This is a genomic window from Pseudomonas sp. TE12508 (assembly GCF_056279485.1).
In genome coordinates this window covers 1-57671 of the sequence record NZ_JBWCCN010000011.1, presented here as the reverse complement: position 1 = coordinate 57671, position 57671 = coordinate 1, and the positions used below count along the sequence as shown (strand labels likewise).

Genomic DNA, 57671 nt, shown 5'->3' with positions numbered 1-57671 from the left:
CATTTTGCACATTGTTCATGGTCACGCCGTCCGGGTAGGCCTTGGCGAAAGCGCTTTTGTAAGCCGGGTCGGCGGTCAGTGTCTGAACGACATGCTCCCAATGACTGCCCATTTCGCTGGGGCTCTGCACCACTTCGTGGGCCTGTGTTTCCAGGGTGTCGGCGCGGCCGTTCCAGAATTGCCGGAAATTCAGGCTTGAGTTGAAGACGCTGGGGGTGTTGATCGTCAGGGGATTGCCTTTGAAACCGATAGACAATGCTTTGTCGTCTGCACCTCCGATTTCCAGACGATGGCAACTGGCGCAGGACAGGCTGTTGTTGACCGACAGGCGTGGCTCGTTGAACAACCGGCGACCGAGTTCAACTTGCAAGGGGTTCTGCTGGGGCACCGCGGGCAAGGGTTTGAGCGGTTCGTCCAGCGGCGCGCCGTTGGCTATCAGACAGCATCCGAGTAGAGGCGCAAGAAGCAGGTAGTAGAAGGGGCTCGACATCTTATGATTCCTTGGCGCAGGAGGCCTGGGTGTCGTTGCACATCGTTTATCTGGTGGTGGATGGAGCAGGCTGCACGGACATCAGGTATTGCACGAAGGCCTCCGGCTCCACGGCTTTGCTGAAGTAATAACCCTGGCCTTCCTCGCATTGGAGGGCCTTGAGAAAATTCAATTGCTCGAGGGTTTCCACCCCTTCGGCAATGACGGTCAGTTTGAGGCTCTTGCCCAGGCTGATGATGGCGCTGACCAGGGCCGCGTCATTGCTGTCACGGCTCAGGCCACGAATGAATGACTGGTCGATTTTCAACACATCGATGGGAAACCGTTGCAGGTAACTCAGGCTCGAATAGCCGGTGCCGAAGTCATCGATAGCCAGCCGTACGCCCAATGCCTTGAGCCGATTCAGCGCGAGCATCGTGGCATCGACGTTCTGCATCAATACGCCTTCGGTAATTTCCAGCTCCAGCAAGGTGGGGTCCATACCGGTTTGCTTGAGTATCTGTTCGATCCCTTTGACAAAGTCCCGCTGACGGAAATCGATGGCCGACACGTTCACCGACATGCAGAGTTTCGGCAGACCTTTCGCCTGCCAGGCGCAGGCTTGTTGACAGGCCTGGGCCAGCACCCATTTGCTCAACGGTACGATCAAGCCGCTGTCCTCGGCCACACCGATGAAATCTGTCGGGTAAACCCAGCCTTGCCCCGGCTTTTGCCAACGGATCAATGCCTCGGCGCCGACCACCTTGCCGCTGCCCAGGTCAAGTTTGGGCTGGTAGTGCAGGACAAATTCGTTGCGTTCCAGCGCCAGGCGAATACCCGACTCGATGCTCTGCTGTTCCCGGGCGCGCTGGTTCATCTCATCGATGAAAAAGCTGAAATCGTTAGGGCCGCTTTCCTTGACGTTGCGCATGGCGGTTTCGGCTTTTTTGATCAGCGCGATGGCATCGAAACCGTCCTCGGGGTAGATGCTGATGCCCAGGCTGGCCGTCACGCTCAGGTCGTGGCCGGCAATGTGTTGAGGCGCGCGTATGGCGTTCAAGAGCTTTTCGGCGATGCCCTTGGTCTGTTGGGGGTGATGGATGTCAGCCAGGATCACCACAAACTCATCGGAGCCGTAACGAAACACCGAGTCGGATGCGCGCACGCAGGCCACCAGATTGTGCCCGACACGTTTGAGCATCTCGTCACCGGTCGGGTGACCCAAGGCATTGTTGATGCGCTTGAAGCGATCGAGCCCCAGAAACATCACCGCCAGTTGTTTGTCATGGCGTCGCGACAGGGCCAGTGACTGGTTCAGCCGGTCGCCCAGCAAGGTGCTGTTGGGCAATTCGGTCAATACGTCGTACTGCAACAAGTGCGACACCTTGAGCAGCTCATGGACCCGGGCCTCGATGGTTTGCTCCAGTGTTTGCACTTTCATTGCCGCGTCCTGCGCCATCTGCCACTTCCAGGTCAAGGCGCTGGCCATCTGGCGGATTTCCAGGCTGTCGAAGGGTTTTTTCAGCACCAGCAACTGATCGCCGAACTCCAGTCGCTCGGCCATGGCTTCCCAGGTGTAATCGGAGAAGGCCGTGCACAGCGCGATTTGCAGGTGAGGATCAGCCTTCCAGAGCTGTTCGATGGTTTCCAGGCCGTCCCAGCCCGGGGGCATGCGCATGTCGGTGAACGCCATGGCGTAAGGCCGACCTTGTGCCTGGGCACGCTTGACCAGTTCGAGTGCTTCCTCGCCCTGATAGGCGGAGTCGAGCTGGAACACCAGCCGTGCGGACTGCGGGCTGCCGAACAGCGCGGCTTCAGTGCCGGCGAGGGTTTGTTCGTCGTCGGTATCCGGGCCGAGAATCTTGCGAAAGTCCTGATGGATCGAAGGTGTGTCGTCGATGATCAGGATGCGCCGGTTAGCCTGGACGAACGGAGTTTTCATTCCTTGCCCTCCGTGGTGCGCCATGGAGCACCCGGTACCGCTCCGGTTTCGGGGTTGGTGTGCACGATACTCCCAGCCTTCAGCAGCTCGGCGGCCTGCTGGCTGCTGACCGCTTGGCTGAAGTAGTGCCCCTGGGCGTTCATCGGTGAGCCGGTGGCTATCAGCGAACGGCGTTGCTCCTGGGTTTCGACGCCTTCGGCGATGATGCCGATCCCGACGTCGCGGGCGAAATTGATGATTGCTCGCAGGGTGGTGGCACTGGCCGCGTCATGGGCGGCGGTGTCGATGAACGCCTGAGCGAGTTTCAGGTGATTGACTTGGTAAGTCTTGAGGTAGTCGAACGAAGAGTATTCGGTGCCGAAGTCATCGATGGCGATCTTCACCCCCAGTTCATGCAGGCGCGGCAGGATATCGTTGTGCGTCCACTTGGTCTGGGCCAGGGTCGCTTCGGTGACGTCGAAACGCAGGTCCCACGGGCACAGTTCCCAGCGCGCGGTGGTGCGTAACACGTCATAGATCAGCTCGGGGCCACTCTTGAGTTGGGCCAGGGACAGTTTTATCGCCACCACCGGTGGCGCCATGCCTTCGTCTCGCCACTGGCGCATTTGCCGACAGGCGCGCTCCAGCACCCAGTGACCGAGAGCGATGATGATGCCGGTCTTTTCCGCCGCGGGCAGAAACGCAGGGGCTTCCAGTAAACCGCGTATGGGGTGGTTCCAGCTGACCTGCGCCTCCATGCCGAGGATCTTGCCACTGCTCAGGTCTACTTCCGGCCAGTAACGCAGTTCGAGCTCGTCGTGTTCGATGGCCTTTTTCAGGTCGTTGGCGATGGTCATGCGCTCGACCACTTCCTGATTGATCTCCTCGGAGTGGAAGTGGTACTGGTTGCGGCCCTTTTCCTTGGAGCGATACAGCGCCATGTCGGCCTGGGTCAACAGGCTGTCGGCGCTGAGACTGGCCGGGACGTAGCTGCTGATGCCAATGCTGACCGAGACCCGCACATCATTGCCGGCCAGGGAATAGGGCAGCACCAGTGCATCGCGGACCTTGGCAGCCAGGGCTGCTGATTGGGTCGGGTCGCCGACGTCCAGTTGCAGGATCGCGAACTCGTCGCCACCCAGGCGGGCGACCACGTCGTTTTCGCGCACGCAATTTTTGATGCGCCTGGCAACCTCCTGCAGCAACAGGTCGCCTACCGGGTGGCCCAGGGTGTCGTTGATGCGTTTGAAGTGATCCAGATCCAGATAGAACATGGCGAACGGTGTGGCCCCGCGCCGGGCGGCGGCGAACGCCTGGTGCAGCCGCTCGATCAGCGTCGCGCGGTTGGCCAGCCCGGTCAGCCCGTCGGTGCGGGCCAACAGGGCGATTTTTTCCTCGGCCAGTTTGCGTTCGGTGACGTCGATGATGATGCCTTCGACTTCCAGCAAGCGGCCTTCATCATCGCGCACCGGGATATAGCGGTTTTCGACCCAGCGCCAGTCCCCGTCACCGGTGCGCATCCGAAACTCGATGGAAGCCCCTGACGCATGGCGGTCCAGTACCCTGGCCATCGCCGTATCGACTTTTGCTTGATCGTCAGGATGGATCAGCTCCTGCGCCCAATTGGCCGACGCCACCAGGGCCGCCGCGATGTGGCCGTATTTGGTGATGTTGTGGGAGATGTACATCAACGGGAACGACGGTTCGCCCCGCAGCCGATACAGAATGGTCGGGCTGTTCTGCACGATGATGTTGGCGTCGGACAATTCCCGGGTGCGCTCTTCGACCGCGTGCTCCAGCAAGGACATCTTCAGCGCCGCGTCTTCGGTCATTTGCCACTTGGCGGTCAATGCGCTGGCCATCTGACGGATCTCGATGGCATCGAAGGGTTTTTTCAGGATAAGCAGGCGATCGCCCAGTTCCAGGCGCTCGGCGATGTCTTCCCAGGAATAGTCGGAATACGCGGTGCAGAGCGCCACCTGCAGCTTGGGATCGACTTGCCACAAGCGTTCGATGGTTTCCAGACCGTCCCAGCCCGGCGGCATGCGCATGTCGATAAAGGCCATCGCGTAGGGCGAGTCATTCGCCAGTGCGCTCTCGACCTTGTCCAGCGCTTCGCGGCCCTGAAACGCGGAATCGATGACGAAACTTTGCAACGATACCGACGCCGGGGTACCGAACAGGGCGTTTTCGGCGTTGATCAGGCTGTCGTCTTCGATCGATGGCGGGCTGAGAATCTTGGCAAAATCCTCATGGATCGACGCCGTGTCATCGACGATGAGAATCCGACGATTAATACGCGCAAGCAGCGTATTCACTGACATGCGCCTGTACCGACTGCAGGTTGGTGCAATGAGTTCATAGAGGGTATCCCTTCCCTGATCGCTGGATGAAGCGGGTATCGTTCTGGATCCGAGTGATCTGAGCATAGTCGCCCGGCCAGAAATTCGCCCGGTTGACTGAAACGAATCATTTCCGGGGTCGGGCTGAAAATCATCTAGCCTGTAAGTCAGGCTCGGGGCGCCAGGACGTTTGCCCCGCGCGCGACATAAAGACACACGTTTCACTTGAGGTAATGCCATGGAAGAGCAACTCCCCACGACTGAGACCTATAAACCCAAATTACTGCTGGTCGACGATGAGGAGTCGATTCTCAATAGTCTGCGCCGTCTGCTGCGCGGTCAGCCCTACGAGGTACTGCTGGCCACCAGCGGTGCCCAGGCGCTGGAGATCATGGCGCAGCAGCCGATCGATCTGGTGATGAGTGACGCGCGCATGCCCAATATGGACGGCGCCACGCTGCTGGCTCATGTCCATCAGCGTTACCCCGACACTCTCCGGATCATGCTGACGGGTTATGCCGATCCGTCGGCCATTATCAAAGCCATCAATGAAGGGCAGATTCATCGTTACATCAGCAAACCCTGGCACGATGAGGAAATGCTGCTGACCCTTCGACAATCACTTGCCTATCAGCATTCCGAGCGTGAACGCTTGCGTCTGGTGCAGGAGACGTGGGATCAGAACGAGAAATTGAAGCTGCTCAACGCCACCCTGGAAAAACACGTCGCGGCCCGCACCAGCGAGCTGCAGCAGACCGCCGACATGCTGGACCTGGCCTACGAAGAGCTCAAGCGCAGCTATGTCACTGGCACCGAGGTGTTTTCGTTGCTGGCCAACCTGCGCCTGCCGCCCGCCAAACAGACCAACCGGCAGATCATCGAACTGGTGCGGGTGTACTGCAAACTGCATGGCCTGGACGAAGGCAGCAGTCGTGACCTGACCATGGCCGCGGCGCTTTACAACATCGGAAAGTTGAGCTGGACCGACAGCATGATGAGCACGCCCTCGGACCTGCTGCATCACAATGACCGCGAGCGCTATCGGGGTTACCCGAAGCAGAGTGAGTCGTTGCTGATGACGCTCGACCCAATGAAGGATGCCGCTCGGCTGATCCTGCATCACCAGGAGCGTTGGGACGGCAGCGGTTTTCCGGATCGGCTCAAGGGCGAAGCGATTCCGTTCGGTTCGCGGTTGCTGAAACTGGCGGTGGATTTCATCGAGTTGCAGCGCGGGCTGATCCTCGAACGGCAGATGAACAGCGATGAAGCCCTGGTGTACATCCGCCAGTACGCCGGTCGCCTCTACGACCCGGAACTGGTGGAGGATTTCATTCAGGTCTGCGCCACTTATCTGAGCGACGTGACGCTGGCCGATCCGACGGTCAAGGTGCTGACCACCCGGGATCTGGCGGCGGGCATGATCCTGGCGCGCAATCTCAACGCCGACAACGGCATGCTGCTGCTCAATGCCGGCAAGGTGTTGAATGGGCCGCTGGTGGAGAAGTTAATCGCTTTCGAGGCGATGGAAGGTGCCAGGTACAGCATTTTTGTGAAAGTGCCGGAGGAAGTGGAGGGCGCGCTTCTCGAGACGAGCTAAGTGTTCAAGGCTCAACACTGATCCCCTGTGGGAGCCCTGTGGTGAGGGTCTGTGGTGAGGGTCTGTGGCGAGGGTCTGTGGCGAGGGGGCTTGCCCCCGTTGGGCTGCGAAGCAGCCCCAAAATCTCCAATGCACCAAAGATCTTTGTGAGTGCTACGCACTCAAACGGGGGCAAGCCCCCTCGCCACAGAAGCAGTGCTCATGTGATCCTTGCGTCTTTTGCCCAAGGCCAATCCTGATCCATGACGCTTCCATCCGCCGCTTCGCCCCGCCTCATCCGCATCGCCGCTGCCCTGCTGATCGGCCCCGACGGTCGCACCCTGCTGGTGCGCAAGCGCGGCACCCAGGCGTTCATGCAGCCGGGAGGCAAGATCGAGGCCCATGAGCAACCGGTCCATGCCCTCGCCCGGGAGCTGGAAGAGGAACTGGGACTGGTCATCGATCCGGCGCAAGCCGCCTACCTGGGGCAATTCTCGGCACCGGCCGCCAATGAGCCGGGTTTTGTCGTACACGCCGAACTCTTTCAATTGACCATCGACTCACACGTTTCCCCAGCGGCGGAAATCGAAGAAGTGCGCTGGATCGATCCTGCCACCGACGGCGATGTCATGCTGGCGCCATTGACACGGGACCAGATATTGCCGTTTTATCGAGCCTCACTGAACGAAACCGCTTGATCGTCCAAGGACGGAGGATGCCCATGATCCCGCTTCAAGATTTGCTGATTTTCGCCGCGGCGGCGCTGCTGATGGTACTCACGCCCGGGCCAAACATGATCTACCTGATCTCTCGTTCAATTTGCCAGGGGCGCAAGGCCGGAGTGACTTCGTTGCTCGGCGTGGTCGCGGGGTTTTTAGTGCACCTGTTCGCGGCCGCTGCGGGTTTGACCGCGGTGTTCGTGGCAGTGCCGATGGCCTATGAAGTGTTGAAGTGGGCCGGTGCGTTGTACCTGTTGTGGCTGGCCTGGCAGGCGGTCAAGCCCGGTGCGCGTTCGCCGTTCGAGGCGCAGCAGTTGCCAGCGGACTCGTCCCGCAAGCTGATCACCATGGGCTTTCTCACCAGCGCGCTGAACCCGAAAATCGCGGTGTTTTACCTGTCGGTGTTTCCGCAGTTCATTACCCCTGAGCACGGTTCGGTGTTCACCCAGAGCATCATCCTCGGCCTGACCCAGATCAGCGTGAGCTTCAGCGTCAATCTGCTGATCGCGCTGTTTGCCGCGGGCATCGCCTCCTGGTTCGTCAACAACCCGAACTGGCTGGCGATGCAGCGTTACTTCATGGGCTTCGTGCTGTCCGGGCTGGCGGTGCGCTTGATGCTCGAGCAGCGGCGAGTGGCCTGAAATGTGGATTCAACGGCTTGATGCCAGCCATGCCCTGGATTACCGGGCGTTGATGCTTGAAGCCTATGACTTGCATCCCCAGGCGTTCACGTCCAGCGTGCGCGAGCGCGCGGTAATGCCGTTGAGTTGGTGGGAATCGCGCCTGACCGGCAAGCTGGACGTAGTGTTCGGGGCGTTCGAGAAGGGTGAGCTGGCGGGCATCGTCGGGTTGGCCTTCGAGCCGCGGGAGAAGGCCCGGCACAAGGCGACGTTGTTCGGCATGTACGTTTCGGGTGACGTTCGGCAGCGCGGGCTCGGCTATCAACTGGTTCAGGCAGCGTTGGCTGAAGCACAGACCCATCAGGGCCTGAGGCTGATCCAGCTGACCGTTACCGCAGGCAACGAAGCCGCCTTCAAGCTGTATCAGCGATGCGGTTTCGTGCAGTTCGGGCTTGAGCCACTGGCCGTGCGGGTGGGCGAAGACTACTTCGACAAGATCCACATGTGGCGTGAGCTCACCGCTGAATCTTTGGCATAAGGGCTGTTGTGGCGAGGGAGCTTGCTCCCGCTGGGCTGCGAAGCGGCCCCAAAACCCGCAACCGCATGTTTTCAGACACTCCGCGTACACCGGTTTTACGACTGCTTCGCAGCCGAACGGGAGCAAGCTCCCTCGCCACAATTTTGAGTACTACTGAACACCAAGACCTGTCGCTGCTCGTTGCTCCAACCATTTCGGCTGACAGAGCATTAGCGAACGGCACTAACCCCATCCAGCGTCGAAAACGATGTGTCCTTGGCCGTCAGCAAAAAGTCGCGCATGTAGGGTGCATCCAGCATGTCGGCGCGAATGCCGGCGTAGAGCGTTGCGAACAAGCCTTTCTCACCCAGTCGCTTGGCCTTTACATAGCCCCGTGAACTGTATTCATGCAGCGCCCAATGAGGCATGCCGCAGACGCCGCGACCGCTGGCCACCAGTTGCATCATCATCACCGTCAGTTCCGAGGTGCGCACCTGGGCCGGTTCGATGTCGGCCGGTTCCAGGAAGCGGGTGAAGATGTCCAGCCGATCACGCTCCACCGGGTAGGTGATCAAGGTTTCCGTCAGCAGATCTTCGGGCACGATGTACGGCTTGCTCGCCAGGCGATGCTGGTTAGCCACCGCGAGCATGGCTTCGTAGGTGAACAACGGCACGTAAGTGATCCCGACCAGTTCCAGCGGATCGGAGGTCACCACCAGGTCCAGGTCGCCTCGGGCCAGCGCCGGCAGCGGGGCGAAGGAGAAACCCGAGGCCAGGTCCAGCTCGACTTCCGGCCAGGCGTCGCGGAACTGGTCGATGGTCGGCATCAGCCACTGAAAGCAGCTGTGGCACTCGATCGCCATGTGCAAACGCCCCGCCGTGCCGCCAGCCAGCCGCGCAATGTCACGCTCGGCGCCGCGCAGCAACGGCAGAGTGGCGTCGGCCAGTTGCAGCAGGCGCAAGCCGGCACTGGTGAAGCGCACCGGTTTGGTCTTGCGCACGAACAACGGCATGCCCATGCGCTCTTCCAGCTCCTTGAACTGGTGGGACAGTGCCGACTGGGTCAGGTGCAGGCGGTCGGCCGCATCCACCAGGCTGTCGGCTTCGCGCAAGGCGTGCAGGGTTTTCAGGTGACGGATTTCAAGCACCGGGGGCTCCATGAGGAAAACTTGTGATCAACACGAAAAGGTTGAGTTTGTCTCATGTTGGGTGAGCTGTCGACAATAGCACCATGTTTTACAGCATCTTTTATAGAGAGAAATTTCACCATGGCTAAGGCCCACACACTTGGTTTCCCGCGCATCGGCGCCGACCGCGAACTGAAAAAAGCCCTCGAATCCTACTGGAAGGGTGATCTTGACCAGGACGCACTGAAAAGCGTCGGCCGCCAATTGCGCGCCACCCATTGGCAATTGCAGAAAGACGCTGGCATCGACCTGCTACCTGTGGGCGACTTCGCCTGGTACGACCAGGTACTGACTCACTCACTGACCTTCGGCGTGATCCCGGAGCGTTTTGACAGTGCCAAAGATAAACGTGGCCTGCCGACCCTCGATACCCTGTTCGCCATGGCCCGTGGCGCTACCGCAGCCTGCTGCGGCGGTGAACATACCCAGGCGCAATACGCCCAGGAACTGACCAAATGGTTCGACACCAACTACCATTACCTGGTCCCGGAATTCACCACTGATCAACAGTTCAAACTGAGCTGGGAACAGCTGTTCGACGAAGTCGACGAAGCCAAAGCCCTGGGCCACAACGTCAAACCGGTGATCATCGGCCCGTTGACTTACCTGTGGCTGGGCAAGGCCAAAGGCAATGACTTCGACAAGCTCGACCTGCTGGAGCGTCTGCTGCCGATCTACGGCGAAATTCTCGGTCGCCTCGCAGCCCAAGGCGTGGAGTGGGTGCAGATCGACGAACCGATCCTGACCCTCGACCTGCCACAGGCCTGGAAAAACGCCTTCGAACGCGCCTATCACATCCTTCAATATTCGCCGCTGAAAAAACTCGTGGCGACTTACTTCAGTGGCCTGGAAGACAACCTCGGCCTGGCTGTCAGCCTGCCAGTGCAAGGCTTGCACATCGACGCGGTGCGCGCGCCGGAGCAACTTGGCCAGGTGCTGGATCGTCTGCCGACTTACAAAATTCTCTCGGTGGGTCTGGTTAACGGCCGCAACGTCTGGCGCTGCGAACTGGAGCAAGTGCTGGCGCAACTGCAGCCAGCCCAGGAGCGTTTTGGCGATAACTTGTGGGTCAGCAGTTCCTGCTCGTTGCTGCACAGCCCGGTGGACCTGGACCGTGAAGACAAACTCGACCCGGAACTGAAAAGCTGGCTGGCGTTTGCCGTGCAGAAGTGCGGTGAAATCGCCGTGCTGCGTGATGCCCTCAACGATCCGCAATCGCCCAAAGTGCAAACCGCCCTGGCTGAAAGCCGCGCCATTGCGGCCAGTCGCGCTCAGTCTCCGCGTATCCACAAAGCGGATGTGCAGGCCCGAATCAATGCCATCGGCGCAGCGGACAGCCAACGCCTCTCACCATTTACCAAACGCATCGCACAACAACAGGCACGGCTGAAACTGCCGGCGTTCCCGACCACCACAATCGGTTCGTTCCCGCAAACCGCTTCGATCCGTCTGGCGCGCCAGGCCTTCAAGCAAGGCAAGCTGTCGGCCAACGATTACACGGATGCCATGCACAGCGAAATCCGCCACGCCGTGCAAATCCAGGAACGCCTGGGCCTGGACGTGCTGGTGCACGGTGAAGCCGAGCGCAACGACATGGTCGAGTACTTTGCCGAACAACTGGACGGCTACTTGTTCACTCGGTTCGGCTGGGTCCAGAGCTATGGCTCGCGCTGCGTTAAACCGGCGATCATCTACGGCGACCTGAGCCGTCCGAAACCGATGACGGTCGACTGGATCACCTACGCCCAGAGCCTCACCGACAAAGTCATGAAAGGCATGCTCACCGGTCCCGTGACCATGCTGATGTGGTCGTTCCCGCGCGAAGACGTCTCGCGCAAAATTCAGGCGCAGCAACTGGCCCTGGCCTTGCGCGATGAAGTGGTGGACCTGGAAAACGCCGGCATCAAGATCGTGCAGATCGACGAAGCCGCGTTCCGTGAAGGGCTGCCACTGCGCCGGGCGCAATGGCAGGAATACCTGGACTGGGCGGTGGAAGCCTTCCGCTTGAGTGCATCGGGCGTGCGTGACGAAACCCAGATTCACACCCACATGTGCTACAGCGAATTCAACGACGTGATCGAGTCCATCGCCGCCATGGACGCCGACGTGATCACCATCGAAACCTCGCGCTCGGACATGGAATTGCTGGAGGCCTTCGAAGCGTTCGACTACCCGAACGACATCGGCCCGGGCGTCTATGACATCCACTCGCCACGGGTGCCGGACACGACCGAGATGGTCAAATTGATGAGCAAAGCGGTGAAGCGCATTCCAGCCGAGCGGTTGTGGGTCAACCCCGATTGTGGTTTGAAAACCCGCGCCTGGCCGGAAACCGAAGCAGCGCTGGTAAACATGGTCGCGGCAGCACGGCAGTTGCGTAGCCAGCTGGCGTGAAGCGCCAGGAAGGAGCGGGGTAATCCCGCTCCTTTTTTTCATCAGAGGTTTTCGAAGTGTGGCAGCGCGGCAGATTGTTTGCCGATATCGGCGTAAGGCAGGTCGGCGTTGTCCGCGTGGGTGAGAAACCGATGTTCCGGTAATTTCAAATGGGCTTTCTCGAATGCGCCGAATGCAGGTGCGGCCTTGTTGTAATGGAAGTGGGCGTACCACAGCACTTTCGCGGGTGTTTGCGTCAAATCCCAGACTTCGTATTCCTGCATATAGTCAATTCGACCATTCGAGCGTCTGCCCAGGTTTTTGATCGGACTGGTTTTACGGATATCTACCACGTGGTGCGTGACGAGGTCGCCGAGCATGCCATCGGTTGGTTTTTTAATCAGCAGCGACTGACGGGTTCGCAGTGCGCGACCGGTGGCAATCAGTTCGGTGGCCTTGTCGCGTAGCTGCTGGACAAGGGCATTGCCTGGGGCAATGTCCTCGATGCCAAGAGCGCGGCGTGTGAGTTCATTTGCCTCACTGACCATCATGTGCTCGAGGTCCACCGGGAGCATGTCTTGATCCGCGTAGGCTTGAACCCTGGCCTGGTAGGTTTCTTGTGATTGCAATCGGTGGCGGGCATCTGCCACTAACGGTTCAAGTTCTCTGCGAATGGAGTGGGATGGCTGTGGCTGTGGGTTCAAGAGGCGGAATTTGCCGTTGCTCCCTTGTTCCCAGATTTCCATGTACCCACTTCGTCCCGTCAGGATGTATTGCCGCTTTTGTGTAGTCGTTTCCCAGCGCTCCACCCCGATCAACAATTGGTCGCCTTCAGTGGTGAACACTTTTTTGTTGCTGCGCCCTGGAATAGTCGGTGCAGGCAAATCAAGCGCCTTGCGCGCTCTCTCGGCCATTTTCGCGATGCCGTCCATCAATGACGGCACGTCATCCAGATGAAAATGCTGAGGATAGCTGGCAGTCCAGGCATTCATATCCCGACGAAATTGACTGTAGTACTCGATGCACTCTTGAAGGATCTGGTTACGCTGAGCCTTGGTAACATTGACTTCCGGCAGACTGAATTGGGTGAACAGGGCGCGGTCGACTTGGGCTCTTTTCACTTGCGCCTGGCTTTGGAGCCAGAACCAGGACACATCGTTGGCGGTGTCATAGCGTGTCACCATTTCCAGCAAGTTACCGGTTCTCAAGTAAAGGAGATTTGTCTCGCTGAGACGCCCGTTCAGCATTGTGATTTCCTGGGTCAGTTGGGCTTTGTGTGCCTTGACGGTAATTTTCTCGTACCAATAGTTAAGGTCCCGCATTTGGGCCTTGATGGTGTCGAGTTCTTTAATCGTTTCCAGCCGCAGCTTCCGGATATCCCCCAGCACCCGCAGCCGGTCGGAGAGCGCTGTAGCGGGCAATGTGTCCAGACTCTCTATCAGCGCATCGATACTGTTCAGCAGGGGATCGGTTCGATGATTGGCAAAGAACAATTGTTGCTTGTACCTGTCGGTCAGTAACGCCGCGTCATCGCTTTGCATTTGCACAAGCGCGCGCTTTTTGTTGCCGTGGCTGAGTGGAAGCAGATCTGCCAGCGTCTGGTAGTGCTGTTTGGCTAACTCGATATCGGCGATGCAGGCTGTCTCCGCTTCGTGCATCAGCGCCTTGGGACGCTCTGGATTGGCGTTGTAGGCATGCAGGGCGGCTTTGGTGCGCTTTACCTGGGTATCGAATTGCAAGGCGAGTCTGTCGGCCTCTACGGTCAATGCATGATGGCGACGATAAGCGTGGTCGCTCCACCAGCGAGGCAACCGTTCGCGCACAGCCTGAGGCCATACCGGATCAAGCGTATCCGCCAGGTGCCCGAGCATGTTGCCGCCACCGAGCCCCCCGCCTTCGAACGTAACGCCATAAACGCCGAAATAAGTATCCCAGTGGCCTGCTTCATCGAGCGCGATGGGTTGTTTGTAGGTTTTTTGGCTATTGCCGCTCAAGCGCCAGTTGCGTGAATCCTTGCTGCGCTCGACCTGGAAAATCCGTCCCTGGCGCACGATAAAATCACCCTCGGCATGGCGGTAGATATTGCGATAGGTCCCCTGGGTTGCCGGCTGCAGTCCCGACAGGGAAATTGCCTGCTCATACTCGTAACCGGCGAAGCGTTCGGCCACATGCCGGGCCTGACGCATCGAGGGCACCTGTATCGCGGCCGCCGTTGTGCCCAACTTATGCAGCTGGCGCGCGCGCGTGACGGAGCTGGCTGTCCGGGAAAGCGCCGAGGCTGCAACTTCACCGGGGAGCAGATCCATGGCCGCGTCGATCAGCGACAACAGCACCGATTCGACCTCCGCCAGGCCGTCACCCACGTCTGCGCGTAAAAAGGCTGCCACCGCCTGGTTCGCGGCGATCCAGGCATCGTAGAGTGCGATAGCGGTCCCGACGAAAGGCACCAGTCCAAAAGCCATTTTTATGTAGTTGAAGGCGCGCGGGCCTTTCAGTGCGTAACGCTCCATGTACAGCGCGTCGTTGGCGCGGGAGGTGCCGCGATGAGTTTCGATCAGGCGACCCATATGAGCATTGACCAGGTGGGCGGCCAACGAGGTGGTCGCGGGCCAACGCAAGCCGACTCCGATCAAGGCGTCGAAATGTTTAAGCATGCTCTGCTTGATGCGGATTTCGTGGGCTCGTACGTCGCCCTGTAAGGCCCGGCCAGCCAGGTAGCCGACCCATTTGTCATGCAGACACAGGTTGAACAGGGCTTTGCGAGCGGTTTCCAGGCTGTCGTAACGGCGCAGGAATTGGCCATCGGGGCTGTCGGGCAGGTATAGCAAAGTGACCCCGCTGACCTGTTCCTCGATGAAGTTCACGCCAGACAAAGTCACGGGGCCTTCATTGGGTGTGTCCTTGCCACCCACGCTCAAGTAGGCCGGCAGCAATACAATGCGCTTGCCATCGGTGCGCCAGGCTTCGGGGTTGTCGGCGTCGATGGCGATGTGCAGGACTTGCAAGTCGTTTTGGTCGATCTGCTTTTGCAGGCGGGCGGTCTCACCCTGCAATTTGAGCATCAGCGCCCAGGGCTCGATCAGGCTCTCGCGGCGATGCTCTTTGCTGAAGACGGACTCGGTGGCCGCCCCCGTGAACGCGTCGCGGATCAGCGTTTCGTATGCCTTGGGCAGGTCGAGCTCCGGCAGGACCCTCATCAGATAATCACGGGTGATGCCGCTTTTCAGGGCCTGGGCTTCTGTCTTATTCGCCGCAGTAACCTCCACCTGCATGAAGCTCAATCGCAGGGAAAGGGGTTCCAGGTTCATCGACGGTGTGTTGTCTATATTGTGTTGGGCCAGGTCCTCGAGAGACATCCTGCTACGCGTCACACTTGGAATCAGCACGAGTTTTTGCGGGGTTCCTGGCGCTCCGGGAGCGGGATCGAGATGCTTTGCCCATTTCACCGAATCGGGCAAGTCGAGCTTCACGTCGAAACGGCCCTTGATCGCGAAATCCTTGCGCAGACGGGCGTGCAAGTGTTTGCGGGTGAAGTCGTCACGGGGTTCCAGGGCGACTGTTATCAGTTCGTGGCTACGTTGCATCGCCGTGATGTACGCCTCGATCAGTCGCTTGAGCCTGGTACGGTCAGCCTCGGTCAGTGCACTGAGCCAATTTGGCAGGTTGGAGGCGAGGATATTGCTGAGGTCTTGCTCTTGCAGGTGGGCGAAAGCAAGGTTCCTGGCAGCATGTACCGGAACCTGCAACGTGGCGCGGGTGTGTTTGCGCAAGATTTCCAGTTGTTCGGCACGCTGCGCGGCCTTGGCCGGCTCGGCGTGACGCTGGCGCAGCGCGCCGGCCTGTTCTTCGAAGTCGCTGGTCAATTGATTCAGCCCGTACGTCAGCGCGTCGCCAGGAATTTTATTCAGATGCAACGTCAGTGCATTGTCCTGCTGATGAATCTGCAATACCTGGCGTTCAAGCTCACGACGGTTGGCGAATCGTTGCAGACCACCGCCGGTGCCAGACCAGTAGAGCAGCACGCTGTGCGGCGAATTGGCATCGGCCAGCGCATCCGCTCGGGTGACGATAAATGCGCCGTTGAGTTCCTGGGCGGTGACCGTGGTTTTGTCACCGCTCTGTTCGGTCATCGATAGGGTCAGGCTGGCCGCGACGGGGTCCGGACCTGGATGATCGGGAGTGTCCAGCAAGGCCTTGAGCAGGCTGCACTCCTCGTCACTGAGTTGTTTAAGCGCCAGTTGGAGCCTGGCTTCTGCGTGCAGACCGGCCTTATGGGCGCTGTGCAGGGCGGTGAACGCCTGCTGGAACGTGACCACATCCAGTGGGCGCGATCGATAAAGCAACGCAGAGGCGGCCTTGTCTGCGGCTTCTTCGGCGGTTTCCAACGCTTTGAGCGAGTCCTTGAACGGTTGCAGGCCCTGGCCATCTCCTACCTCTGCCACCAATATTTCGAGCGCATCGCGCTGCTTGTTCAGCGCGGCCCGGCGCAGTGACAAGGGGATATCCGCATATAGGCTGCCAAACAGTGGCTGTTCACTGGCCACCGTGTCGCCATCGGCGGTTTCCAGCTTGGGGGGTGAGGCGAGAATGGCAGTCTTGCCGCGCTCTTGGTCAACCTGGTCAGCCAGGGCGAGGGATTGCGCACCGTGCTCCGCCAACCCGGGCTTGTCGAGGGTTGCGTGGCGTAACGCGCTGACGTGAGCCGGCTGGCAGGCCGCAAACAGGTCGCTTGCGCCCACGCCCATGGGGTCGGTTTTGGCGGTGTATTCAAAGCGAACGTTATCGGTAGGCAAGCCGGTCGGGATGAGTGCCTGTCGGAGCAGCCATGCCTCCATGTCGCTGCGTTGACTGAAAAGTTGAATGGCGACGGGCCGGCAAGGCAGATACAGCCATTGACTGCCGCTGGCCGCCTCGCCTGTGGTGATGACCCATGCGCCTGGGAGTTCGACTCTGCCGAGGTTACTCAATACCAGGGCCAATTGCTCGGCATGGACAGGCTGGCTGTCCAGCGTCAGAGCACCGAGGGGCGGATCAATGATCAACAACAGGGGTTTGAGCTGTTCCGCCGTCAGGGCTCTCTGGGCGAATGCCAGTTGGATGCTCGCTTCGAAATGATGACGGTAAAGCTGTATTGCCCGTTGTTTACGCGATACCGCAGTGCCGGGGGCGCGCGTGTCCCAGTAGGTTGCCCAACGCTCGCGGTGCGACTGTTCAGGGTTGAGTGTCTTGAGTCGTTCGAGCATTTGCAGTGGCGTCAGGTTCGACAGGGGATGAGTCTGATTCAGACCGGTCACTCGACAGCGCTCATCGAGCGTCGTCTCCAGTGTCGGGTGTTGCAGGACGAAGGCGCAGGCATCGGTGAAGCTGACAAACCGTTCCGGATGCTCCTGTGTGGCGACGAAGAGCAAGCCAGCTTGTTGCCCGGCCAGATCGAGTTTTTGTTTCAACAGTTGAGTGAGCGTGTCACGCATTCCCGGACTGGCGGCAAGAAGCTCGCGCAAGCCCTCGCTGCTTTCGCGCCAGCGTGCCGAAGCATGCAGAAACAGGCTTTCGTCGTAGAGAGGCGGCAGCGCGGATGGGGTAGGGATGAGGATCAGCGCCGGGTTGGGGAGGTCGAAAAGAAGTCTATCGGTCATATCAACAGGGCTCGGTGCGAGGAGCGGCGGTTCCACTCCATTTGCGAGCCATTTAAGGAAAGTTCTCGGGGACGGTGGCGGTAAATAGTTATCGCGTCAGAGGAGAATGTGATCGAACGCACCTCGTGCAATCGTAATGCTGTTCATTTAGGCGCGCTCTTGGATCGTGCGTACTTTTGTGGCAAGCGAGCTTGCTCGCGCTGGGCTGCGTAGCGGCCCCAAAATCCGATAACAATCACCGATTTTTGTGAGTGCTACGCACTCAAGCGGGAGCAAGCTCCCTCGCCACAGGTTTCTCTGATTCAAGACTCTCTTAAGTGAACAGCATTCCTCGTGCAATCGGGCTGTCACGATGACCGCTCGGCAATCTTCATCAAACTGTCACGTAACTGTGGCAGCGCGCTTGAACAAACTTCATCAGACTCGCGCTCTACTGGAGTTCTGCGTTTCGGTGTTTTTCATGCGTGCTTTATTGTTATCGGCGGCCACTTTTCTGGCCGCTTTATTGTTCAGCTTGCCGTCCCTGGCGGCTTCGCGGTGCGATGTCAATGTTCCGACCGAGCGGGTCGATCTGGAGCAGGTGAGCCTGGCCTACCAGAGCATTGGCCGTGCCTCGGACCCTGCATTGTTGTTGGTGATGGGGCTGGGCGGGCAGTTGATTCACTGGCCGGACGAGGTGGTGGTTGCGCTGTGTCAGCAGGGGTTTCGGGTAATCCGCTATGACAATCGCGATGTGGGCCTCTCGACTTGGCGGCAGGCGCCTGTCGACGCCAACCTGACGTTCGAAGTGCTGCGCTACAAACTCGGTTTGCCGGTATCGGCGCCGTACACCCTGACCGACATGGCTGACGATGCGTTTGGGTTGATGGATGCCTTGCACGTCGAGCAATTTCACGTGCTGGGTGCCAGCATGGGCGGGATGATCGCCCAGCATATGGCGGCCATGGCACCGCAGCGTGTCGAGAGCCTGACCTTGCTGATGACCAGCTCGGGGGCCGAAGGTTTGCCGGCGCCGAGTGCGGCGCTGGTGCAGTTACTCGCGCGACGTGGTGCGCCGAATCGTGAAGTGGCGCTGGAGCAACAGGCCGACTTGCTGGCGGCACTGGGCAGCCCGGCGGTGAGCGATGACCGGCAGGCGTTGCTGCAGCAGGCGGCGCAGTCTTATGACCGGGCGTTCAACCCGGAGGGCGTGAAGCGCCAGATCATGGCGATCCTCGCTGAACGGAGCCGTGTGGCGCTGCTTAACCAACTGCGGGTGCCGACGCTGGTGGTTCACGGCACCGCCGATCCGTTGTTGCCGGTGATGCACGGCGTACACCTGGCGGCGCACATTCGCGGCAGTCAGTTGAAGCTGATCCCGGGGCTGGCCCATCGTTTTCAAGAGGCGTTCAAGGCGCCGTTACTGGCGGCGGTGTTGCCGTATTTGCAGGCCCACCGCGAAGACACCTCACACTGGGCACAAATCGATCCAGTGGCCGAACACAATCTTCTGTAACACCCAAATCCAAACTGTAAGAGCGGGCTCTTGTGGCGAGGGGGCTTGCCCCCGTTGGGCTGCGAAGCAGTCCCATGACCGGTCAGCGCGGATCTCCTGAAAAACCGCGCAAGCCGATTTACGACTGCTGCGCAGCCGAACGGGGGCAAGCCCCCTCGCCACAAAAACGGAGGCTGGTTTACGTTGGAACGAAGTTATCCAGCATCCGGTTCACCGCCAGTTCACCCAGCATGACCGAGTTCTGGATGCCGAGCACGGTGTTGCGTTGCGGGCCGTTCAGCTGCCCCGCGAAATCACTCAGCATCACGCTCGCCGCCGCCAGCGATTCGCAGGCGTTGACCAGCAGGGTTTCGTTGTTGGCGTCGGGGGCGATGAGGTAAAGGGTGCTGGGTTTGCGTGGGGTGTCTTTGGGAATGACCGGTTTGAGGTAGTAATCGAGGGCGCGGTCGGCGGCTTCGTTGAGCTTTTTGGAGCCTGGGGTTTCGTATGGGGAAACGTCGTCGGTTTCCGGTGGATTCGGAGTTATTTTGAACATCTGGAGTTAGTCCTAATAGTAGAGCCGCAACCTGTCTCGCTACTAAACGGAAGGGTGGCAGCTGTGCGCAAGTTAGTAGACCGGCAAACTCCCAAATCCGGCGCGCCCGAGGGCGCCATGCGCACAGCTACCATCAAGTGCAGGCGAGTGCCTGACTGAAAGACGCATGTGCACCAATTTGGGAAAAGCCGGGCTACTAAACCCGATCACTGGGAATCAGTGACAGGAACCAAGTTACCGACGGGCCTCCAGACGCACAAGCCGGCGGATTCTGACGTGGTTGTAGGCGACGGCGCAAGGCGCTGTAGCTTTCAGGAAGTAACGCTAAACAGAACTAAACACCATCCCCAAAACACCCGAAATCCCCCTGTGGGAGCGAGCCTGCTCGCGAAAGCGGTGCATCAGCCAATGCAGATATCAACTGACATGACGCCTTCGCGAGCAGGCTCGCTCCCACAAGGGGAATAGTGGAACGGCTGCCACACGGGCTCAGCCTGCGGGTGTATCGTTCGAACTTTCCGGCGCGATTCAAGCCTGCGAGGTAAATGATGAGTACCCCCCTGAAAATCGATTTCGTCAGCGACGTGTCCTGCCCCTGGTGCGTCGTCGGTCTGTATAGCCTGACCCGTGCCCTGGATTCGCTCGGCGATGAAGTCCAGGCCGAGATCCGTTTCCAGCCGTTCGAACTGAACCCGAAGATGGGCCCAGAGGGCCAGAACATCACCGAACACATCAGCGAAAAGTACGGCTCGACGCCTGAGCAATCGCAGAAGAACCGCGAAATGATCCGCGCGCGCGGCGCCGAGGTCGGGTTTGCCTTTCGCACGGACGGCAGCAGCCGTATCTACAACACTTTCGATGCTCACCGCTTGCTGCATTGGGCGGGGCTGGAAGGATTGCAGTTCAACCTGAAAGACGCACTGTTCAAGGCGTATTTCACCGAGGGCGGCAATCCTTCCGATCACGGGCAATTGGCGCAGATCGCTGAAAGCGTGGGGCTGAATCGGCAGCGGGCCGAGGCGATTCTGGCGTCCGATGAATTCACCAAAGAGGTTCGCGAAGAAGAACAGTTGTGGCTATCGCGCGGAGTGAGTTCAGTGCCGACGGTGGTGTTTAACGGGCAGTACGCCGTCAGTGGCGGGCAGCCGGTGGAGACGTTTGTCGGTGCGATTCGCCAGATTATGAGTGAGGCCAAGGGTGGAACAGTCAACGGTTGAACTGACGTTACACGCTCGATCGTTCCCACGCTCTGCGTGGGAATGCCTCTAAGGACGCTCCGCGTCCAGTGACGCGGAGCGTCACGGGCTGCATTCCTTTGCTGCGCGTGGGAACGATCAGTTACAGAAGATCGCGGTCAGGCGTGCAAGCGAACCCAAACGCTGACCAGCACCGTCGCCGCCATCAACCACGCCACCGCCGCCACCGCCAATGAAGCCTCCAGCCGCATTCGGTCGACCATCACATACAAGGTCGCCAGGTAGACGAAGTACGGAATGATCGACCACATGCCAAACACGATGGTGGTTTTCAGATCATCCAGCGAGCGCCCCTTGCCGACGATGTAGTGAGCGATCAGCGCAAAGGTCGGAAACAGCGGCACCAGGCCGGCGATGTAATAGTTTTTGGTCTTGGCCAGCATGGCGAGGATCACCACCACCGCCGCGCCCAGGGTTGCTTTGAAAATCAGATCCATCAGTGGCTCAACCCGTATTTCTTCACTTTGTCGAACAGCGTGGTCTTGGCCATCCCCAGTTCCTGGCTGGCCTGGGTCAGGTTGCCGCCGCTGCGCTGCAAGGCGTCGCTGAGCAGGTTGCGTTCGAAGGCTTCCACCGCTTCGGCGAAGGCCAGGCCCTGATTGTTGCCATTGGTGCCGGATTTTTTGAAGGCCGGCAGGCCCAATGCGAAACGCTCGGCGACGTTGCGCAATTCGCGCACGTTGCCTGGCCAGTCGTGGCTCATCAGGTTCGACAGGGTCTGGTTGTCCAGTTCCGGTACCGCGCGGTCGAAGCGCAAGGATGACTGCTGCAGGAAGTGTTCGAACAATTGCAGGATGTCTTCGCGGCGTTCGCGCAGCGGCGGCAGTTCCAGGGTTACCACGTTCAGGCGGTAATACAGGTCGCTGCGAAACTCGCCGGCCTTGCTCGATTGATCCAGATCGGACTTGGTCGCGGCGATCACCCGGCAATCCACCGCCACGCTCTGGTTCGAGCCAAGGCGTTCAAGGGTGCGTTCCTGCAACACCCGCAGCAGTTTGATCTGCAACGGCAGCGGCATGCTTTCTACTTCATCGAGGAACAGCGTGCCGCCGTCGGCGTGCTCGATCTTGCCGATCCGCCGCTTGCCGGCACCGGTGAAGGCGTTGGCCTCGTGACCGAAAATTTCACTTTCGAACAGGTTCTCCGGCAGGCCACCGCAGTTCAGCGCGACGAACTGTTTGGTGTGCCGACGGCTGAAGTCGTGCAGGCAGCGCGCAACCAATTCTTTACCGGTACCGGTCTCGCCTTCGATCAGCACGTTGGCCGAGGTATCGGCGACGTTGGCGATCAGTTCTCGCAGGTTCTGCATGGCCGGCGAGCGCCCGATGATCCGGCCTTCGAGGGAGTCGCGCTCGAACAGCTGTCGACGTAACGACGACACTTCCCGCGCCAGGCTGCGTTGCTCCAGCGCACGGCGGGCGACGTCCACCAGACGTTCCGGGGAGAAGGGTTTCTCCATGAAGTCGTAGGCGCCTTTTTGCATCGCGCCGACGGCCATCGAGATGTCGCCATGGCCGGTAATCAGCACCACCGGCAGGCTGCGATCGCGGGCCTTGAGCCGGGTCAGCAGTTCCAGGCCATCGATGCCCGGCAGGCGGATGTCGCTGATGACGATGCCGGCGAAGTTATCGCCGACCCGCTCCAATGCTTCTTCGGCGCTGCCGACGCCCACGCAGGGAATGTCTTCCAGGGTCAGCGCCTGTTGGCAGCCGAGCAGGACATGGGGGTCGTCTTCGACGATCAGCACACTAAGGTCGTTGTTCATATTGGCTCGGCGGGAGTGGGGCTTACCAACGGTAAACTGAGGACGAAGGTGGTGCCACCGCTGGCCGGGTGCTCGACACCCAGATGCCCGCCAGTGGCGGCGGCCAGGCTGGCGGAAAGCGTCAGGCCGAGGCCCAGGCCTTGTTCGCCGGGTTTGGTGGTGAAGAATGGTTCGAACAGATGCTTGCGCGCTTCGGCATCGATGCCGTGGCCGTTGTCGCGTACCCGCAGACGATACTTGCCATCGAACTCCTCGCCTTCGAGCCACAACGCCGGCAGGGGCTGCGACTGCATGGCGTCGAGCGCGTTGCCGATCAGGTTGACCAGAATCTGCTCCAGACGGGTCTGGTCGATCAGCACCTGCACGTCTTCGAGGTCGCGATGCAGTTGCAGGTGCGCGCTTTCCATCCGGCTGCCCAGCAATTGCAGGGCGGCGTCCACGGCTTTGCCAAAGCTGGCCTGGCCCTTGTCATCACCGCGCCGGGCGAAGGAACGCAGGCTGGCGGTGATCCGGCCCATGCGGTCGATCAGTTCATTGATGGTCTTGAGGTTGGTGCTGGCCACATCCAGCTGACCGCGTTCCAGAAAACGCACGGTATTGCCGGACAAGGTCCGCAAGGCGGCCAGCGGCTGGTTCAATTCGTGGGCGATGCTGGTGGACATCTGGCCGATGGCCGCCAGTTTGCCGGCCTGGACCAGTTCATCCTGGGCGCGGCGCAATGTCTCTTCCGCCTGCCGGCGTTCACGGATCTGGCCCTTGAGTCGTTCGTTGCTGGCGCGCAGGTCGGTGGTGCGTTCGGTAATCCGACGCTCCAGTTGATTGTTGGCTTCCTGCAAGGCTTCCCGCGCCGCGAGGCGGGTGGCGATCACCTTGCGCCGCTCGTTCCAGGCGATCAGCAGAAACGCTACCAGGGCAAACGCCACCGCCACCAGAATCCCCTGATTGATCGCTTCACGCCGCAAATCCTGCAGGGGGGTGAGCAGGGTGAAATTCCATGGGGTGTCGCTCAGCGGCCGGGTTTGCGAGAGGTAGCTGATGTTCTCTTCATCGGACATCAATTCGCTGTTGGCGGGGAAGGTCAGTTTTTCCTCGCCTTCGGCCAGTTTCTCCCGCGCCAGCGGTTGCAGTTCGTTCAGCGGAAACCAGTAGTACTGCAGGCTACGGGCCAGTTTTTCCTTGGTTTCCTCGCTCAATGGCACAACCGATTTAAGCCGCCGCGCCGGATCGCTGGAGAGAATGATGATGCCGTTCTCGTCGCTGACGAAGGCTTCCAGACGCGCACGCTGCCAGCGTTCTTCCATGGCTTCGAGGCGGACCTTGACCACGGCGACGCCGATGATCTTGCCGTGCTCTTCCAGGCCATGCGCCAGGTAATAGCCGGGTTCGCCACTGGTGCTGCCGATGCCATAGAAACGCCCCGGCTGACCGCGCACGGCATTCTGGAAATAGGCGCGGAAGGACAGGTCTTCACCCAGATAACTGTCGACATCGCGCCAGTTGCTGGTGGCCAGTACGCGACCGGTGGTGTCCATCACATAGATGGCCCGACTGCGGCTGCGCCGGTTCAGGCCTTCAAGGTATTCGTTGACCGTCTGCCGGAGTTCCGGAGACGGGTCGGCCAACAGCTTTGAAACACTGGATTCGAGTTCCAGCAGGCTGGGCAGGTAGGTGTACTTGCTGATTTCGCTCTCGACGGCGCGGGCGTGCAGTTCCAACTGACGCTGGCCATTCTCGCTAAGGCTGCGAATTCCGTAGTGTTCACTGACCCAGAAGCCGATGTAACCCAATCCGATCATCAGGGCGATGACCAGTGGCGGCAGGAACAGATGGCGAATCAAACGGGGTTTCACGGCGAGTGATGGCGGCGCGGCGCGATAGAGAGTGGAGTCGCATTTCATCACAGATGCCTTGGGTCAACCACAACACAAATATCCATATCTCCACTGGCCGCCTGTGGGAGCGGACTTGTGTGGCGAGGGGGCTTGCCTGTGGCGAGGGGGCTTGCCCCCGTTGGGTCGCGAAGCGGCCCCGGTATTTCGAAGTCAAACCGCATGCAACGGGTTTACGACTGCTTCGCAGCCGAACGGGGGCAAGCCCCCTCGCCACAGGCAAACCCCCTCACCACAGAGCCAGCTCCCACAGGGGGAGCAGCGTCCGATGTTTAGTGCTGCAGAATCTTCTCGAGGAAATGCTGCGCGCGGTCGGAGCGGGCGGTGATGTCGCCGAAGAACTCTTCTTTCTTGCAGTCTTCGATGATCTTGCCCTGGTCCATGAATATCACCCGGTCGGCCACTTTGCGCGCAAAGCCCATTTCATGGGTCACGCACATCATGGTCATGCCTTCGTGGGCCAGTTGCACCATCACGTCGAGTACTTCGTTGACCATTTCCGGGTCCAGCGCCGAGGTCGGTTCGTCGAACAGCATGACGATCGGGTCCATCGCCAGCGCACGGGCAATCGCCACACGCTGTTGCTGACCACCGGAGAGTTGGCCCGGGTGCTTTTTGGCGTGGGCGGAGAGGCCGACGCGTTCGAGCAGTTGCAGGGCTTTCTTGGATGCCTCTTCCTTGCTGCGACCCAACACCTTGACCTGTGCGATGGTCAGGTTGTCCATGATGCTCAGGTGCGGGAACAGTTCGAAATGCTGGAACACCATGCCAACGCGCGAACGCAGTTTCGGCAGGTTGGTCTTCGGGTCGGCGATGGATGTGCCATCGACGATCACGTCGCCTTTCTGGAACGGTTCCAGGGCGTTGACGCATTTGATCAGGGTGGATTTACCGGAGCCGGACGGCCCGCACACCACAATCACTTCGCCTTTTTTGACCTCGGTGCTGCAGTCAGTCAGTACCTGGAAGTCGCCATACCACTTGTTGACATTCTTGATAGAGATCATACGGCAAACCTTTTTTGCAGACGCTTGACCAGCAGCGAGGCGGCAAAGCTGATTGTGAAGTACGTGAGACCTGCGAAGATCAGGAACTCATTGGAGCGACCGATGATGTCGCCACTGGCACGGGAGGCATTGAGGAAATCCACCAGACCCACCGCATACACCAGCGAGGTGTCCTGGAACAGAATGATGCTCTGTTGCAGCAACAACGGGGTCATCTTGCGAAACGCTTGCGGCAGGATGATCAGTCGCATCATCTGGCCGTATTCCATACCCAACGCCTGGGCAGCGCCCATCTGACCCTTGGGGATCGACTGCACGCCAGCCCGGACGATTTCGCAGAAATACGCGGCTTCGAACATCATGAAGGCCACGATGCACGAGGCGAACGCGCCGATCGGGGTGTCTTCGCCGGTAATCCAGCGTAATACAAACGGCACCGCCAGGTAGAACCAGGTGATGACCAGCAGCAACGGGATCGAGCGGAAGTAGTTAACGTAGGCGCCGGCGATGTTCGACAGCAGTTTGTTGTGGGACAAGCGCATCAGCGCCAGGATCGTGCCGAGGATGATCCCGCCGATCACGCCCAAGGCCATCAGCTTGAGGGTCATGACCATGCCGTTCCACAAACCCGGAAGGGACGGAATGATGCCCGAGAAGTCGAATTCCATCATTTACCCCCTACGGAAATCAGGCCCGGTACGGCGACTTTCTTCTCGACCGAACGCATCAGCAGCATCAGGCTCATGTTCAGCGTGAAGTAGATCAGCGTGGCCAGGGTGAAGGCTTCGAACAGGTTGGCGGAGAACTCGGCGGTCTGTTTGGTCTGCGCGAGCAGCTCCATCAGGCCAATCAGCGACGCGACGGAGGAGTTCTTGAATACGTTCAAAAATTCCGAGGTAAGCGGCGGAATGATGATGCGGTAAGCCTGGGGCAGCAGCACGTTCCAGTAGATCTGCGGCAGCTTGAAACCCATGGCGCGAGCGGCGGCTTCCTGGCCGCGGGGCAGCGCCTGGATACCGGTGCGCACTTGTTCGCAAACGCGAGCGGTGGTGAACAGACCCAGGCACACGACGACGCTGAGGAAGGCCGAAGTGGTGGGGTTGAGATCCTGCTTGTACCACTCCTGGATATCCGCAGGCAGCAGGTCGGGCACCAGGAAGTACCAGATGAACAGCTGAACCAGCAGCGGCACGTTACGGAAGATTTCGACGTAGCAGGTCGCGATGCCCGATACGATGCGATTCGGTACCGTGCGCATGACGCCCAGAATCGAGCCCAGCAGCAGCGCGATGATCCAGGCTGCGACGGCAATGGCGATGGTCCAGCCCAAACCGGAGAGGTACCAGTCGAAATAAATCTCGCTGCCCACGCCGGTGGACTTGAAGAACACGCCCCAGTCCCAGTTGTAATTCATTAGGGTCTCCCCTCGGATTCGTTCGATTTACAAATGCCCGCCTGGGGACTCCGTTCCCGCCCGACTCTAATGGTCAGGCACACACGAGCGGCTCGACAGCCACCGGTTCGAGTGTTTCCAGAAATGCCAGCAGGGAGTGACAACCCCTGAAAGGGCAAAGGCTCTCTCAGGGGATAAGGTTAGTCAGAAATCAGGATTTCTTTTCGTCAGCCGCTTTGTCGGTCGGATTGGCGATCAGGGCCTTGAGCTCTTCGCTCATCGGGAACATCAGGTTCAGGCCTTTTGGCGGAATTGGCTGCATGAACCATTTTTCGTAGATCTTGTTGATCTCGCCGGATTTGTAGGTCGCGATGATGGCGTCGTCGACAGCTTTCTTGAACGGCGCGTCGCCTTTGCGAACCATGCAACCGTAAATCTCATTGGACTGCGCAGTCCCGGTCACGGCCCAGTCGGTCGGCTTCTTGGCCTTGGCCATTTCACCGGCCAGCAAGGCGTCGTCCATCATGAAAGCCACGGCACGGCCGGTTTCCAGCATCTGGAAGGACTCGCCATGGTCTTTGGCGGAGATCACGTTCATGCCCATCTGCTTGTCGGCGTTCATCGACTTGAGGATGCGCTCGGACGTGGTGCCGGCGGTGGTCACGACGTTCTTGCCTTTGAGGTCGGCGAAGTCTTTGTATGGGGAATCTTTCTTGGCCAGCAGCTTGGTGCCGATTTCGAAGATGCCGACGGAGAAGTCAACTTGCTGCTGACGTTCGACGTTGTTGGTGGTGGAGCCGCACTCGACGTCCACGGTGCCGTTCTGCACCAGCGGGATACGGGTTTGCGAGGTCACCAGGTTGTATTTGACCTGGAGGTTGGGCATGTCCAGGTCTTTCTTGATGGCTTCAACGATTTTCAGCTGGATATCGTGGGAGTAGCCAACCGGTTTGCCGGAAGCGTCCGCGATATAGGAAAACGGAATGGAAGCGTCACGATGCCCGAGGGTGATGGTGCCGGACTCTTTGATCTTCTTCAGTGTGCCGGTGAGTTCGGCGGCGAAAACTGGAGTGCTAATCAGAGCGGCAGCAATGGCTGCGCCCAGGAGATGGGGAACGATGCGCATCAAATTTTCCTCGACATTGTTTTTATATGGAGCCAGTTCATCGGCCCTTTTTGGTGCTTCGAATGCTTGCCGGCTCCTGAAGGGGTGGCGCAGCGTACATTCGTCCAAGAGTGTAGAGCATGACTCGTGCCAGGCCAGGCGATATAGATCAAGTTATTGATTTATAAAGATATTAAATATTTATGGCGTGAATTTTCGCGATGGAGAATCCGGTTAACCGAATCGACCGTCGAGTCGCGTTCGGAAAACCGAATGGAATCTCATGCCTTGCACCTATCCCCTGTGGGAGCGAGCCTGCTCGCGATAGCGGAGTGTCAGGCAACATCAATGTTGCATGTGCCGACCTCATCGCGAGCAGGGGATAGGTAGTGTCTGGCAGAATACAAAAAGCCCCTGAATCATGAGATTCAGGGGCTTCGTTTTAACCGGATTCCCGATCAGGCCGCTTGGATCTTGCTGCGGTTCTGTTCGACCTTGTTCAGGTAATCTTCGAGCTTCTGCTGTTCCGCCGGGGTAGTGAACAGCCCAAGCTTTGTGCGGCGCCACAGAATGTCGTGGGCGGTGGTCGCCCATTCTTCGCTGCACAGGTAATCAACTTCGCGAGTGTAGAGACCGCCGCCGATGTGTTCGCCCAGATCATTAAGGCTTTCCACACCTTCGAGCATGCGCCAGGTGCGGCTGCCATAAGTGGTGGCCCAGCGTCGGGCGATTTCGGTGGGCACCCAGTCGAATTTGTCGCGGATCCGCGAGCTCAAGGCCTGCGGCGTGGTCATGTCTTCGCCGCCGGGCAGGGTGGCGCTGGCAGTCCAGCTTGGCTTGATGTGCGCGAAGTACGGGGCCAGTTGCGCCAGCGCCGATTCGGCCAGTTTGCGGTAAGTCGTCAGTTTGCCGCCGAACACCGACAACAGCGGCGCTTCTTCGGCACTGCCCGACAATGCCAGGGTGTAGTCGCGGGTGACAGCCGACGGGTTGTCGGATTCGTCGTTGCACAGCGGGCGAACACCGGAGTAGCTGTGCAGGATATCGTCGCGACTGATTTGCTTCTTGAAGTGGGCGTTGACCACTTTGAGCAGGTAATCGGTTTCGCCTTCAGTGATCGCAACTTTCGCTGGGTCGCCGGTGTACTCACGGTCGGTGGTGCCGATCAGGGTGAAGTGGTTCAGGTACGGAATGGTGAAGACGATGCGCTGATCTTCGTTTTGCAGAATGTGCGCGTGTTCGCCTTCATACAGCTTCGGCACGATCAGGTGGCTGCCCTGGATCAGACGGATGCCGTACGGCGATTCCATCTTCAGGTCATCACGGATGAACTTGGCGACCCACGGGCCGGCTGCATTCACCAGCGCTTTGGCGCGGATCGAAAACAGGCTGCCATCGGCGCGTTCCAGATTCAGGTGCCACAGGCCCTTGGTGCGACGGGCACTGACGCAGCGGGTCTGGGTGTGAACGTGGGCGCCTTTCTCGCGGGCGGCCATGGCGTTCAGTACGACCAGGCGTGCGTCATCGACCCAGCAATCGGAATATTCGAAGCCTTTGGTGATTTCGCTTTTCAGTGCACTGTCCGGGCCGAACTTCAGGCTTTTCGAACCTTCGAGTTTTTCCCGTTTGCCCAGATTGTCATAAAGGAACAGGCCGGCGCGGATCATCCAGGCCGGACGCAGGTGCGGGCGGTGCGGCAGCACGAAACGCATCTGTTTGACGATGTGCGGCGCCTTGGCCAGCAGTACTTCACGCTCGGCGAGGGCTTCGCGCACCAGGCGAAATTCGTAATGTTCGAGATAGCGCAGGCCGCCGTGGATCAGCTTGCTGCTGGCGGACGAAGTGTGGCTGGCCAGGTCATCCTTTTCGCAAAGGAACACCGAAAGACCGCGACCGGCGGCATCCGCTGCGATCCCCACGCCATTGATCCCACCACCGATGACGGCGATATCGTAAACCTCGGCGAGAGGGGGCGTAGGCAAGGTAGAAGTGGGCATCGGCTGGCCTCGGGCTTTGATTTTCTATATTTGAATTCGAACATTAATGTTCATTTACGAAAATACTAGCCCATAAAGACGCGCACAGCCAGTCAACTTCGATTGAAAATACTGATCGAAGGGCGGTTAAAGGAAAATTTACGAACATTTAGTGAGCGCGGGAGGGCTTTTGTGGCGAGGGAGCTTGCTCCCGCTGGGCTGCGAAGCAGCCCTAAAACCGGTGAGCGCGGTTTTTCAGGAAGAACAAATTGTCTGATTTGCGTCTGCTGCGCAGCCGAACGGGAGCAAGCTCCCTCGCCACAGGGGAGCGAGCCATTTCGAAAGGAGTTAAACCACTTCCAACCGAATCTTGTGCTGGCTCAACAGCTGCGCCAAGGCTGGCGAAGGCTGCTGATCGGTGACCAGGCAATCGATCAGGCTGATCGGCCCCAGGCGAATCATGGCATTGCGCCCGAATTTGCTGGAGTCCGCCGCGAGGATTACCTGCCGGGCATTGGCGATGATCGCCTGGGACACCCGCACTTCCTGATAATCGAAATCCAGCAAGCTGCCATCTTCATCGATGCCGCTGATGCCGACCAGGGCGAAGTCGACCTTGAACTGGTTAATGAAGTCGACACTCGCCTGACCGACCACGCCACCGTCACGCCGCACGTTGCCACCGGTCAGCAGCACGTCGAAATCGTCCTTGGCGCTGAGCATCGAGGCCACGTGCAGGTTGTTGGTGATGATCTTCAGGTGGTTGTGGTTGAGCAGCGCCCGAGCGATGGATTCGGTGGTGGTGCCGATATTGATGAACAGCGAGGCGTGATCGGGAATCTGAGCGGCAATGGCTTCGCCGATACGCTGTTTTTCATCGCGCATCTGATCGGCGCGCATGGCGTAGGCAGTGTTTTCGACGCTGGAGTCGTAGGCTGCGCCGCCGTGGTAGCGACGCAACAGGTTGACTTCCGCCAGTTGATTGATATCGCGGCGGATGGTTTGCGGTGTAACGACGAACAGCTGGGCCATTTCCTCGATGCTGACATAGCCGCGTTCGCGGACCAGTTCGAGGATTTGCTGCTGACGGGGAGGCAGATTCATGGGGCTTCCTTTGGGCTGCCGTGCAAAATTTGCCCATGATGCCGCAGGAATCTGCTCCCTACCAGTTAGAACCCCATCCTTGGCTTATTCAGCGCTTTCGTGTGGTTCCCAATCACGAGTGCGGCTGACAGCTTTTTTCCAGCCGGCGTAGAGTTTTTCCTTCGCGGTTTCGTCCAGTGTCGGTTCGAACTCGCGCTCGATCACTGCCTTGCCGCGCAACTCGTCCAGGCTGCCCCAGAAGCCACACGCCAGACCCGCCAGGTAAGCCGCGCCCAACGCGGTGGTTTCGCGCATTTGCGGACGCTCGACCTGAGTGCCGAGGATGTCGGCCTGGAATTGCATCAGGAAGTTGTTCGCAACTGCGCCGCCGTCCACGCGCAGGGACTTGAGGCGTTCGCCGGAATCCTGCTGCATGGCGTCCAGAACGTCGCGGGTCTGGTAGGCAATCGACTCCAGCGCGGCACGAATGATGTGATCCACGCGTACGCCGCGAGTCAGGCCGAACAATGCGCCACGGGCATACGGGTCCCAGTAGGGAGCGCCCAGGCCGGTGAAGGCTGGCACCAAATACACACCGTTGCTGTCCTTGACCTTGTTGGCGAAGTATTCGGTGTCGTGGGCGTCGTTGATGATTTTCAACTCGTCACGCAACCACTGCACGGTGGAGCCACCGTTGAATACCGCGCCTTCCAGGGCGTAGGCCACTTCGCCACGCGGGCCGCAAGCGATGGTGGTGAGCATGCCGTGTTTGGATTTCACGGCTTTGTCGCCGGTATTCATCAGCAGGAAGCAACCGGTGCCATAGGTATTTTTCGCCTGGCCTGGCTCGACGCACATTTGGCCGAAGAGGGCCGCCTGCTGGTCGCCGGCGATACCGCCAATGGCGATGCCACTTTTGGTGTGGCCGTAGATCTCGGACGAGGATTTAACTTCCGGCAGCATCTCGCGCGGGATGTCGAGGACCTCCAGCATCTTCGCGTCCCACTCCAGCGTGTGGATGTTGAAGAGCATGGTGCGCGAGGCGTTGGTGTAGTCGGTGACGTGCACCTTGCCGCCGGTAAATTTCCAGATCAGCCAGCTATCGATGGTGCCAAACAGCAGTTCACCCTTGCGTGCACGCTCACGGCTGCCTTCGACGTTGTCGAGGATCCACTTGAGCTTGGTGCCAGAAAAGTACGGGTCGGTGACCAGGCCAGTGGTGTCGCTGATGTATTGCTCGTGGCCATCGCGCTTGAGCTGTTGGCAGATTTCGGTGCTGCGCCGACACTGCCAGACGATCGCGTTGTAGATCGGGCGGCCGGTGGTCTTGTCCCAGACCACGGTGGTTTCGCGCTGGTTGGTGATGCCGATGGCTGCGACCTGATCGTGATGCAGGCCGGCTTGAGCCAGGGCCTCGACCATCACGGCGCTCTGGGTGGCGAAGATTTCCATCGGGTCATGTTCGACCCAACCGGCTTGCGGGTAATGCTGCGCGAATTCGCGCTGGGCGGTGCAGACCACGTTTGCGTCACGGTCGAAAATGATCGCGCGGGAGCTGGTCGTACCCTGATCGAGGGCAATGATGAAGTTCTTATTCTGAATGTCGGTCATGTCGATTGCCTTGGACGAAAATTAGGAAGTGAGGTCAGGCGCGGGACCACATGGGCAGGATCACGCGCCAACGGTTTCAAGACGTTCTTGGTTTGCCGTCAATGGCCGGTACTGCATCCTTTGTAGCAGGTATGGCGCTGGGCAGATGACGGGCAATCAGCCCGCGATAAGCTGCAGCACCGAGGCAGGCACCGACAATCGGTGCAAAAATCGGGATCAGGAAGTACGGGATATCGCGCCCGCCAGTGAAGGAAATTTCACCCCAGCCGGCGAAGAAAGTCATCAGTTTAGGACCGAAGTCGCGAGCCGGGTTCATCGCGAAACCGGTCAACGGGCCCATCGAGCTACCAATCACGGCAATCAGCAGGCCGATCAGCAACGGCGCCAGCGGCCCTTTGGGCAGACCGTTGTTGTCATCGGTCAACGACATGATCACGCCCATCAATATGGCGGTGATGATCACTTCAACCAAAAAGGCCTGGGCAGTGGTCAGGGCAGGGTTTGGGAAAGTGGAGAACACCGACGCCAATTCAAGGCTGGCCTGGGTGCCACGAACCATTTGGTGAGTTTGTTCGAAATCGAAGAAAAGGTTGCTGTACAGCGTGTAAACCAACAAGGCCCCGCAAAAGGCGCCGGCCACCTGGGAGAAGATGTAGAAAGGCAGTTTGCGCTTTTCGAAGTCAGCGAAAATGCTCAGCGCGATACTCACGGCAGGATTGAGGTGCGCACCGGAAACGCCGGCGGTCAGGTAGATCGCCATGCTGACGCCAACCCCCCAGATGATGCTGATTTCCCACAGTCCGAAGCTGGCACCCGCCACCTTGAGCGCGGCAACGCAGCCGGTACCGAAAAAGATGAGCAGTGCAGTACCCAGAAACTCGGCCATGCATTGGCTCGAGAGCGACGGTTGTTGTAAAGCAGTTGTCATTGAAAACCTCTTTTTTGTTGTTGTCTGGCGCTTTTTCATCAAGGTCAAAGCGCGATTTTCACCGAGGAGGATCCCCATCCTGGGCTCGGCTTGCTGCTGGGTGCTGCGGTGAGACATTCGTACAGTATTCAGATTCGAAAAAATATAGACAAGAAACGCTGCTGTCAAAGGTCGAAAGTGAACTGTCAGTCACATTTCAACTATTAGTCACGTGAATGACCGCATCGTTCATCGGGGAGGCTGACCGTGGACGAACGGCACAGAAGCCCGGCCAGGCTTTTGAAATAGCGTTGTAATAGAGCCTTTTATCGATCAATGACCTAGAATCCTGCGCAGTATTTTTTCTTCTGCCACCAAGTCTGGAGCTGCCATGACCCCCGCATTGGATTTGTTGAAAAAAGTTCGTGCCGAACATCGCGTGCACAGTTACGAACATGATCCGAAGGCAGCGTCCTATGGTCTGGAGGCCGCGGAAAAACTGGGGTTGGACCCGGCGCAGGTGTTCAAGACATTGCTGGCGGCCAGCGAAAAGGGGGAATTGTTGGTGGCTGTGGTGCCGGTCGTCGGAAGTCTGGACTTGAAGGCGCTGGCGCAGGCCGCTGGTGTGAAGAAAGTCGAAATGGCCGATCCCGCGGCTGCACAGCGGTCGACAGGTTACCTGTTAGGCGGCATCAGTCCGCTCGGGCAGAAGAAGCGCCTGCGTACCTTTATCGATCATTCGGCTCAGCCTTTTTCCAGCATCTTTGTCAGCGCCGGACGGCGTGGACTGGAAGTTGAACTGGCGCCCGCCGTGTTGGCCGAACACACCCAGGCGAAGTTCGCCGATATCGGTCGCACCTGAACAGAAGGCCTCGGGCGTTCAGCCCGGCGCTGTATGGTGAAAATTGATTCGCTCTGTCACTGGTGAAGGACTCTTCGTGGCTCCATGCTCGTCGACCTGAAAAAGGGAGAAGTGGCATGCAGCTAGAGTTTCATCAGGTCGACGCGTTCAGTGATCGGCCGTTCAGTGGCAACCCGGCGATGGTGTACCGGCTCGATACCTGGCTCGACGATGAGTTAATGCAAAAAATCGCCGCCGAACACAACCTCGCCGAAACCGCGTTTTTAGTACGTGAGGGGCCCGTCTGGCACATCCGCTGGTTTACCCCCACCACCGAAGTCCCGTTATGCGGCCATGCGACCCTGGCCAGCGCCTATGTTCTGTTTGAAATCTATAAGGAACCGGTCGAGCGACTGGACTTCATCTGCAAGTCCGGTCCGCTGAGTGTCAGTCGTGAGGGCGAGCGCTTGTGGCTGGATTTCCCGGCCATCGTGCCGACAGAAGTGGGCGTGACCCTGGATGTCGAGCACGCCTTGGGTGTGCAAGCAGTCGATGTGTTGGGTTCGAAAGAATTGTTCGTGGTACTGGAGTCCGAGCAAGCGGTGCTCGATTGTCAGCCGGACATGGTTGCGCTGGCAAAACTGCCGTGGCCAGGCGCCATTGTGACGGCCAAGGGCAACACGCATGATTTTGTATCGCGGTACTTTGCGCCAGCAATCGGCATCAACGAAGACCCGGTGACCGGGTCGACCCATTGCAGCCTGATTCCGTATTGGTCGGAACGCTTGAACAAGTCGAGTCTGACGGCTTATCAGTGTTCGGCGCGAGGTGGGGAGTTGTTCTGCCAGCTGGAAGGGGAGCGAGTGAGTATTGGCGGGAATGCGACGCTGGTCGCAAGCGGCAAATTAATGCTCGGATGATTTTTTTGTAGGCGCGAGGCTTGCCTGCTGTGGCGAGGGAGCTTGCTCCCGCTCGGCTGCGAAGCAGTCGTAAATCCAGCGAACCGCATTCGCTGGATTTGGGTCCGCTTCGCGAACCAGCGGGAGCAAGCTCCCTCGCCACAGCGAGCAAGCCCGCTTGTGTCCGCTCAACTGGTGGTGCTGTACCGCCGAACACCGGATTCGATCACCGGAATCTGCGCCGCCGTGCTGCCGTTCGCCTGGAACAACACCAGGTGTTCAGCCGCCACCCGAATGCCTACTTCAGCACCGACCAGATGATCGGCATGACTCGGGAAAATCGACTCCAGCTGCGCGCCCGTAGACAACTGCAAGCGGTACAGAGTCGATGCCCCCTGGAAGCTCTTGCCAACAATCTGCGCCCTCAGTGGGCTGTCCGGCGCATAGACGATATCGTCCGGACGCAACAACACATCCACAGCACAACCGATTGGCCAGGTGTAGGCACGGTTGCCGCGCAATTCACCCAACTCGGTCTGCACCGATTCCGGGCTGCTTAACTGGCCGCGAATGAAGTAACCCTGGCCAATGAAACTGGCCACGAATGGCGTCAGGGGTTCGTGATAGAGGTTGTAGGGCGTGTCCCACTGCTCCAGGCGACCTTCCTTGAAAACGCCCACGTGGTCACTGACCGCGAAGGCTTCTTCCTGATCGTGGGTCACCAGGATTGCACTGGTGCCGCGAGCCTTGAGAATGGCGCGTACTTCATGACTGAGCTTGCGTCGCAATTCGCCGTCGAGGTTAGAGAACGGTTCGTCGAGCAACAGCAGTTGCGGTTCCGGCGCCAAGGCGCGGGCCAACGCCACACGTTGCTGCTGGCCACCGGACAGCTCATGGGGGAAGCGCTTGCCGAGGTTTTTCAGGTTGACCAGTTCGAGCAGTTCTTCGGTGATACGATCCTTTTGCGGGTGCTTGCGGATCCCGAAAGCGATGTTCTCGGCCACGCTCAAATGCGGAAACAGTGCGTAATCCTGAAACACCATGCCGATCCGGCGCTTCTCCGGGGCAAGGGTGAAGCCGGCGCTGGAGATGGTCTCGCCCGCCAACTGGATTTCACCTTCGTGCACCGGTTCAAAACCGGCAATCGCCCGCAGGGTGGTGGTTTTGCCGCAACCCGAAGACCCCAGCAGGCAACCGATATCCCCAGCATTCAAATGCAGGTTGAGGTTCTGCACAACCCGCTGGTTTTGATAACCGCAGGCCAGGTTGCGCAGGTTCAGCAGTAATGGCTGGCTCATGCGTGGTGGTACGAAGGCGGGACGAGGAATTCGAGCAAGGCCTTTTGTGCATGAAGACGGTTTTCGGCTTGATCCCAGGCCACCGAACGCGAGTCGTCGAGCAGGTCGAGGCTGATTTCCTCGCCACGGTGGGCCGGCAGGCAATGCATGAACAGCACGTCCGGCGCGGCCAGGTCGAGCAGGGCACGGTTGACCTGGAACGGTGCGAACAACTTCAGGCGCTTGGCGGTTTCCTCTTCCTGGCCCATGGAGGTCCAGACGTCGGTGCTCACCAGGTGCGCACCGCGCACGGCTTCCTGCGGGTCGCGGACGATGGTCACCCGATCGCCGGCTTTAGCCACAAACTCAGGATTGGGTTCGTAACCTTCCGGGCAGGCTATGCGCAACTGGAAGTCGAACTGGATCGCCGCTTCTATATAGCTGTTGCACATGTTGTTGCCATCGCCGATCCAGGCCACGGTCTTGCCTTGAATCGAACCACGGTGTTCGAGGAAGGTTTGCATGTCGGCCAGCAATTGGCAGGGGTGCAGGTCATCGGACAGGCCATTGATCACCGGCACGCGGGAATTGGCGGCGAATTCGGTCAGGGTACTGTGGGCAAAGGTACGGATCATCACCGCATCGAGCATGCTCGACATGACGATGGCGCAGTCGCCGATCGGCTCGCCGCGACCCAATTGGGTGTCGCGTGGCGACAGGAATATCGCCTGGCCGCCGAGCTGGATCATGCCGGCTTCGAACGAGATGCGTGTGCGGGTCGAGGACTTCTCGAAAATCATCCCCAGGACGCGGTTTTTCAAAGGCTCGAACAGTACGCCGCGGTTACGCAGGTCCTTGAGCTCAACGCCTCGACGGATCACGCTGACCAGCTCTTCGGGCGTGCAATCCATCAGGGAGAGAAAGTGCCTTGCGCTCATCATTGACTACCTTTTTGCAACAGACCGCAGATACTCAAAGCCTTGTTTAACTGAAAAACGGGCGAGACCTGCGGCGTAAGCCGCACGGGGCGACGAAATAGGGGAAGGCGCGATATTGACATTAAATGTCGCGTTTTTCCAATGGGCTACGGTGTTTAGGGGATTTCAGAGGGGCTACGGGTGACCGCAGTAGCGCTTTTGAAGCCTGTTTCCTGACAGCAGCTGACCATTTGTACACCGGGCTCGCCGGGCTTGGCAATCAAACAGGGCGCGGGCGACACGCTGGCGGTCGGTTTTTGACCTGTCATTCGGACCTTTGGCGGGCAATGTGTCTTGTCCGAAACATTTGCTAAAGCAAAGTGCTGCGTTATAACTAAGGCACGAGCGACGCAGGAAGCCATCTGGAATGGAATCGAAAGAACAGCTGTTAATGGAATTACTCGGGCTTACGGCCCGCTCTCTGACTCACCTCACCGCTTCCATGACCTCGATGTCTTTCGAGTTGTTGCGCAGTGAAGACGAAGTCACGAAAGCGGCTGGCCGGCGCATGATTGACCGCATGGCCACCATCAGCGCCGGGCTCGACGAGCATTGGCGACTGATCGGCGAACTCACCGGCGTGCATGTTGCCCATGAGCAGATCGAAACCATCGAGGAGATCCAGTTGCAGGCGCCGCCGAGTCTGCCGTCGAACTGATCCCTTGCTGCCATTGGCTGGCCTGATGGCCGCCGATTCACAAGACGAACGTCGCTGGCCAAGGGGTGAGTCGCGCGCCATAGTTTTGTTCCCGCGGCCGATCTTGCCCGCCCAGAACAAAACAGAGACTGGCCATGACCAAGACTCTCCATCACCGTGCGTGCCACCTGTGTGAAGCCATCTGCGGCCTGACCATCGAAACCACCGAGGTCGAAGGCAGCGGCGTACAGATCACCTCGATCAAGGGTGACCCCCAAGACACCTTCAGCCGCGGGCATATCTGCCCCAAAGCGGTTGCCCTGCAAGACATCCAGAACGATCCGGATCGCCTGCGTCAGCCGATGCGGCGAACAGGCAGCGAATGGCAGCCTATCGAGTGGGAAGACGCTTTCAGCCTTGTAGCCGAACGCCTGGCGGCGATCCAGGAGCGTCACGGGCAGAACGCGGTGGCGGTCTATCAGGGCAACCCAAGCGTGCACAACTACGGGTTGATGACCCATAGCAATTATTTCCTCGGCCTGCTGAAAACCCGCAACCGGTTTTCCGCGACATCGGTCGATCAGTTGCCCCATCACTTGACCAGCCACTTGATGTACGGCCACGGCTTGCTGCTGCCGATCCCGGACATCGATCACACCGATTTCATGCTGATCCTGGGCGGCAATCCACTGGCCTCCAACGGCAGCATCATGACCGTGCCGGATGTGGAGAAGCGCCTCAAGGCGATTCAGGCCCGGGGCGGCAAAGTGGTGGTGGTCGATCCGCGTCGCAGCGAGACGGCGGCGATGGCTGATCAGCATCTGTTCGTACGCCCCGGCGGCGATGCGGCGCTGTTGTTCGGGCTGCTCGATACCTTGTTCGCTGAAAGTCTGACCCGCGACAGTCATTTGCCGGTCGATGGCCTGGATGAGGTGCGTGAAGCGATCGCAGGGTTCACTGCTGAGGCCATGAGCCCGCTGTGCGCGGTGCCCGCCGAGCAGATCCGCCAACTGGCACGGGACTTCGCGGCAGCGCCGACAGCGGTCTGCTACGGGCGCATGGGGGTTTCGACCCAGGCTTTCGGCACCCTGTGCCATTGGCTGGTGCAACTGATCAATCTGGTCACCGGCAACCTCGACCGGGTGGGCGGTGCGTTGTGCACCGAGCCTGCGGTGGATCTGGTGGCATCGACCTCGGGCGGTCATTTCAACCGCTGGCAGAGCCGCGTGTCCGGGCGTCCGGAATACGCTGGAGAACTGCCGGTATCGGCGCTGGCCGAAGAGATGCTCACAGAAGGGGAAGGGCAGGTCCGCGCGCTGATCACCGTGGCGGGTAATCCGGTGCTGTCCACGCCCAATGGCCGACAACTGGAGCAGGCACTGGACGGATTGGAGTTCATGGTCAGCGTTGACCTGTATATCAATGAAACCACGCGTTATGCCGACCTGATTCTGCCGTCGACTTCGGCACTGGAAAACGATCATTACGACACCACGTTCAACATGTTCGCGGTGCGCAACGTCACCCGCTTCAACCGGGCGATCCTGGCCAGGCCCGAAGGCGCGCTGCATGATTGGGAAATCTTCGTGGGGCTGGCCAAAGCCTTTGCGGCGAAGACTGGCAAGGAGCTGAAATCGACCATCGCGCCAGCGCAGATGATCGACCGAGGGCTGCGAATGGGCCTGTATGGCGACGCTTCGGAACACAAGCTGTCACTGGCGACCTTGTTCGATCATCCTCATGGTATTGATCTCGGGGCGCTCAAACCCAACCTGGCGCCACGCCTGAAGACCGCCAATCAGCGAGTCCAGGCAGCGCCTGTCGAGATCCTCGCCGACCTGGCGCGCTTCGCGGCGCTACAAGCACCGGCTGCCGATGAGCTGCTGATGATCGGCCGCCGCCATGTGCGCAGCAACAACTCATGGATGCACAACTATCACCGTCTGGTGAAGGGCAAACCGCGCCATCAACTGCTGATGAACCCGGATGACCTGGCCAGCCGCGGGCTCCACGATGGGCAGCGAGTGCGCGTCAGTTCGCGGGTCGGGGTGATCGAGGTTGAAGTGGTCGCCAGCCTGGATATGATGAAAGGTGTGGTCAGCCTTCCTCACGGTTGGGGTCATGCGCGACCGGGTGTGCAGATGACGATTGCCAGCGGCCAACCCGGCTCCAGCGCCAATGACCTGACTGACGAATGTCAGCTCGATGAGTTGTCGGGTAATGCGGCGTTGAACGGCGTGCCGGTGACCGTGGCGGCGGCATGAACATGACTGTCGGGGAGGCCGAGCATGGCGCTCGGGTTTCCGTTACAATGCGCCACCGTGCCGACCACTGAGTCGGAAAGTTCAGCCGAGGTGCTCCATGGATATCATCGAAACGATTAAAGAGCAGATTGCCAACAACACCATTCTGCTTTACATGAAAGGCTCGCCGAATGCCCCACAGTGTGGGTTCTCCGCGAAAGCCGCACAGGCTGTAATGGCCTGTGGCGAAAAGTTTGCCTATGTGGACATCCTGCAGAACCCGGAAATCCGCGCCAACCTGCCAAAGTACGCCAACTGGCCAACCTTCCCGCAACTGTGGGTCGGCGGTGAACTGGTTGGTGGTAGCGACATCATGACCGAAATGGCTGCCGACGGTTCGTTGCAAGCGACGATCAAAGCCGCTGTTGAAGCTGCTGCGGCCAACAAGACCGACGCCTGATTCGGTACTTGGAGTGGGCGGTGTGGCGAGGGAGCTTGCTCCCGCTGGGTCGCAAAGCGGCCCCAAAATCCTTACAGTCGATGAAGGTTTTGTGAGTGCTACGCACTCAAGCGGGAGCAAGCTCCCTCGCCACAGGGATCGCCGCCCGCTCGCTCCAACAAGAGCGTGCCTGTGTAAACAATATTCAGGACAAGACCGCGCACACAAAAAAGCCCCGCCTCTATAAAAGAGAGCGGGGCTTTTTATTGCATCGCGATTAGCGGCGTAGCATTTACTCTTCGCCCATCTGCGACTGCAGATAGTTCTCAAGACCGACTTTATCGATCAGGCCCAGTTGGGTTTCCAGCCAGTCGATATGTTCTTCTTCGGATTCAAGAATGTCTTCGAGCAGTTCACGGCTACCGAAGTCGCCGACAGTTTCGCAGTGAGCGATAGCGACTTTCAGATCGGCATGGCCGTCGCGTTCGATCTTCAAGTCACACTCAAGCATTTCCTTGGTGTGTTCGCCGATGTTCAGCTTGCCCAGGTCCTGGACGTTCGGCAGGCCTTCAAGGAACAGGATGCGCTTGATCAGCTTGTCGGCGTGCTTCATCTCGTCGATGGATTCGTGGTACTCGTGCTTGCCGAGCTTGTTCAGGCCCCAATCTTCGTACATGCGTGCATGCAAAAAGTATTGATTGATCGCGACCAGCTCATTGGCAAGGATCTTGTTGAGATGCTGGATGACTGTAATGTCGCCTTTCATGATGGGGTCCTGCCCTGTATTAGCTGTCTATAAGGCAGAGTTTGAGCCGCGTAATTAAGAGTGTCAAACCTAAGTTATTGAAACTTAAATGAAAATTAATCGGAATAAGAATGTTTGTGTTCCGCGTCTAGCGCCTAAGCGGTTGATTTTCAGACATAAAAAAACCGGACATCAAGTCCGGTTCTTTGAAATACGGTAATTATGCGGCGGTAAATTCTGCGGGGTAGGGGATCGACGCCTGGGCCGATTGCAGTTTGCCCAGGGTTTCGCGGACCACTTCCTTGGCAAGGCAGGCGCATTTACCGCATTGGCTGGCAACGCCGGTGGCCTGACGGACTTCCCGGTAGCTGCAGCAACCTTCATAGATTGCATCGCGGATTTGACCGTCGGTGACGCCAGTGCAGAGGCAGACATACATAAGTGAAAACCGTCGCTGGTTGTGACTCAATTGCGATGGATCTTAATGTTAACGAGAATGATTGTCAAAGTGGTTTCTGAAAGGTTTTCATCATAAGGGCATGTGACTGACGAACGGTTTCTTCTCACGTTGTCAGGAGAAAAATATAGCAGCGGTCTTTTTACCTTCCAGGAAAAAAACCATTAAGGCGCTAAGGACAGGTGAAAAACGCGGTGTATGATGGTCGGCCTTTTGCGAAGCAGGTTTGTGTCACAGGGCTGTCGCCACGAGGGTGGCAGGCTGGCATGAACCCTGTTCTTCAACGTTATTACACCAGGAGATATCCAATGAGCGTACTCGTAGGCAAACAAGCCCCTGACTTCACCGTACCGGCCGTACTCGGCAATGGCGAAATCGTAGACAGCTTCACCCTGTCCTCGGCCATCAAAGGCAAATACGGCCTGGTGTTCTTCTACCCACTGGACTTCACCTTCGTTTGCCCGTCCGAGCTGATCGCTCTGGACAACCGCATGTCTGATTTCAAGGCACGCAACGTGGAAGTGGTAGCCGTTTCGATCGACTCGCACTTCACCCACAACGCCTGGCGCAACACCCCGGTCAACAATGGTGGCATCGGCGAAGTTCGCTACACCATGGCGGCCGACCTGAAGCACGAAATCGCCAAGGCCTACGACGTTGAGTCCGAAGGCGGCGTGGCTTTCCGTGGCGCGTTCCTGATCGACGACAAAGGCGTTGTCCGCTCGCAGATCATCAACGACCTGCCGCTGGGCCGTAACATCGAAGAGCTGATCCGTCTGGTCGACGCTCTGCAATTCCACGAAGAGCACGGCGAAGTTTGCCCTGCCAACTGGAAAAAAGGCGACAAAGGCATGACCGCTTCCACCGAAGGTGTTGCGGCTTACCTGACCGAGAACGCTGCTGCGCTGTAAGGCACGTTCGAGGCATAAAAAAACCGGCTGCCAAGGCCGGTTTTTTTATGGGCGGGATAAACCCAGGCTGTTCACTTGTGGCGAGGGAGCTTGCTCCCGCTGGGCAGCGAAGCGGCCCCACTCTCTTTCTGAAAGAATGGGACTGCTGCGCAGTCCGACGGGAGCAAGCTCCCTCGCCACAGGTTTGCGTCTCGAGAGATCAGTGATGGATCAGTCGTTGTAATCTTCCCAGCCGCCCATTTGTTTCCAGCGATTGACGATGCCGCAGAACAGCTCGGCAGTCTTCTCGGTGTCGTAGCGAGCCGAATGAGCCTCGCGACCGTCGAAGTCGATATCGGCTGCCTGACAGGCCTTGGCCAATACGGTTTGACCGTAGGCCAGACCTGCGAGGGTCGCGGTATCGAAGCTGGAAAATGGATGAAACGGGTTACGTTTCATGTCCAGGCGTGCGACAGCGGCGTTGAGGAAGCCCAGATCAAAGCTGCTGTTGTGCCCGACCAGAATCGCCCGTTTGCAGCCGTTGGCTTTCAAGGCCTTGCGGATGCCGCGGAAAATATCAGTCAGGGCTGCTTCTTCACTCACGGCCATGCGCAACGGGTGATCGAGCTTGATCCCGGTGAACTCCAGAGCGGCCGCTTCGATGTTCGCGCCTTCAAATGGCTCGACGCGGAAGAAGTAGGTGTGATCGGGATACACAAAGCCCTTTTCGTCCATGGCGATGGTGGTCGCCGCAATTTCCAGCAGGGCATCGGTGGCCGAATTGAAGCCACCGGTTTCTACGTCGACGACAACCGGCAGGTAACCACGGAATCTGGCAGCCATTGGATGACGAGGACCACCTCCGTTGCCTTGACCGTCCTGTTCGTCGTCGAAATGGTCTTCACTCACGCGTGTTCCTCCAGCAGGCGCCAGCGCAGTTTTTCACCGGCGCGCAGCGGGATTACAGTCAGCTCGCCAAACGGCAGGCTGGTTGGGGCGGTCCACTCATCGCGGACCAGGGTGATGCGATCGGTGTTCACCGGCAGGCCGTAGAAGCGCGGGCCGTTGAGGCTGGCGAAGGCTTCGAGCTTGTCCAGCGCGTTGCGCTGTTCAAAGGCTTCGGCATACATCTCGATTGCGGCATAAGCGGTGTAGCAACCGGCACAGCCGCAAGCCGCTTCTTTGGCGTGCTGGGCATGGGGCGCCGAGTCGGTGCCGAGGAAGAACTTGTCGCTGCCACTGGTGGCGGCGTCGAGCAGGGCTTCCTGGTGAGTATTGCGCTTGAGGATCGGCAGGCAATAGAAGTGCGGCCGAATCCCGCCCACCAGCATGTGGTTGCGGTTGTACAGCAGGTGATGCGCGGTGATGGTAGCGCCGACGTTGGCCGAAGCCTCGTTGACGAACTGCACGGCGTCAGCGGTGGTGATGTGTTCGAACACCACTTTGAGGGTCGGAAAACGCTCGACCACTCGACGCATGTGCTCGTCGATGAAGATTTTTTCGCGATCGAAAACGTCGACATCGCCACGGGTGACTTCACCGTGAACCAACAAGGGCATCCCGACGTCGGCCATGGCCTCGAGTGCAGGGAAAATCTTGTCGATGCTGGTGACGCCAGAGTCCGAGTTGGTGGTCGCGCCGGCCGGGTACAACTTGGCGGCGTGAATGAAACCGCTGGCCTTGGCCTCACGAATTTCTTCGGGCTGGGTGCGGTCGGTCAGGTACAGAACCATCAGCGGTTCGAAACGGCTGCCGGCCGGACGCGCGGCGAGAATCCGCTGGCGATAGCCATTGGCTTCAGCCGCGTTGCGCACCGGTGGTACCAGGTTGGGCATGATAATGGCGCGACCAAAGGTGCGCGCGACATCCGCGACGGTATTGGTCAACACAGCACCATCGCGAAGATGAATATGCCAGTCGTCGGGACGCAGCAGGGTCAGGCGGTCGGACATGAGGGGATTCCAGGCGGGTCGAACTCAGGGGAATGCTACCGGAAAAGACTCTTGCAGGCACTCGCTATCAAGTTTTGCGGCAACCTTCCGATACCCAACAGGTATGCCGTAAATGTGTGTGTCGGTCTTTTTGTTGCACAAGCCAGTGGAGCCTCCCGTGCGCCAGCGTTATTTAGCTTTGCTCAGTGTGTTTGCCAGCCTTCCTGCGATGGCGCTCACTTTCCAGACCCGTCTGGAGAGCATCGAGTGGACGGTCGAAGGTGACAAGTTCGAATGCCGCCTGACTCAACCCATCACCGATTTCGGCTCGGGAGAGTTCGTGCGTCGTGCCGGCGAACAGGCGACATTTCGCTTGAAGGCCTACAACTCGATGATCGGTGGCGGTTCCGCGACCTTGCTGGCGGCCGCTGCGCCATGGCAGCCGGGGCGTGGCGACATCAACCTGGGCTCGGTACGAATCGGCAGTGGCAACGTGCTGTTCAACAGCTCGCAAGTTCAGGCCGGGCGCCTGATCAACGGGTTGATGGACGGTCGCAGCCCGGTGGTTCGACACTCCTCGGGAGACGGTCGAGTGTCTGAAGTCCGTCTGCTGCCGGTCAAATTCAGCAAGGCCTACAGTGACTACCAGGGGTGCGTGGCCAAGTTGCTGCCGCAGAATTTCGAGCAGGTGAAGCAATCCGAAGTCGGCTTTCCGGGGGAGGGCATCGATCTAGACGCCCAAGCCAAGGCCCATTTGCAGGTCATGCTGGAATTCATGAAAGCCGATCCGACGGTCAACCACATTGAGCTCGACGGCCATTCCGACAACAGCGGCAACCGCCTGACCAACCGCGAACTATCACGACGCAGGGCGCTGGCCGTGATGGATTTCTTCAAGGCCAATGGTATCCAGGAATCGCAGATCACCCTGCGTTTTCACGGTGAGCGCTATCCTCTGGCACCGAACAACAATGCCGCCAATCGAGCGAAGAACCGCCGGGTTGCCGTACGTCTTGAACGGGTAGCGCCGACCGAGCAACCGGCGCCTCCAGCCACTGCTTCCGCGGGCAGCGCGAAGACCTCCTGAACCCGCTGAAATCGTCGCTCGCTCGACATAATCTGTCGCTTCGTCGTCATAAGCTGTCGCGCCTCTGTAAATTATTCTGCATGAGCGGTAGACTTGACGGCTTTCCGTAGAACCCCGTGGAGTGATGGCATGGCGGACGTAAACAAGGTCGTTCTGGCGTATTCCGGCGGCCTGGACACTTCGGTGATCCTCAAGTGGCTGCAGGATACTTATAACTGTGAAGTAGTGACCTTCACCGCTGACCTGGGTCAGGGCGAAGAGGTCGAACCGGCCCGCGCCAAGGCACAGGCCATGGGCGTAAAAGAAATCTACATCGACGATCTGCGCGAAGAATTCGTGCGCGATTTCGTGTTCCCGATGTTCCGCGCCAACACCGTTTATGAAGGCGAGTACCTGCTGGGTACTTCCATCGCTCGTCCGTTGATCGCCAAGCGCTTGATCGAAATCGCCAACGAAACCGGCGCTGACGCCATTTCCCACGGCGCGACCGGCAAGGGCAACGACCAGGTTCGTTTCGAACTGGGCGCCTATGCTTTGAAGCCAGGTGTGAAAGTGATCGCTCCGTGGCGCGAATGGGACCTGCTCTCCCGTGAAAAGCTGATGGATTACGCTGAAAAGCACAACATCCCGATCGAGCGTCACGGCAAGAAAAAATCCCCGTACTCGATGGATGCCAACCTGCTGCACATCTCCTATGAAGGCGGCGTGCTGGAAGACACCTGGACCGAGCACGAAGAAGACATGTGGCGTTGGACCGTCTCCCCGGAGAAGGCTCCTGATAAAGCGCAGTACCTGGAACTGACCTACCGCAACGGCGACATCGTCGCACTGGACGGCGTCGAAATGACCCCGGCCACCGTGCTGGCGACCTTGAACCGGATCGGTGGCGAACACGGTATCGGCCGTCTGGACATCGTCGAAAACCGCTACGTCGGCATGAAGTCCCGCGGCTGCTACGAGACCCCGGGCGGCACCATCATGCTGCGCGCTCACCGCGCGATCGAATCGATCACTCTGGACCGCGAAGTGGCTCACCTCAAAGACGAGCTGATGCCTAAATACGCCAGCCTGATCTACACCGGTTACTGGTGGAGCCCTGAGCGTCTGATGCTGCAACAGATGATCGATGCTTCCCAGGCCCACGTGAACGGCGTAGTGCGCCTGAAACTGTACAAGGGCAATGTGATCGTCACCGGCCGCAAGTCCGACGAGTCGTTGTTCGACGCCAACATCGCGACCTTCGAGGAAGATGGCGGCGCCTACAACCAGGCCGACGCGGCGGGCTTCATCAAGCTCAACGCCCTGCGTATGCGTATCGCGGCGAACAAGGGCCGCAAGCTTTTCTGAGGCCTTTGAGTCGGTAATGAATTTGTGGCCTTGTTGATGACAAGGCCACAAATTTGAAAGAGGGGCTGCTGCATATAACGTTTCGCTTTCTTCTTGTTTCCGCTGACCGTTCCTTCTGCTTCCTGTCCTTGATCTGCTTCAAGGGCTGCCTTTCTGATGTGCGACAGTTCAATACCTAGCCCATAATCGTCACGCCCTGTGAGCTCAAATTGTAAGAAATACAGAACGTTGCGCTGTTGCGTTTCTTCATGTGTTTCCAATGTTTGAGCGTGTTTGCCTTCAGCAATTTATCCGAATCGGTACACGTGAGAAATACGATCACTTGTGCGGGATTGTCCGCAGGGTACTGAATGCTCTCCATCAAGGCGCTGAACGCCATTTTTTTGTGTATCCACCGTGCATCGACGATGTGCAGATCCTTTAGGGGGGCAGGCAGGTTTACATGGTGCTGGGTCGAGTTTTCGGGCGCTACGCTGGATGGGCTGTTACTCGGATGATGAACGTTCTCCATGGCTTTTATGAAATGCTTTCCCTTCACAAAATCGGAGGGCGCGTAAAGCGATCGATAGTTGAAGTTGAGAGTAACGAAGAAAAGAAAAAGCAAATAAAAGGGAAAACTGATCAGGAACCACACATAGAGCTCCCTCTCCTCATTGTCGAGAAAGGGTAGGGATACGGCGGCCGATGTTTCAGACAGTGCTGCAAATATGGCAATAATTGTCATGGGGTTGGTGATTCTTTTTTTGAGTTTTATCATATTGTATGCTCATTGAATATTGTCTTTTCTCGATTGGTTTATGGTTGTAATAACTAATATCAGGTTGTTCTGCTGTTGTATTGAACTGTTTTTATTAGCGTGGTGAGGTTGTTATAGTAGCTGTATTGTTGCGGGTTCGGGTATGGCTGTTTAATTGTTTTGATGGCGCTATGTTATTGGTCAAGTGTTACGGTGTGTGAGCTTTTTCGATTGTTGAGCCAGATTGCGCAAGAAGGTACTGGAAAATACCCGTTACTTTTAAGGGTAGCTCAATAGTCGGCGCATCGTGGATTAATGCGTCGACACTGTTTTTTGTCGTTTTTTGGTTGTAAGTCGATACAAAAAAACTGCCGAGGCACTGAACAATAGTAGGTCAGTAAAATCTCTGCTTCTTCGTATGGCAATGATTTTTTGTAGGAATAATCCGTGTTGTTTGTAGGCCATGTCTCTCGCTGCGAGTGGCCGAGGGTGACGGCGTGCCATGGGTGAAACGACTAGGCTATGGTGCGGGCTCTAAAAATTCGAACAGCGAAAATTGGACTTGCCCATGAATAAAGTGCTGATCGTGGATGATCACCCCGTCATTCGTCTTGCGGTACGTATGCTAATGGAACGTCATGGCTACGAAGTCATTGCAGAAACAGATAATGGTGTGGACGCATTACAACTTGCCCGTGATCTTATGCCGGATATTGTCATACTGGATATTGGAATACCGAAACTGGATGGGTTGGAAGTTATCGCGCGCCTGACATCAACGGCGATGCCTCTTAAAGTACTGATATTGACATCCCAGGCGCCAGGGCATTTTTCCATGCGTTGCATGCAATCGGGTGCCGCCGGATATGTTTGCAAACAGCAGGATCTCACTGAGTTGCTCAGTGCAATAAAAGCCGTGCTGTCAGGCTACAGCTACTTTCCTAATCAGGCTCTGCATACCGTGCGTTCCAGTCTTGGGAACGCCAGTGAGGCTGATATGGTGGATCGTTTGTCCGGGCGAGAGATGATGGTCTTGCAACAATTGGCCCGAGGAAAGACAAACAAGGAGATCGCCGACGGAATGTTCCTCAGCAATAAAACCGTTAGTACTTATAAGACTCGTCTTCTGTTAAAGCTCAATGCTCGCTCACTGGTCGACCTGATTGAATTGGCCCAGCGCAACGGCCTGGTATGAAGCTGCCAGCATTTGGCGCGATGAACAGGTGTTTGTCAGGGGGCGGCACTTAGTAAAAAGCCTCCGTTTCGGGAGGCTTTTAAGTGTCATAAGTCAAAATCGTAATCGGCCAATTGCTTCTGCAGTCGGCGCTCCTCCAGCAGGTTGTCGATGGTGCGGCGTTTGCTCAGGTTGGTCTTTGCCACTTCCACTACCGGCTCTGCGTCATCGGCCTCAACGGGGGTGAAGTCGTCTTCTACGTCCAATTGCTCTTTGCCAGTGCTCATAAGGTTAACTCCAGGCTAAGGCTGCCCTTTGGCGCTCCTTATATCGACAATTTCCCGGCGGGTAAAAAAGATTTTTTCAATCGATCAATCAAAAAAACTAATAGAGCCTCAATCGTCCGAGGTCTTTTGCTTGTATTCGCACAAATCCTCGATCCGGCAACTGCCACAACGCGGCTTGCGGGCCAGGCAAACGTAGCGGCCATGAAGAATCAGCCAGTGATGGGCGTCGAGCAGATATTCCTTGGGCACGAACTTCATCAGTTTTTGCTCCACCTCGACCACGTTCTTGCCCGGAGCAATGCCGGTACGATTACTGACCCGGAAAATGTGAGTGTCCACGGCCATGGTCAGCTGACGAAAGGCGGTATTGAGCACCACGTTGGCGGTCTTGCGACCGACACCGGGTAAAGCCTCCAGCGCCTCGCGAGTCTGCGGTACTTCACCTCCATGGCGCTCCACCAGCAAGCGACAGGTTTCGATCACGTTTTTCGCTTTGCTGTTAAACAGGCCGATGGTCTTGATGTACTCCGACAGCCCTTCGACGCCCAAGGCATGGATCGCCGCTGGCGTATTGGCCACCGGGAACAGTTTGGCGGTGGCCTTGTTCACGCCGACATCGGTCGATTGCGCCGAGAGAATCACGGCGATCAACAATTCGAACGGTGAGGAGTAGGCCAGTTCGGTCTTCGGTTCAGGGTTGTCTTCGTGAAACCTGCGGAAAATTTCAAGACGTTTTGCGGCATTCATGGGCGATGCGTTTCCTCGAAGGCGGTCAATGTGATGCCGCCGGGCGGCGGGTCCAGGCTTGATGTGCGGCGATCAATAGTCCCAGCAGAATAAACCCGCCAGGGGCCAGTGTGGCCAGATGCAGGCCACCGTCGACGATCAGCGTCCAGCCTTGCCAGTCCGGTTGCGTGGCACCGGCCATCCAGGAAAGATGGCTACCGAGTGTTCCGTTGCCGATAAGCTCACGCAGCAGACCCAAGCCCACCATCAAGGCGCCGAACAAGCCACACAGACGCAGTCGAACACGCGGTGGGCTGTGGAAAAAACCGTTGTGTTCCAGCACAACGCATTGCAGGGCGATCAATCCTGCGTAGAAACCCAGCTGCTGGTGCCATTGGAGCGACCAGGCTTGCATGGCGAGTTCCGCGCAACTGGTCAGCGTGGCGGCCAGCAGGAGGCATGCCAGCAAATGTGTTGTCGGCATCAGTCGCGAGCGCAAAACGCCCATGCTTAAACCATAAGCACTGAATACCAGAGCAAACATCAGCCACAGGCCCAGGGCCGTTACCAATGAATCCGTAACGCCGATCAACGGCGTAAGCATCAGCGAGTTTTGCAGGGTCGATGACTTATTCATGGGCGCTGCTCCCGATCAGCGGTTGCCGGTGTTCGTCGAAGTAGCGTAACGCGTCATGGGTGGCATTGATCACCGCTCTTGAGGTGATGGTCGCGCCCGCAATCTGATCGAATTGCCCTTGGTCCTTTTTCAAGGCCCAGCCATTGTCATCGGGGTCGGTTAGAGACTTGCGGGTAAACACCTCAAGCCAGGCATTGGGCCAGTCGGCGAGCTTGCCGCCCAGCCCTGGGGTTTCCGATTGCTTGAGGGTTTTGACCCCCACTAACTTGCCTTGGCGGTCGATGGCGATCAGCAATTCGATGGAGCCGGCGTAGCCCAGAGTCTGGCTGCGCAGCAACACGGCGCTCGGTTGGCCGGCCTTGGAAGCCAGATAGCCACCCAGCAGTGTGCTGTTGGCCAAGCGAGTGTTTTCGACGCTGAGGGATTGTTCCAGTGGCTGATTGTCGTAGCTGTCGGGCGGTAGCAGATCCAGTAACCGGCGGCTGTCGATCAGGCGTTGTTCGGCGGCAATGCGCGCGGCACTGGTGTGCTGCACGAGGTAAGTCGCGCCCATCCCCAGGCCCGCCAGCACTACCAGAATCACAACGCTCGTCGCTCGGTTCATGGGGCAACCTGTTCCTGTCTGGACGCCGCAAACCGTTCCAGCGCCGGTACACAGAGGTTCATCAGCAGAACCGCAAAGGCCACGCCGTCCGGATACCCGCCCCACGTCCGAATCAGATAAGTCAGCAATCCCACGCCTGCGCCGAACAGTAATCGGGCCATGGGGTTTTTCGCGCCGGATATCGGTTCCGTCACGATGAAGAAGGCACCGAGCATGCTCGCGCCGGTGAGCAGATGAAACAGTGGCGAGCCATGAGAGTCGGAGCCCGTACCGTTCCAACACAACAGGCTGATGATGAACAGGCTGGCGAGCATGCCGACCGGGGCATGCCAGCTGAACACCCGCCGCTGCAGCAGAAACGCACCGCCCGCCAGAAACGCCAGGTTGACCCATTCCACGCCTCGGCCGCCGAAACGGCCGAATGCCGGATTGCCGGCGAACAGTTCTTCCATGGTCAGGCTTTTGTTGATTCGCAGACTGTCCAGCGCCGTGGCCTGAGCCCACGCATCGGGTGTCTGGCCGAAGCTGAAGCCGAACACCTGTTGCAGCCCACCGAACAAATCCATGCCATGGGACGCCGGCCAATGGGTCATTGGCTGGGGAAACATCACCAGGACCATCGCGAAACCGAGCATCGCCGGATTGAACGGATTCTTGCCGACACCGCCATACAAGTGCTTGCCGAAAAACAGTCCGAACGCCGCAGCACTGACCGTCAACCACCACGGGCAGTAAGGCGGCAAGGCCAGCGCCAGCAGCGTCGCGCTGACCAACGCACTGCCGTCGCTCAACGTCGGTTTTACCGGTTGCTTGCGCAGCTGCAACACCGCCGCTTCAACGGCCAACGCTGTTGCCGCTGTCAGAATCAGGTTGATCAATACGCCCCAGCCATACAGCCAGAACAACATCAGCATCCCCGGCGCGGTGGCCAGCAATACCAGCTTCATGGCCTGTTGAAGGCGTTCGTCCACCGATTCAAGGGGCGGCATAGGCATCCACCTGACGCTCGGCTTCGCTGAGCGCATGTTGCAACGCTTCAATCTGTTCGGCCGGCGCCTCGCTTGTTTGAGCTTTCTTGAGTTCGGCGCGGCGCATGGCCAGCTGGATCTTTGCCCGTTTCAGCTCGGCATCTTTTGCCGGGGCAGGTGGTGCAGAGACCGGCGGTGCGCTGCTCTCCAGTTGCGCCAGCGCCTGTTCGGCGGCTTCGAACTGCTGTTGCAGCACGATCAGTTGCGATTGCTGTTCGAAGGTCGGCGGATGCCCGAAGGCCTTGAGCGACTTGTTCAGCTGCGCCCGGCTCATCGCCAGATCGACCTTGGCCTTTTTCAGCGCAGCATCGGCATTGTCGGTCTTCTGTGCGCGGACGCGCTCGAGCGCGGCCTGAACCGGGTCGAGCGTCACTTCGCTGTGCTGCACGGCGCGTTGGGCGCGGGCCTGGCGTTCGGCGAGCTTCTGTTCCTCTTCGCGATGCAAACGGGCATTGCGCTGTTCGAATCGGCGTCGCGCGTGATTGCGTTTGGCGGCCCGGGCCTGTTGTTCCTCCAGGCTGAACGCCAGCCCGCCGACAATCGGCAGCACCGTGGCCAACGGTAACGGATGCATCTCGATGCAATCCACCGGGCAGGGCGCCACGCAGAGGTCGCAACCGGTGCATTCGTCGACGATGACCGTGTGCATGAATTTCGCCGCGCCGACAATGGCGTCGACCGGGCAGGCCTGGATGCACTTGGTGCAGCCGATGCATTCGGCTTCACGGATGTAAGCGATCTGCGCTGGTGCCGAACCGCGACTGACGTCCAGTTCCAGCACCGGCACTTTCAGCAGGTCGGCCAGGGCCGCGATGGTTTCGCTGCCGCCCGGTGGGCACTTGTTGATCGGCTCGCCGCTGGCGATACCTTCGGCGTAGGGTTTACATCCGGGGTGACCACACTTGCCGCATTGAGTCTGCGGCAAGAGGGCGTCGATGCGTTGAATCAGACTCATGTTTTGATCAGCCCGCTGAATCCGAGAAAAATCACCGCGATCAATCCGGCGCCGATCAATTCGATCGGCAGGCCGCGAAAGGGCAGGGGGATATCGTTGTCGAGTGTGCGCTGGCGCAAGTCGCTGAACAGACTCAGCACCAGCCAGAAACCCAGTCCGGCGCCAAGGCTCAGGGCTATGGCGTGGAAAATTCCCTTGTCTTCTTGAGCGTTGAGCAGCGTCAGCCCAAGCACCCCGGCATTCCCCAGCAGCAGGGGCCAGAGGCCATCAAATGAAAGCTTCGCCAATAACCGTGAAAGCAGCTTCAGCAGGGGGGCGATCAGCAGAACGCTCAACGGCAGGAACACGAACAGACGCAGCGACGTCAGCCCCAATGGCACTAATAGCCAGTGGTAGAGCGCATAGCCAAGTGCGCCGACGATCAGCATCAGACACGTTGTCGCGATGCCCAGCGCATGGACCTGTGGCCGCTCGCTGCCCAGCACCGGATCGACGCCCAGCGGCCAGTGCAACACGAGGTTGTTGATCAGGGCAGCGCTGATAAGCGTAAGAAGCAGTTCGGTCATGATCGGTCTACCTGAAGCGTCCGTGTCCACACATCGTTGGGCTGCTGGGTAAATCTGTAGGCGCTGCCGCAGGCTGCGACAGCTCCTACAAGGTGAGGCAGGAGTTGAGAGATAGTATGGGCCAGACATGAAAAACCCACAGTCATGCCAGGCACGACTGTGGGATCGGTCCAGCGGATCGAGCCTTACTTGATGCGTTGACCCGGCTTGGCGCCGCTGTCGGGGCTCAGCAGGTAGATTTCTTCACCGCCAGGGCCTGCCGCCATCACCATGCCTTCAGAGATCCCGAATTTCATTTTGCGGGGCTTGAGGTTGGCGATCATCATGGTCAGGCGACCATTGAGCTTGGACGGGTCCGGGTAAGCGCTCTTGATCCCGGAGAACACGTTGCGTTGCTCGTCACCGATGTCCAGGGTCAGGCGCAGCAATTTGTCGGCACCTTCCACGGCTTCGGCCTTGACGATCAGCGCAACGCGCAGGTCTACAGCGGCAAAGGTGTCGAACTCGATCTCTGGCGACAGCGGATCCTTGGCCAGTTCACCGTTGCCGGCGGGCGCAGCTTCGCCGGTGTCGGTTGCGCTGGCGGTCAGGTCTTCTTTCGAGGCGTCGGTCATGGCTTGTACTTTTACCGGGTCGATGCGGGTCATCAACGGTTTGAACTCGTTCAGCTGATGGTTGCTGAGCAAGGTCGCGTGATCGTTCCAGGTCAGCGGGGCGACGTTCAGGAACGCCTCGGCATCGGCGGCCAGCAGCGGCAGTACCGGTTTGAGGAAAATCACCAGTTGGCGGAACAGGTTGATGCCCAAGGCGCAAATAGCCTGGACTTCATCCTGCTTGCCTTCCTGTTTGTTCAGCGACCACGGTGCCTTGTCGGCGATCCAGGCGTTGGCGCGGTCGGCCAGGCCCATGATTTCGCGCATGGCACGTGCGAAGTCGCGAGCCTCATAGGCATCGGCAATGCTTGGCGCTGCGGCCAGGAAAGCGTCGGTCAGTTCCGGCGCGGCGTTGCCGGCTACCAGTACACCAGCATTACCTTTATGAATGAAACCGGCGCAACGGCTGGCGATGTTGACGACTTTGCCGACCAGGTCGGAGTTGACCTTCTGCACGAAGTCTTCGAGGTTCAGGTCCAGGTCATCGACGCCACGGCCCAGCTTGGCGGCGTAGTAGTAGCGCAGGTATTCCGGCGACAGGTGATCCAGGTAAGTCCGCGCCTTGACGAACGTGCCGCGGGACTTGGACATCTTCTGGCCGTTGACGGTCAGGTAGCCGTGTACGTTGATGCCGGTCGGTTTGCGGAAACCGGCGCCTTCAAGCATGGCTGGCCAGAACAGGGCGTGGAAGTTGACGATGTCCTTGCCGATGAAATGGTACAGCTCGGCGGTGGAATCCTTGCCCCAGAACGCGTCGAAGTCCAGGTCCGGACGGCGGGCGCAGAGGTTCTTGAAGCTGGCCATGTAGCCGATTGGCGCATCCAGCCACACGTAGAAATATTTGCCCGGCTCGTCGGGAATCTCGAAGCCGAAGTACGGCGCATCGCGGGAAATGTCCCACTGTTGCAGGCCGGCATCCAGCCACTCGGCGATCTTGTTGGCCACGGCCTCTTGCAACGTGCCACTGCGGGTCCAGGCTTGCAGCATTTCCTGGAAGTCCGGCAGCTTGAAGAAGAAGTGCTGGGAATCCTTGAGCACCGGGGTGGCGCCGGAGATGGCCGATTTCGGATCCTTCAGATCGGTCGGCGCGTAGGTCGCGCCGCATTTTTCGCAGTTGTCGCCGTACTGGTCTTCGGTGCCGCATTTCGGGCAGGTGCCCTTGATGAAGCGGTCGGCCAGGAACATTTTCTTTTCCGGGTCGAAGTACTGAGTGATCGAGCGCGTGGCGATGTGCCCGGCGTCGCGCAGCTTCAGGTAGATCTGGCTCGACAGCTCACGGTTTTCTTCGGCGTGAGTGGAGTGGAAGTTGTCGAAGTCCACCAGGAACTCGGCAAAGTCGGCGCTGTGTTCAGCCTGGACGTTGGCGATCAGTTGTTCCGGGGTGATGCCTTCCTTTTCCGCGCGCAACATGATGGCCGAACCGTGGGCGTCGTCGGCGCAGACATAAATGCATTGATTACCGCGATGCTTCTGGAAGCGCACCCACATATCGGTCTGGATGTATTCCAGCATATGGCCGAGGTGGATCGAACCATTGGCATAGGGCAGGGCGCTGGTGACGAGGATCTTGCGTGGCTCGGACATGGGGCTCGGCTACTTGATGAAACGGAGGTCGGCCACTATAAAGCGCCGGCGCATATTTTTCACCCCTGCGACCTGAAGGCTTATTGTTGCAAAAGAGCTTTTGTGGCGAGGGGGCTTGCCCCCGTTGGGTGGCCAAGCCGCCCCCCGAACCAGCGACCGCGATTTGACAGATACTCCGCATTCTCCAGTATTGCGACTGCTACGCAGCCGAACGGGGGCAAGCCCCCTCGCCACAGGTAAGCTCTCTGGCCGCAGTAATCTGTTCGCCACAAATGTGTGTCCGGCGTACGATACCCGCCTGATTTTCCAGTCTTGCTATCGGAGTTGCCCATGAGCGCCGTCAATCGCGCAGCGGTGGAAGCCGTCCTTCGCCAATACACCGACCCTTACCTGAACCAGGACCCGGTCAGCGCCGGGTGCGTGCGCAGCATCGACATCCAGGGTGATCGCGTCAGCGTCCAGCTGGAGCTGGGCTATGCCGCCGGTTTGTTCAAAAGCGGCTGGGCGCAGTTGTTGCAACTGGCCATCGAAGGCCTGGACGGCGTCGTCACCGCGCGCGTCGAGATCACCAGTGTGATTGCCGCGCACAAGGCCCAGGCACAGATCCCGGGGTTGGCCAACGTCAAGAACGTCGTGGCCGTAGCGTCCGGCAAGGGTGGCGTGGGCAAGTCCACCACGGCTGCCAACCTGGCCCTCGCGCTGGCCCGTGAAGGCGCCAAAGTCGGGATTCTCGACGCGGATATCTACGGTCCGAGCCAGGGCATCATGTTCGGCATCCCTGAAGGTACCCGACCAAAGGTCAAGGATCAGAAGTGGTTCATTCCTATTGAGTCCCATGGTGTCGAAGTGATGTCCATGGCGTTCCTGACCGACGACAACACGCCGATGGTCTGGCGCGGGCCGATGGTGTCCGGCGCCTTGTTGCAACTGGTCACGCAAACGGCCTGGGGCGATCTGGATTACCTGGTCATCGACATGCCGCCAGGCACCGGCGATATCCAGTTGACCCTGGCGCAGAAAGTCCCGGTGGCCGGCGCGGTGATCGTGACCACCCCGCAGGATCTGGCATTGCTGGACGCGCGCAAAGGCGTGGAGATGTTCCGCAAGGTCAACATCCCGGTGCTGGGCGTGGTGGAAAACATGGCCGTGCACATCTGTTCCAACTGCGGGCATGCCGAGCATCTGTTCGGTGAGGGTGGCGGTGTGAAGCTGGCCAACCAGTACGGTGTCGAACTGTTGGCTTCGTTGCCACTGTCGATGCTGATCCGCGAACAGGCCGATGGCGGCAAGCCAACGGTGATCGCCGAGCCGGACAGCCAGATCGCGATGGTTTACCAGGAACTGGCCCGCCATGTCGGCGCGCGGATTGTGTTGCAGGAAGCGGCGACGCCAGCGATGCCGAACATTACCGTCAGCGACGATTGATTCGCTGAAAAGATCGCAGCCTCGCTTCGCTCGACAGCTCCTACATGGATAGGTGTACAACAGTAGGGGGGGGGGCGCGGACAGGGGGGGGCGGGCGGTTTTAGTGGGGTTATAACCCCACCCCCCCCCCCCAATAAGAAAACC

At 58.8% G+C, this 57671-nt stretch carries 49 protein-coding genes (1 of these 49 running past the window's edge); 17 read left to right on the top strand and 32 right to left on the bottom strand.

Annotated elements, in window-relative coordinates; genetic code table 11:
• The 3 genes in view from ACZ9IM_RS16400 to ACZ9IM_RS16390 are tightly spaced (at most 46 nt apart) and all read right to left on the bottom strand, a layout consistent with a single transcriptional unit that may run on beyond the window.
• On the bottom strand, window positions 1-490 hold the 5' portion of the coding sequence (locus tag ACZ9IM_RS16400; protein WP_427622989.1) for a cytochrome-c peroxidase. The gene continues 470 nt to the left of window position 1, outside the view; the window shows 490 of its 960 coding nt (coding positions 1-490); it begins with the start codon at window positions 488-490; the stop codon falls past the left edge of the window.
• Between the two features lie 46 nt (window positions 491-536).
• Window positions 537-2411, bottom strand: coding sequence for a putative bifunctional diguanylate cyclase/phosphodiesterase (locus ACZ9IM_RS16395; RefSeq protein ID WP_427622988.1), 1875 nt, complete (start codon window positions 2409-2411; stop codon window positions 537-539).
• Window positions 2408-4714, bottom strand: coding sequence for an EAL domain-containing protein (locus tag ACZ9IM_RS16390; RefSeq protein ID WP_427622987.1), 2307 nt, complete (start codon window positions 4712-4714; stop codon window positions 2408-2410). Before ACZ9IM_RS16390 ends, ACZ9IM_RS16395 begins: the two co-directional genes overlap by 4 nt.
• Window positions 4715-4970: 256 nt before the next feature.
• On the opposite strand from ACZ9IM_RS16390, the gene nosR reads away from it, so the two are divergent.
• From nosR to ACZ9IM_RS16370, 4 genes are all read left to right on the top strand, one after another.
• The gene (nosR, locus tag ACZ9IM_RS16385) at window positions 4971-6329 is read left to right on the top strand and encodes a response regulator c-di-GMP phosphodiesterase, NosR family (RefSeq protein ID WP_427622986.1); all 1359 of its coding nucleotides are present in this window, start codon (window positions 4971-4973) and stop codon (window positions 6327-6329) included.
• Between the two features lie 242 nt (window positions 6330-6571).
• Window positions 6572-7006, top strand: coding sequence for an NUDIX hydrolase (locus ACZ9IM_RS16380; RefSeq protein WP_476224472.1), 435 nt, complete (start codon window positions 6572-6574; stop codon window positions 7004-7006).
• A 23-nt stretch (window positions 7007-7029) separates the two neighbouring features.
• Window positions 7030-7668, top strand: coding sequence for a LysE family translocator (locus tag ACZ9IM_RS16375; protein WP_008072313.1), 639 nt, complete (start codon window positions 7030-7032; stop codon window positions 7666-7668).
• A 1-nt stretch (window position 7669) separates the two neighbouring features.
• A complete protein-coding gene (locus ACZ9IM_RS16370; protein WP_427622984.1) occupies window positions 7670-8185 on the top strand; it encodes a GNAT family N-acetyltransferase in 516 nt (171 codons plus the stop codon).
• Window positions 8186-8394: 209 nt separating this feature from the next.
• On the opposite strand, the gene metR is transcribed toward ACZ9IM_RS16370, so the two are convergent.
• A complete protein-coding gene (metR, locus tag ACZ9IM_RS16365) occupies window positions 8395-9312 on the bottom strand; it encodes a transcriptional regulator MetR (RefSeq protein ID WP_007898547.1) in 918 nt (305 codons plus the stop codon).
• Between the two features lie 120 nt (window positions 9313-9432).
• On the opposite strand from metR, the gene metE reads away from it, so the two are divergent.
• Window positions 9433-11745 (top strand): 5-methyltetrahydropteroyltriglutamate--homocysteine S-methyltransferase, encoded by a 2313-nt coding sequence (gene metE, locus ACZ9IM_RS16360; protein WP_476224471.1) that lies wholly within the window; start codon window positions 9433-9435, stop codon window positions 11743-11745.
• 41 nt (window positions 11746-11786) lie between these two features.
• On the opposite strand, the gene ACZ9IM_RS16355 is transcribed toward metE, so the two are convergent.
• A complete protein-coding gene (locus tag ACZ9IM_RS16355; protein ID WP_476224470.1) occupies window positions 11787-17360 on the bottom strand; it encodes a dermonecrotic toxin domain-containing protein in 5574 nt (1857 codons plus the stop codon).
• A 460-nt stretch (window positions 17361-17820) separates the two neighbouring features.
• Between ACZ9IM_RS16355 and ACZ9IM_RS16350 the strand changes: the two genes are divergently transcribed.
• A complete protein-coding gene (locus ACZ9IM_RS16350) occupies window positions 17821-18855 on the top strand; it encodes an alpha/beta fold hydrolase (protein WP_008072317.1) in 1035 nt (344 codons plus the stop codon).
• A 178-nt stretch (window positions 18856-19033) separates the two neighbouring features.
• Here the strand turns inward: ACZ9IM_RS16350 and ACZ9IM_RS16345 are convergent, their stop codons facing one another.
• Complete coding sequence (locus ACZ9IM_RS16345; RefSeq protein ID WP_008072318.1) at window positions 19034-19390, bottom strand: DUF6124 family protein; 357 nt, start codon at window positions 19388-19390, stop codon at window positions 19034-19036.
• A 548-nt stretch (window positions 19391-19938) separates the two neighbouring features.
• On the opposite strand from ACZ9IM_RS16345, the gene ACZ9IM_RS16340 reads away from it, so the two are divergent.
• The gene (locus tag ACZ9IM_RS16340) at window positions 19939-20607 is read left to right on the top strand and encodes a DsbA family oxidoreductase (protein ID WP_476224469.1); all 669 of its coding nucleotides are present in this window, start codon (window positions 19939-19941) and stop codon (window positions 20605-20607) included.
• Window positions 20608-20744: 137 nt separating this feature from the next.
• On the opposite strand, the gene ACZ9IM_RS16335 is transcribed toward ACZ9IM_RS16340, so the two are convergent.
• The 11 genes from ACZ9IM_RS16335 to ACZ9IM_RS16285 form a co-directional block, all read right to left on the bottom strand.
• Window positions 20745-21074 carry a GlpM family protein gene (locus ACZ9IM_RS16335; RefSeq protein ID WP_185047110.1) on the bottom strand — a complete coding sequence of 110 codons (330 nt, stop codon included), beginning with the start codon at window positions 21072-21074 and terminating at the stop codon, window positions 20745-20747.
• Between the two features lie 8 nt (window positions 21075-21082).
• Complete coding sequence (gene aauR, locus ACZ9IM_RS16330) at window positions 21083-22411, bottom strand: two-component response regulator AauR (RefSeq protein ID WP_429545719.1); 1329 nt, start codon at window positions 22409-22411, stop codon at window positions 21083-21085.
• Window positions 22408-24309, bottom strand: coding sequence for a two-component sensor histidine kinase AauS (gene aauS / locus ACZ9IM_RS16325; RefSeq protein WP_476224468.1), 1902 nt, complete (start codon window positions 24307-24309; stop codon window positions 22408-22410). Before aauS ends, aauR begins: the two co-directional genes overlap by 4 nt.
• A gap of 263 nt (window positions 24310-24572) precedes the next feature.
• Window positions 24573-25307, bottom strand: a complete 735-nt coding sequence (locus tag ACZ9IM_RS16320; protein WP_008069475.1) for an amino acid ABC transporter ATP-binding protein — start codon at window positions 25305-25307, stop codon at window positions 24573-24575.
• Window positions 25304-25975, bottom strand: coding sequence for an amino acid ABC transporter permease (locus tag ACZ9IM_RS16315; protein ID WP_427622977.1), 672 nt, complete (start codon window positions 25973-25975; stop codon window positions 25304-25306). The genes ACZ9IM_RS16320 and ACZ9IM_RS16315 overlap by 4 nt, the downstream gene beginning before the upstream one ends.
• Window positions 25975-26721, bottom strand: coding sequence for an amino acid ABC transporter permease (locus ACZ9IM_RS16310; protein ID WP_427622976.1), 747 nt, complete (start codon window positions 26719-26721; stop codon window positions 25975-25977). The genes ACZ9IM_RS16315 and ACZ9IM_RS16310 overlap by 1 nt, the downstream gene beginning before the upstream one ends.
• A gap of 190 nt (window positions 26722-26911) precedes the next feature.
• Window positions 26912-27826: a glutamate/aspartate ABC transporter substrate-binding protein gene (locus ACZ9IM_RS16305; protein ID WP_123500663.1), complete on the bottom strand. Its 915-nt coding sequence runs from the start codon at window positions 27824-27826 to the stop codon at window positions 26912-26914.
• A 437-nt stretch (window positions 27827-28263) separates the two neighbouring features.
• The gene (glpD, locus tag ACZ9IM_RS16300) at window positions 28264-29802 is read right to left on the bottom strand and encodes a glycerol-3-phosphate dehydrogenase (protein ID WP_476224467.1); all 1539 of its coding nucleotides are present in this window, start codon (window positions 29800-29802) and stop codon (window positions 28264-28266) included.
• Window positions 29803-30129: 327 nt separating this feature from the next.
• Complete coding sequence (locus ACZ9IM_RS16295) at window positions 30130-30885, bottom strand: DeoR/GlpR family transcriptional regulator (protein WP_007898523.1); 756 nt, start codon at window positions 30883-30885, stop codon at window positions 30130-30132.
• An 84-nt stretch (window positions 30886-30969) separates the two neighbouring features.
• Entirely contained in the window at window positions 30970-32475 is a 1506-nt protein-coding gene (gene glpK / locus ACZ9IM_RS16290; protein WP_476224466.1) for a glycerol kinase GlpK, read from the bottom strand.
• A gap of 76 nt (window positions 32476-32551) precedes the next feature.
• On the bottom strand, window positions 32552-33403 hold the full coding sequence (locus ACZ9IM_RS16285) for an MIP/aquaporin family protein (RefSeq protein WP_123500668.1): 852 nt from the start codon (window positions 33401-33403) through the stop codon (window positions 32552-32554).
• 370 nt (window positions 33404-33773) lie between these two features.
• Here ACZ9IM_RS16285 and ybaK point away from each other — a divergent pair, with 370 nt between their 5' ends.
• Both ybaK and ACZ9IM_RS16275 read left to right on the top strand, forming a co-directional pair.
• On the top strand, window positions 33774-34244 hold the full coding sequence (gene ybaK, locus ACZ9IM_RS16280; RefSeq protein WP_427622973.1) for a Cys-tRNA(Pro) deacylase: 471 nt from the start codon (window positions 33774-33776) through the stop codon (window positions 34242-34244).
• 116 nt (window positions 34245-34360) lie between these two features.
• Entirely contained in the window at window positions 34361-35143 is a 783-nt protein-coding gene (locus ACZ9IM_RS16275; RefSeq protein ID WP_476224465.1) for a PhzF family phenazine biosynthesis protein, read from the top strand.
• Window positions 35144-35310: 167 nt separating this feature from the next.
• On the opposite strand, the gene ACZ9IM_RS16270 is transcribed toward ACZ9IM_RS16275, so the two are convergent.
• Together ACZ9IM_RS16270 and argF are read right to left on the bottom strand one after the other, a co-directional pair.
• Window positions 35311-36420 (bottom strand): ABC transporter ATP-binding protein, encoded by a 1110-nt coding sequence (locus ACZ9IM_RS16270; RefSeq protein ID WP_427622971.1) that lies wholly within the window; start codon window positions 36418-36420, stop codon window positions 35311-35313.
• On the bottom strand, window positions 36417-37337 hold the full coding sequence (gene argF, locus ACZ9IM_RS16265) for an ornithine carbamoyltransferase (protein ID WP_032830187.1): 921 nt from the start codon (window positions 37335-37337) through the stop codon (window positions 36417-36419). Before argF ends, ACZ9IM_RS16270 begins: the two co-directional genes overlap by 4 nt.
• Window positions 37338-37743: 406 nt before the next feature.
• Here argF and ACZ9IM_RS16260 point away from each other — a divergent pair, with 406 nt between their 5' ends.
• From ACZ9IM_RS16260 to grxD, 3 genes are all read left to right on the top strand, one after another.
• A complete protein-coding gene (locus tag ACZ9IM_RS16260; protein ID WP_008069494.1) occupies window positions 37744-38034 on the top strand; it encodes a hypothetical protein in 291 nt (96 codons plus the stop codon).
• Between the two features lie 134 nt (window positions 38035-38168).
• Window positions 38169-40277 (top strand): molybdopterin oxidoreductase family protein, encoded by a 2109-nt coding sequence (locus ACZ9IM_RS16255; protein ID WP_476224464.1) that lies wholly within the window; start codon window positions 38169-38171, stop codon window positions 40275-40277.
• Window positions 40278-40374: 97 nt separating this feature from the next.
• On the top strand, window positions 40375-40716 hold the full coding sequence (gene grxD, locus ACZ9IM_RS16250) for a Grx4 family monothiol glutaredoxin (RefSeq protein ID WP_007898513.1): 342 nt from the start codon (window positions 40375-40377) through the stop codon (window positions 40714-40716).
• A 271-nt stretch (window positions 40717-40987) separates the two neighbouring features.
• On the opposite strand, the gene bfr is transcribed toward grxD, so the two are convergent.
• The gene (bfr, locus tag ACZ9IM_RS16245; protein WP_123500680.1) at window positions 40988-41461 is read right to left on the bottom strand and encodes a bacterioferritin; all 474 of its coding nucleotides are present in this window, start codon (window positions 41459-41461) and stop codon (window positions 40988-40990) included.
• Between the two features lie 199 nt (window positions 41462-41660).
• A complete protein-coding gene (locus ACZ9IM_RS16240) occupies window positions 41661-41879 on the bottom strand; it encodes a bacterioferritin-associated ferredoxin (protein WP_123500682.1) in 219 nt (72 codons plus the stop codon).
• 326 nt (window positions 41880-42205) lie between these two features.
• Here ACZ9IM_RS16240 and ACZ9IM_RS16235 point away from each other — a divergent pair, with 326 nt between their 5' ends.
• Complete coding sequence (locus tag ACZ9IM_RS16235) at window positions 42206-42808, top strand: peroxiredoxin (protein ID WP_007898510.1); 603 nt, start codon at window positions 42206-42208, stop codon at window positions 42806-42808.
• A gap of 210 nt (window positions 42809-43018) precedes the next feature.
• Here ACZ9IM_RS16235 and rnt read toward each other — a convergent pair whose 3' ends face one another.
• A complete protein-coding gene (gene rnt / locus ACZ9IM_RS16230; RefSeq protein WP_008069497.1) occupies window positions 43019-43696 on the bottom strand; it encodes a ribonuclease T in 678 nt (225 codons plus the stop codon).
• A complete protein-coding gene (gene pyrC / locus ACZ9IM_RS16225) occupies window positions 43693-44739 on the bottom strand; it encodes a dihydroorotase (protein ID WP_427622969.1) in 1047 nt (348 codons plus the stop codon). Before pyrC ends, rnt begins: the two co-directional genes overlap by 4 nt.
• 157 nt (window positions 44740-44896) lie before the next feature.
• Between pyrC and ACZ9IM_RS16220 the strand changes: the two genes are divergently transcribed.
• Both ACZ9IM_RS16220 and ACZ9IM_RS16215 read left to right on the top strand, forming a co-directional pair.
• Window positions 44897-45805 carry a flagellar protein MotY gene (locus ACZ9IM_RS16220; protein WP_427622968.1) on the top strand — a complete coding sequence of 303 codons (909 nt, stop codon included), beginning with the start codon at window positions 44897-44899 and terminating at the stop codon, window positions 45803-45805.
• Between the two features lie 129 nt (window positions 45806-45934).
• Window positions 45935-47152, top strand: coding sequence for an argininosuccinate synthase (locus ACZ9IM_RS16215; RefSeq protein ID WP_008009296.1), 1218 nt, complete (start codon window positions 45935-45937; stop codon window positions 47150-47152).
• 175 nt (window positions 47153-47327) lie between these two features.
• Here ACZ9IM_RS16215 and ACZ9IM_RS16210 read toward each other — a convergent pair whose 3' ends face one another.
• Window positions 47328-47909, bottom strand: a complete 582-nt coding sequence (locus ACZ9IM_RS16210) for a hypothetical protein (protein ID WP_476224463.1) — start codon at window positions 47907-47909, stop codon at window positions 47328-47330.
• A 547-nt stretch (window positions 47910-48456) separates the two neighbouring features.
• Here ACZ9IM_RS16210 and ACZ9IM_RS16205 point away from each other — a divergent pair.
• Complete coding sequence (locus ACZ9IM_RS16205; RefSeq protein ID WP_008069501.1) at window positions 48457-49083, top strand: response regulator transcription factor; 627 nt, start codon at window positions 48457-48459, stop codon at window positions 49081-49083.
• Window positions 49084-49169: 86 nt separating this feature from the next.
• Here ACZ9IM_RS16205 and ACZ9IM_RS16200 read toward each other — a convergent pair whose 3' ends face one another.
• The 8 genes from ACZ9IM_RS16200 to metG form a co-directional block, all read right to left on the bottom strand.
• On the bottom strand, window positions 49170-49349 hold the full coding sequence (locus ACZ9IM_RS16200) for a PA3496 family putative envelope integrity protein (RefSeq protein ID WP_007898493.1): 180 nt from the start codon (window positions 49347-49349) through the stop codon (window positions 49170-49172).
• A 108-nt stretch (window positions 49350-49457) separates the two neighbouring features.
• On the bottom strand, window positions 49458-50096 hold the full coding sequence (gene nth, locus ACZ9IM_RS16195; RefSeq protein ID WP_007938911.1) for an endonuclease III: 639 nt from the start codon (window positions 50094-50096) through the stop codon (window positions 49458-49460).
• 25 nt (window positions 50097-50121) lie between these two features.
• Window positions 50122-50712: an Rnf-Nqr domain containing protein gene (locus ACZ9IM_RS16190; protein WP_476224462.1), complete on the bottom strand. Its 591-nt coding sequence runs from the start codon at window positions 50710-50712 to the stop codon at window positions 50122-50124.
• Entirely contained in the window at window positions 50705-51316 is a 612-nt protein-coding gene (locus ACZ9IM_RS16185; protein WP_427622965.1) for an RnfABCDGE type electron transport complex subunit G, read from the bottom strand. The genes ACZ9IM_RS16190 and ACZ9IM_RS16185 overlap by 8 nt, the downstream gene beginning before the upstream one ends.
• Complete coding sequence (locus ACZ9IM_RS16180; protein WP_476224461.1) at window positions 51313-52305, bottom strand: RnfABCDGE type electron transport complex subunit D; 993 nt, start codon at window positions 52303-52305, stop codon at window positions 51313-51315. Before ACZ9IM_RS16180 ends, ACZ9IM_RS16185 begins: the two co-directional genes overlap by 4 nt.
• On the bottom strand, window positions 52292-53299 hold the full coding sequence (rsxB, locus tag ACZ9IM_RS16175) for an electron transport complex subunit RsxB (protein WP_427622963.1): 1008 nt from the start codon (window positions 53297-53299) through the stop codon (window positions 52292-52294). Before rsxB ends, ACZ9IM_RS16180 begins: the two co-directional genes overlap by 14 nt.
• Window positions 53296-53865 (bottom strand): Rnf-Nqr domain containing protein, encoded by a 570-nt coding sequence (locus ACZ9IM_RS16170; protein WP_427622962.1) that lies wholly within the window; start codon window positions 53863-53865, stop codon window positions 53296-53298. The genes rsxB and ACZ9IM_RS16170 overlap by 4 nt, the downstream gene beginning before the upstream one ends.
• Before the next feature lie 185 nt (window positions 53866-54050).
• Window positions 54051-56102: a methionine--tRNA ligase gene (metG, locus tag ACZ9IM_RS16165; RefSeq protein ID WP_008069514.1), complete on the bottom strand. Its 2052-nt coding sequence runs from the start codon at window positions 56100-56102 to the stop codon at window positions 54051-54053.
• Between the two features lie 330 nt (window positions 56103-56432).
• On the opposite strand from metG, the gene apbC reads away from it, so the two are divergent.
• Window positions 56433-57527, top strand: coding sequence for an iron-sulfur cluster carrier protein ApbC (gene apbC, locus ACZ9IM_RS16160; RefSeq protein ID WP_008069516.1), 1095 nt, complete (start codon window positions 56433-56435; stop codon window positions 57525-57527).
• Window positions 57528-57671: the final 144 nt, after the last annotated feature.

Excerpts from the sequence above, each read along its gene's own strand:
- ACZ9IM_RS16380 (WP_476224472.1), top strand. The coding sequence starts at position 6,572 with ATGACGCTTCCATCCGCCGCTTCGCCCCGCCTCATCCGCATCGCCGCT.
- metG (WP_008069514.1), bottom strand. The coding sequence starts at position 56,102 with ATGTCCGAGCCACGCAAGATCCTCGTCACCAGCGCCCTGCCCTATGCC.
- ACZ9IM_RS16200 (WP_007898493.1), bottom strand. The coding sequence starts at position 49,349 with ATGAGCACTGGCAAAGAGCAATTGGACGTAGAAGACGACTTCACCCCC.
- ACZ9IM_RS16350 (WP_008072317.1), top strand. The coding sequence starts at position 17,821 with ATGCGTGCTTTATTGTTATCGGCGGCCACTTTTCTGGCCGCTTTATTG.
- ACZ9IM_RS16370 (WP_427622984.1), top strand. The coding sequence starts at position 7,670 with ATGTGGATTCAACGGCTTGATGCCAGCCATGCCCTGGATTACCGGGCG.
- pyrC (WP_427622969.1), bottom strand. The coding sequence starts at position 44,739 with ATGTCCGACCGCCTGACCCTGCTGCGTCCCGACGACTGGCATATTCAT.
- metE (WP_476224471.1), top strand. The coding sequence starts at position 9,433 with ATGGCTAAGGCCCACACACTTGGTTTCCCGCGCATCGGCGCCGACCGC.
- ACZ9IM_RS16295 (WP_007898523.1), bottom strand. The coding sequence starts at position 30,885 with ATGAATCTGCCTCCCCGTCAGCAGCAAATCCTCGAACTGGTCCGCGAA.
- grxD (WP_007898513.1), top strand. The coding sequence starts at position 40,375 with ATGGATATCATCGAAACGATTAAAGAGCAGATTGCCAACAACACCATT.
- ACZ9IM_RS16210 (WP_476224463.1), bottom strand. The coding sequence starts at position 47,909 with ATGATAAAACTCAAAAAAAGAATCACCAACCCCATGACAATTATTGCC.
- ACZ9IM_RS16240 (WP_123500682.1), bottom strand. The coding sequence starts at position 41,879 with ATGTATGTCTGCCTCTGCACTGGCGTCACCGACGGTCAAATCCGCGAT.
- apbC (WP_008069516.1), top strand. The coding sequence starts at position 56,433 with ATGAGCGCCGTCAATCGCGCAGCGGTGGAAGCCGTCCTTCGCCAATAC.
- ACZ9IM_RS16215 (WP_008009296.1), top strand. The coding sequence starts at position 45,935 with ATGGCGGACGTAAACAAGGTCGTTCTGGCGTATTCCGGCGGCCTGGAC.
- ACZ9IM_RS16320 (WP_008069475.1), bottom strand. The coding sequence starts at position 25,307 with ATGATCTCTATCAAGAATGTCAACAAGTGGTATGGCGACTTCCAGGTA.
- ACZ9IM_RS16255 (WP_476224464.1), top strand. The coding sequence starts at position 38,169 with ATGACCAAGACTCTCCATCACCGTGCGTGCCACCTGTGTGAAGCCATC.
- ACZ9IM_RS16310 (WP_427622976.1), bottom strand. The coding sequence starts at position 26,721 with ATGAATTACAACTGGGACTGGGGCGTGTTCTTCAAGTCCACCGGCGTG.
- nth (WP_007938911.1), bottom strand. The coding sequence starts at position 50,096 with ATGAATGCCGCAAAACGTCTTGAAATTTTCCGCAGGTTTCACGAAGAC.
- ACZ9IM_RS16305 (WP_123500663.1), bottom strand. The coding sequence starts at position 27,826 with ATGCGCATCGTTCCCCATCTCCTGGGCGCAGCCATTGCTGCCGCTCTG.
- ACZ9IM_RS16390 (WP_427622987.1), bottom strand. The coding sequence starts at position 4,714 with ATGTCAGTGAATACGCTGCTTGCGCGTATTAATCGTCGGATTCTCATC.
- ACZ9IM_RS16345 (WP_008072318.1), bottom strand. The coding sequence starts at position 19,390 with ATGTTCAAAATAACTCCGAATCCACCGGAAACCGACGACGTTTCCCCA.
- aauR (WP_429545719.1), bottom strand. The coding sequence starts at position 22,411 with ATGAACAACGACCTTAGTGTGCTGATCGTCGAAGACGACCCCCATGTC.
- nosR (WP_427622986.1), top strand. The coding sequence starts at position 4,971 with ATGGAAGAGCAACTCCCCACGACTGAGACCTATAAACCCAAATTACTG.
- ybaK (WP_427622973.1), top strand. The coding sequence starts at position 33,774 with ATGACCCCCGCATTGGATTTGTTGAAAAAAGTTCGTGCCGAACATCGC.
- aauS (WP_476224468.1), bottom strand. The coding sequence starts at position 24,309 with ATGAAATGCGACTCCACTCTCTATCGCGCCGCGCCGCCATCACTCGCC.
- ACZ9IM_RS16185 (WP_427622965.1), bottom strand. The coding sequence starts at position 51,316 with ATGAACCGAGCGACGAGCGTTGTGATTCTGGTAGTGCTGGCGGGCCTG.
- ACZ9IM_RS16235 (WP_007898510.1), top strand. The coding sequence starts at position 42,206 with ATGAGCGTACTCGTAGGCAAACAAGCCCCTGACTTCACCGTACCGGCC.
- ACZ9IM_RS16260 (WP_008069494.1), top strand. The coding sequence starts at position 37,744 with ATGGAATCGAAAGAACAGCTGTTAATGGAATTACTCGGGCTTACGGCC.
- ACZ9IM_RS16355 (WP_476224470.1), bottom strand. The coding sequence starts at position 17,360 with ATGACCGATAGACTTCTTTTCGACCTCCCCAACCCGGCGCTGATCCTC.
- ACZ9IM_RS16315 (WP_427622977.1), bottom strand. The coding sequence starts at position 25,975 with ATGGAATTCGACTTCTCGGGCATCATTCCGTCCCTTCCGGGTTTGTGG.
- ACZ9IM_RS16205 (WP_008069501.1), top strand. The coding sequence starts at position 48,457 with ATGAATAAAGTGCTGATCGTGGATGATCACCCCGTCATTCGTCTTGCG.
- ACZ9IM_RS16395 (WP_427622988.1), bottom strand. The coding sequence starts at position 2,411 with ATGAAAACTCCGTTCGTCCAGGCTAACCGGCGCATCCTGATCATCGAC.
- ACZ9IM_RS16375 (WP_008072313.1), top strand. The coding sequence starts at position 7,030 with ATGATCCCGCTTCAAGATTTGCTGATTTTCGCCGCGGCGGCGCTGCTG.
- glpK (WP_476224466.1), bottom strand. The coding sequence starts at position 32,475 with ATGACCGACATTCAGAATAAGAACTTCATCATTGCCCTCGATCAGGGT.
- ACZ9IM_RS16190 (WP_476224462.1), bottom strand. The coding sequence starts at position 50,712 with ATGAATAAGTCATCGACCCTGCAAAACTCGCTGATGCTTACGCCGTTG.
- ACZ9IM_RS16270 (WP_427622971.1), bottom strand. The coding sequence starts at position 36,420 with ATGAGCCAGCCATTACTGCTGAACCTGCGCAACCTGGCCTGCGGTTAT.
- ACZ9IM_RS16180 (WP_476224461.1), bottom strand. The coding sequence starts at position 52,305 with ATGCCGCCCCTTGAATCGGTGGACGAACGCCTTCAACAGGCCATGAAG.
- bfr (WP_123500680.1), bottom strand. The coding sequence starts at position 41,461 with ATGAAAGGCGACATTACAGTCATCCAGCATCTCAACAAGATCCTTGCC.
- ACZ9IM_RS16340 (WP_476224469.1), top strand. The coding sequence starts at position 19,939 with ATGAGTACCCCCCTGAAAATCGATTTCGTCAGCGACGTGTCCTGCCCC.
- ACZ9IM_RS16170 (WP_427622962.1), bottom strand. The coding sequence starts at position 53,865 with ATGACCGAACTGCTTCTTACGCTTATCAGCGCTGCCCTGATCAACAAC.
- argF (WP_032830187.1), bottom strand. The coding sequence starts at position 37,337 with ATGAGCGCAAGGCACTTTCTCTCCCTGATGGATTGCACGCCCGAAGAG.
- glpD (WP_476224467.1), bottom strand. The coding sequence starts at position 29,802 with ATGCCCACTTCTACCTTGCCTACGCCCCCTCTCGCCGAGGTTTACGAT.
- ACZ9IM_RS16285 (WP_123500668.1), bottom strand. The coding sequence starts at position 33,403 with ATGACAACTGCTTTACAACAACCGTCGCTCTCGAGCCAATGCATGGCC.
- ACZ9IM_RS16275 (WP_476224465.1), top strand. The coding sequence starts at position 34,361 with ATGCAGCTAGAGTTTCATCAGGTCGACGCGTTCAGTGATCGGCCGTTC.
- rsxB (WP_427622963.1), bottom strand. The coding sequence starts at position 53,299 with ATGAGTCTGATTCAACGCATCGACGCCCTCTTGCCGCAGACTCAATGC.